General features: G+C 60.4%; 55 protein-coding genes (2 of these 55 only partly in view). 21 read left to right on the top strand and 34 right to left on the bottom strand.

All coding sequences use genetic code 11. The features are described from left to right. Together ACODTO_RS15325 and ACODTO_RS15320 are read right to left on the bottom strand one after the other, a co-directional pair. Positions 1–705, bottom strand: the 5' portion of a protein-coding gene (locus ACODTO_RS15325; protein WP_175364199.1) for a sigma-54-dependent transcriptional regulator. 804 nt of this gene lie to the left of the window's left edge; the window shows 705 of its 1,509 coding nt (coding positions 1–705); its start codon is at positions 703–705; its stop codon lies off the left edge, out of view. A gap of 213 nt (positions 706–918) precedes the next feature. Then, positions 919–1,824: a LysR family transcriptional regulator gene (locus tag ACODTO_RS15320; RefSeq protein ID WP_139647709.1), complete on the bottom strand. Its 906-nt coding sequence runs from the start codon at positions 1,822–1,824 to the stop codon at positions 919–921. A gap of 112 nt (positions 1,825–1,936) precedes the next feature. On the opposite strand from ACODTO_RS15320, the gene ACODTO_RS15315 reads away from it, so the two are divergent. Together ACODTO_RS15315 and ACODTO_RS15310 are read left to right on the top strand one after the other, a co-directional pair. After that, a complete protein-coding gene (locus tag ACODTO_RS15315; RefSeq protein ID WP_489106675.1) occupies positions 1,937–2,815 on the top strand; it encodes an MBL fold metallo-hydrolase in 879 nt (292 codons plus the stop codon). A gap of 173 nt (positions 2,816–2,988) precedes the next feature. Beyond that, on the top strand, positions 2,989–3,603 hold the full coding sequence (locus ACODTO_RS15310) for an NAD(P)-dependent oxidoreductase (RefSeq protein WP_139647713.1): 615 nt from the start codon (positions 2,989–2,991) through the stop codon (positions 3,601–3,603). A gap of 178 nt (positions 3,604–3,781) precedes the next feature. On the opposite strand, the gene ACODTO_RS15305 is transcribed toward ACODTO_RS15310, so the two are convergent. The 10 genes from ACODTO_RS15305 to glpK all read right to left on the bottom strand — a co-directional run bounded on the left by ACODTO_RS15305 (position 3,782) and on the right by glpK (position 15,356). Beyond that, entirely contained in the window at positions 3,782–4,111 is a 330-nt protein-coding gene (locus ACODTO_RS15305; protein ID WP_175364201.1) for a GlpM family protein, read from the bottom strand. 26 nt (positions 4,112–4,137) lie between these two features. Continuing rightward, the gene (aauR, locus tag ACODTO_RS15300) at positions 4,138–5,466 is read right to left on the bottom strand and encodes a two-component response regulator AauR (protein WP_489106674.1); all 1,329 of its coding nucleotides are present in this window, start codon (positions 5,464–5,466) and stop codon (positions 4,138–4,140) included. Then, a complete protein-coding gene (aauS, locus tag ACODTO_RS15295) occupies positions 5,463–7,364 on the bottom strand; it encodes a two-component sensor histidine kinase AauS (protein WP_139647718.1) in 1,902 nt (633 codons plus the stop codon). Before aauS ends, aauR begins: the two co-directional genes overlap by 4 nt. 162 nt (positions 7,365–7,526) lie before the next feature. Continuing rightward, positions 7,527–8,261 carry an amino acid ABC transporter ATP-binding protein gene (locus ACODTO_RS15290; protein WP_024779491.1) on the bottom strand — a complete coding sequence of 245 codons (735 nt, stop codon included), beginning with the start codon at positions 8,259–8,261 and terminating at the stop codon, positions 7,527–7,529. After that, positions 8,258–8,929 (bottom strand): amino acid ABC transporter permease, encoded by a 672-nt coding sequence (locus tag ACODTO_RS15285; protein WP_041020253.1) that lies wholly within the window; start codon positions 8,927–8,929, stop codon positions 8,258–8,260. The genes ACODTO_RS15290 and ACODTO_RS15285 overlap by 4 nt, the downstream gene beginning before the upstream one ends. Continuing rightward, complete coding sequence (locus ACODTO_RS15280; RefSeq protein ID WP_041020252.1) at positions 8,929–9,675, bottom strand: amino acid ABC transporter permease; 747 nt, start codon at positions 9,673–9,675, stop codon at positions 8,929–8,931. Before ACODTO_RS15280 ends, ACODTO_RS15285 begins: the two co-directional genes overlap by 1 nt. Positions 9,676–9,867: 192 nt before the next feature. After that, positions 9,868–10,782 (bottom strand): glutamate/aspartate ABC transporter substrate-binding protein, encoded by a 915-nt coding sequence (locus ACODTO_RS15275; RefSeq protein WP_175384692.1) that lies wholly within the window; start codon positions 10,780–10,782, stop codon positions 9,868–9,870. A 432-nt stretch (positions 10,783–11,214) separates the two neighbouring features. Beyond that, a complete protein-coding gene (gene glpD, locus ACODTO_RS15270) occupies positions 11,215–12,753 on the bottom strand; it encodes a glycerol-3-phosphate dehydrogenase (RefSeq protein WP_489106680.1) in 1,539 nt (512 codons plus the stop codon). A gap of 247 nt (positions 12,754–13,000) precedes the next feature. Further along, positions 13,001–13,756 (bottom strand): DeoR/GlpR family transcriptional regulator, encoded by a 756-nt coding sequence (locus tag ACODTO_RS15265; RefSeq protein WP_139647722.1) that lies wholly within the window; start codon positions 13,754–13,756, stop codon positions 13,001–13,003. A gap of 94 nt (positions 13,757–13,850) precedes the next feature. After that, complete coding sequence (gene glpK, locus ACODTO_RS15260; RefSeq protein WP_139647724.1) at positions 13,851–15,356, bottom strand: glycerol kinase GlpK; 1,506 nt, start codon at positions 15,354–15,356, stop codon at positions 13,851–13,853. Between the two features lie 195 nt (positions 15,357–15,551). Here glpK and ybaK point away from each other — a divergent pair, with 195 nt between their 5' ends. After that, positions 15,552–16,022 carry a Cys-tRNA(Pro) deacylase gene (ybaK, locus tag ACODTO_RS15255; protein WP_041020248.1) on the top strand — a complete coding sequence of 157 codons (471 nt, stop codon included), beginning with the start codon at positions 15,552–15,554 and terminating at the stop codon, positions 16,020–16,022. A gap of 121 nt (positions 16,023–16,143) precedes the next feature. Next, complete coding sequence (locus tag ACODTO_RS15250) at positions 16,144–16,926, top strand: PhzF family phenazine biosynthesis protein (RefSeq protein WP_489106673.1); 783 nt, start codon at positions 16,144–16,146, stop codon at positions 16,924–16,926. Positions 16,927–17,141: 215 nt separating this feature from the next. Here ACODTO_RS15250 and ACODTO_RS15245 read toward each other — a convergent pair whose 3' ends face one another. Both ACODTO_RS15245 and argF read right to left on the bottom strand, forming a co-directional pair. Further along, on the bottom strand, positions 17,142–18,251 hold the full coding sequence (locus ACODTO_RS15245; RefSeq protein WP_139647728.1) for an ABC transporter ATP-binding protein: 1,110 nt from the start codon (positions 18,249–18,251) through the stop codon (positions 17,142–17,144). Continuing rightward, positions 18,248–19,168: an ornithine carbamoyltransferase gene (gene argF / locus ACODTO_RS15240; RefSeq protein WP_139647731.1), complete on the bottom strand. Its 921-nt coding sequence runs from the start codon at positions 19,166–19,168 to the stop codon at positions 18,248–18,250. Before argF ends, ACODTO_RS15245 begins: the two co-directional genes overlap by 4 nt. Before the next feature lie 405 nt (positions 19,169–19,573). Here argF and ACODTO_RS15235 point away from each other — a divergent pair, with 405 nt between their 5' ends. The 3 genes from ACODTO_RS15235 (at position 19,574) to grxD (ending at position 22,539) form a co-directional block, all read left to right on the top strand. After that, positions 19,574–19,858 (top strand): hypothetical protein, encoded by a 285-nt coding sequence (locus tag ACODTO_RS15235; protein ID WP_139647733.1) that lies wholly within the window; start codon positions 19,574–19,576, stop codon positions 19,856–19,858. 131 nt (positions 19,859–19,989) lie between these two features. Beyond that, a complete protein-coding gene (locus ACODTO_RS15230; RefSeq protein WP_489106672.1) occupies positions 19,990–22,098 on the top strand; it encodes a molybdopterin oxidoreductase family protein in 2,109 nt (702 codons plus the stop codon). 99 nt (positions 22,099–22,197) lie between these two features. Then, positions 22,198–22,539, top strand: a complete 342-nt coding sequence (gene grxD, locus ACODTO_RS15225) for a Grx4 family monothiol glutaredoxin (protein WP_139647737.1) — start codon at positions 22,198–22,200, stop codon at positions 22,537–22,539. 224 nt (positions 22,540–22,763) lie between these two features. Here grxD and bfr read toward each other — a convergent pair whose 3' ends face one another. Together bfr and ACODTO_RS15215 are read right to left on the bottom strand one after the other, a co-directional pair. Continuing rightward, positions 22,764–23,237 carry a bacterioferritin gene (gene bfr / locus ACODTO_RS15220; RefSeq protein WP_024779505.1) on the bottom strand — a complete coding sequence of 158 codons (474 nt, stop codon included), beginning with the start codon at positions 23,235–23,237 and terminating at the stop codon, positions 22,764–22,766. Between the two features lie 199 nt (positions 23,238–23,436). Then, positions 23,437–23,655 carry a bacterioferritin-associated ferredoxin gene (locus tag ACODTO_RS15215; protein WP_024779506.1) on the bottom strand — a complete coding sequence of 73 codons (219 nt, stop codon included), beginning with the start codon at positions 23,653–23,655 and terminating at the stop codon, positions 23,437–23,439. A gap of 297 nt (positions 23,656–23,952) precedes the next feature. Here ACODTO_RS15215 and ACODTO_RS15210 point away from each other — a divergent pair, with 297 nt between their 5' ends. Then, positions 23,953–24,555 (top strand): peroxiredoxin, encoded by a 603-nt coding sequence (locus ACODTO_RS15210; RefSeq protein WP_072395029.1) that lies wholly within the window; start codon positions 23,953–23,955, stop codon positions 24,553–24,555. Between the two features lie 225 nt (positions 24,556–24,780). On the opposite strand, the gene rnt is transcribed toward ACODTO_RS15210, so the two are convergent. Both rnt and pyrC read right to left on the bottom strand, forming a co-directional pair. After that, positions 24,781–25,458 carry a ribonuclease T gene (rnt, locus tag ACODTO_RS15205; protein WP_041020238.1) on the bottom strand — a complete coding sequence of 226 codons (678 nt, stop codon included), beginning with the start codon at positions 25,456–25,458 and terminating at the stop codon, positions 24,781–24,783. Next, the gene (pyrC, locus tag ACODTO_RS15200; protein ID WP_489106671.1) at positions 25,455–26,501 is read right to left on the bottom strand and encodes a dihydroorotase; all 1,047 of its coding nucleotides are present in this window, start codon (positions 26,499–26,501) and stop codon (positions 25,455–25,457) included. The genes rnt and pyrC overlap by 4 nt, the downstream gene beginning before the upstream one ends. A 191-nt stretch (positions 26,502–26,692) precedes the next feature. Between pyrC and ACODTO_RS15195 the strand changes: the two genes are divergently transcribed. Then, the gene (locus ACODTO_RS15195) at positions 26,693–27,715 is read left to right on the top strand and encodes a flagellar protein MotY (RefSeq protein WP_175363296.1); all 1,023 of its coding nucleotides are present in this window, start codon (positions 26,693–26,695) and stop codon (positions 27,713–27,715) included. A 127-nt stretch (positions 27,716–27,842) separates the two neighbouring features. After that, complete coding sequence (locus ACODTO_RS15190) at positions 27,843–29,060, top strand: argininosuccinate synthase (protein WP_024779511.1); 1,218 nt, start codon at positions 27,843–27,845, stop codon at positions 29,058–29,060. 95 nt (positions 29,061–29,155) lie between these two features. Here ACODTO_RS15190 and ACODTO_RS15185 read toward each other — a convergent pair whose 3' ends face one another. Next, positions 29,156–29,647 (bottom strand): hypothetical protein, encoded by a 492-nt coding sequence (locus tag ACODTO_RS15185; RefSeq protein WP_489106670.1) that lies wholly within the window; start codon positions 29,645–29,647, stop codon positions 29,156–29,158. A gap of 478 nt (positions 29,648–30,125) precedes the next feature. Here ACODTO_RS15185 and ACODTO_RS15180 point away from each other — a divergent pair, with 478 nt between their 5' ends. Further along, positions 30,126–30,752 (top strand): response regulator transcription factor, encoded by a 627-nt coding sequence (locus tag ACODTO_RS15180; RefSeq protein ID WP_041020234.1) that lies wholly within the window; start codon positions 30,126–30,128, stop codon positions 30,750–30,752. Positions 30,753–30,806: 54 nt separating this feature from the next. On the opposite strand, the gene ACODTO_RS15175 is transcribed toward ACODTO_RS15180, so the two are convergent. The 8 genes from ACODTO_RS15175 to metG form a co-directional block, all read right to left on the bottom strand. Continuing rightward, positions 30,807–30,986, bottom strand: coding sequence for a PA3496 family putative envelope integrity protein (locus ACODTO_RS15175; protein WP_139647744.1), 180 nt, complete (start codon positions 30,984–30,986; stop codon positions 30,807–30,809). A gap of 107 nt (positions 30,987–31,093) precedes the next feature. Further along, positions 31,094–31,732, bottom strand: a complete 639-nt coding sequence (nth, locus tag ACODTO_RS15170; RefSeq protein WP_144924786.1) for an endonuclease III — start codon at positions 31,730–31,732, stop codon at positions 31,094–31,096. Next, the gene (locus ACODTO_RS15165) at positions 31,729–32,259 is read right to left on the bottom strand and encodes an Rnf-Nqr domain containing protein (RefSeq protein ID WP_489106669.1); all 531 of its coding nucleotides are present in this window, start codon (positions 32,257–32,259) and stop codon (positions 31,729–31,731) included. The genes nth and ACODTO_RS15165 overlap by 4 nt, the downstream gene beginning before the upstream one ends. Then, positions 32,252–32,863 (bottom strand): RnfABCDGE type electron transport complex subunit G, encoded by a 612-nt coding sequence (locus tag ACODTO_RS15160; protein ID WP_139647750.1) that lies wholly within the window; start codon positions 32,861–32,863, stop codon positions 32,252–32,254. The genes ACODTO_RS15165 and ACODTO_RS15160 overlap by 8 nt, the downstream gene beginning before the upstream one ends. Further along, the gene (locus ACODTO_RS15155; RefSeq protein ID WP_489106668.1) at positions 32,860–33,846 is read right to left on the bottom strand and encodes an RnfABCDGE type electron transport complex subunit D; all 987 of its coding nucleotides are present in this window, start codon (positions 33,844–33,846) and stop codon (positions 32,860–32,862) included. Before ACODTO_RS15155 ends, ACODTO_RS15160 begins: the two co-directional genes overlap by 4 nt. After that, on the bottom strand, positions 33,833–34,846 hold the full coding sequence (rsxB, locus tag ACODTO_RS15150; RefSeq protein ID WP_139647755.1) for an electron transport complex subunit RsxB: 1,014 nt from the start codon (positions 34,844–34,846) through the stop codon (positions 33,833–33,835). Before rsxB ends, ACODTO_RS15155 begins: the two co-directional genes overlap by 14 nt. Next, a complete protein-coding gene (locus tag ACODTO_RS15145; protein WP_175363301.1) occupies positions 34,843–35,415 on the bottom strand; it encodes an Rnf-Nqr domain containing protein in 573 nt (190 codons plus the stop codon). The genes rsxB and ACODTO_RS15145 overlap by 4 nt, the downstream gene beginning before the upstream one ends. A gap of 118 nt (positions 35,416–35,533) precedes the next feature. Then, positions 35,534–37,579: a methionine--tRNA ligase gene (gene metG / locus ACODTO_RS15140; RefSeq protein ID WP_139647759.1), complete on the bottom strand. Its 2,046-nt coding sequence runs from the start codon at positions 37,577–37,579 to the stop codon at positions 35,534–35,536. Between the two features lie 195 nt (positions 37,580–37,774). On the opposite strand from metG, the gene apbC reads away from it, so the two are divergent. Then, positions 37,775–38,869, top strand: coding sequence for an iron-sulfur cluster carrier protein ApbC (apbC, locus tag ACODTO_RS15135; RefSeq protein WP_139647761.1), 1,095 nt, complete (start codon positions 37,775–37,777; stop codon positions 38,867–38,869). Between the two features lie 125 nt (positions 38,870–38,994). On the opposite strand, the gene ACODTO_RS15130 is transcribed toward apbC, so the two are convergent. Beyond that, the gene (locus ACODTO_RS15130) at positions 38,995–39,753 is read right to left on the bottom strand and encodes an SDR family oxidoreductase (RefSeq protein WP_139647763.1); all 759 of its coding nucleotides are present in this window, start codon (positions 39,751–39,753) and stop codon (positions 38,995–38,997) included. Positions 39,754–39,809: 56 nt separating this feature from the next. Between ACODTO_RS15130 and ACODTO_RS15125 the strand changes: the two genes are divergently transcribed. The 4 genes from ACODTO_RS15125 to groL all read left to right on the top strand — a co-directional run bounded on the left by ACODTO_RS15125 (position 39,810) and on the right by groL (position 43,473). Next, complete coding sequence (locus ACODTO_RS15125; protein ID WP_489106667.1) at positions 39,810–40,541, top strand: HugZ family pyridoxamine 5'-phosphate oxidase; 732 nt, start codon at positions 39,810–39,812, stop codon at positions 40,539–40,541. A 227-nt stretch (positions 40,542–40,768) separates the two neighbouring features. Next, a complete protein-coding gene (locus ACODTO_RS15120; RefSeq protein ID WP_047701142.1) occupies positions 40,769–41,245 on the top strand; it encodes an FxsA family protein in 477 nt (158 codons plus the stop codon). A gap of 240 nt (positions 41,246–41,485) precedes the next feature. Beyond that, on the top strand, positions 41,486–41,779 hold the full coding sequence (locus tag ACODTO_RS15115) for a co-chaperone GroES (RefSeq protein WP_024779525.1): 294 nt from the start codon (positions 41,486–41,488) through the stop codon (positions 41,777–41,779). A gap of 50 nt (positions 41,780–41,829) precedes the next feature. After that, positions 41,830–43,473, top strand: coding sequence for a chaperonin GroEL (groL, locus tag ACODTO_RS15110; RefSeq protein ID WP_024779526.1), 1,644 nt, complete (start codon positions 41,830–41,832; stop codon positions 43,471–43,473). A gap of 203 nt (positions 43,474–43,676) precedes the next feature. Here groL and ACODTO_RS15105 read toward each other — a convergent pair whose 3' ends face one another. Together ACODTO_RS15105 and ACODTO_RS15100 are read right to left on the bottom strand one after the other, a co-directional pair. After that, entirely contained in the window at positions 43,677–44,420 is a 744-nt protein-coding gene (locus ACODTO_RS15105; protein ID WP_139647767.1) for a phosphatase PAP2 family protein, read from the bottom strand. Positions 44,421–44,473: 53 nt separating this feature from the next. Then, positions 44,474–46,423, bottom strand: a complete 1,950-nt coding sequence (locus tag ACODTO_RS15100; protein WP_175384704.1) for an LTA synthase family protein — start codon at positions 46,421–46,423, stop codon at positions 44,474–44,476. 243 nt (positions 46,424–46,666) lie between these two features. On the opposite strand from ACODTO_RS15100, the gene colR reads away from it, so the two are divergent. From colR to ACODTO_RS15075, 5 genes are all read left to right on the top strand, one after another. Further along, positions 46,667–47,350, top strand: coding sequence for a two-component system response regulator ColR (colR, locus tag ACODTO_RS15095; protein ID WP_175384705.1), 684 nt, complete (start codon positions 46,667–46,669; stop codon positions 47,348–47,350). Beyond that, positions 47,340–48,617 carry a sensor histidine kinase gene (locus tag ACODTO_RS15090; RefSeq protein WP_139647770.1) on the top strand — a complete coding sequence of 426 codons (1,278 nt, stop codon included), beginning with the start codon at positions 47,340–47,342 and terminating at the stop codon, positions 48,615–48,617. The genes colR and ACODTO_RS15090 overlap by 11 nt, the downstream gene beginning before the upstream one ends. Positions 48,618–48,730: 113 nt before the next feature. After that, the gene (locus tag ACODTO_RS15085; RefSeq protein WP_489106666.1) at positions 48,731–49,399 is read left to right on the top strand and encodes a class I SAM-dependent methyltransferase; all 669 of its coding nucleotides are present in this window, start codon (positions 48,731–48,733) and stop codon (positions 49,397–49,399) included. 4 nt (positions 49,400–49,403) lie between these two features. After that, the gene (locus tag ACODTO_RS15080; protein ID WP_139647774.1) at positions 49,404–50,114 is read left to right on the top strand and encodes a lipopolysaccharide kinase InaA family protein; all 711 of its coding nucleotides are present in this window, start codon (positions 49,404–49,406) and stop codon (positions 50,112–50,114) included. A 2-nt stretch (positions 50,115–50,116) separates the two neighbouring features. After that, entirely contained in the window at positions 50,117–50,344 is a 228-nt protein-coding gene (locus ACODTO_RS15075; RefSeq protein WP_139647776.1) for a hypothetical protein, read from the top strand. 110 nt (positions 50,345–50,454) lie between these two features. Here the strand turns inward: ACODTO_RS15075 and ACODTO_RS15070 are convergent, their stop codons facing one another. The 4 genes from ACODTO_RS15070 to ACODTO_RS15055 all read right to left on the bottom strand — a co-directional run. Beyond that, complete coding sequence (locus ACODTO_RS15070) at positions 50,455–53,481, bottom strand: multidrug efflux RND transporter permease subunit (RefSeq protein WP_139647778.1); 3,027 nt, start codon at positions 53,479–53,481, stop codon at positions 50,455–50,457. Positions 53,482–53,494: 13 nt separating this feature from the next. Next, positions 53,495–54,643 carry an efflux RND transporter periplasmic adaptor subunit gene (locus ACODTO_RS15065; RefSeq protein WP_139647780.1) on the bottom strand — a complete coding sequence of 383 codons (1,149 nt, stop codon included), beginning with the start codon at positions 54,641–54,643 and terminating at the stop codon, positions 53,495–53,497. A gap of 151 nt (positions 54,644–54,794) precedes the next feature. After that, complete coding sequence (locus ACODTO_RS15060) at positions 54,795–55,892, bottom strand: DUF1513 domain-containing protein (protein WP_175384707.1); 1,098 nt, start codon at positions 55,890–55,892, stop codon at positions 54,795–54,797. Between the two features lie 2 nt (positions 55,893–55,894). Next, positions 55,895–56,140 carry the 3' portion of an imelysin family protein gene (locus ACODTO_RS15055; protein WP_489106665.1) on the bottom strand. 819 nt of this gene lie beyond the right edge of the window, so the window shows 246 of its 1,065 coding nt (coding positions 820–1,065); the start codon falls outside the window, past its right edge — the gene reads right to left on this strand; it ends in the stop codon at positions 55,895–55,897.

Raw genomic sequence — 56,140 nt, 5'->3', positions numbered from 1 at the left:
ATGGCAGGCCCGCGCCACCAGCTCCTTGCCGGTGCCGGTTTCGCCCTGGATCAGCAGTGGTGCGTCCAGCGCCGCAACCCGTTGCGCCCGAGCCTTGAGGGTGCGGATCGCCGGGGAGTCGCCGAGCAGCGCATCAAAACCTTCGGCATGGTCGTGGTGCAGCGCCGACAGGCGTTCGCCGATGCGGTTCGGCTGGTACAGCGTGAGCAGTGCGCCGGCGTCGGTGATGGGCGTGGCGTCCAGCAGCCAGGTCTGGCCATTGAGGGTGATTTCCCGCAGCGGCAAGCGAAAGCCGTTCTCCAGCAAGGTGCCCAACAGCGCCTCGTCCCCGAACAGCCCGGCCACGCTTTCGCCGGCCGGTTCCCGACCGTACAGGGCGATCAGCGCAGGGTTGGCGAGCAACACGTTGCCAGCGCTGTCGAGGGCCAGCACCGGGTCGGTCATGGCCGCCAGAAGGGCATCGAGCTGCAGGTGCCGACGCTGGCCCGGCAGGATGTCCACCACGGTGACCGCCTGCACTCCCCGCACGCTGAACAGCGCCTCACGCAGCTCGTCCAGCACCTGCGGGCTGAGGGTCGGGGCGTCGATGTAGACGTTGGGCGGCACCATCTCCACCGCATCCAGATTGAGATTGCGCCCACCCAGCAACGCCAGGACTTCCTGGGTGATGCCAACGCGGTCGATGAAACTGACGTGGATACGCATGGGGCGGTTTCGGGTTCTGGAGTGCGGAGGGTGGCAAGTATGCCTTGGGGCGGGCTGTTGGTGGAATCCAGGTGCACGACTTGAGAGGCGTATTGCCCCCAGTGGGAGCGAGCCTGCTCGCGATGGCGATGTGTCAGTTGCGCAAATGTTGACTGATACTCCGCCATCGCGAGCAGGCTCGCTCCCACAGGGACAGTGGTGAGGAAGTATTTTTTACAACCCCACATCCCACTCCGGCGTCTCGGGAAACCTCACCACCAGGAAGTCCACCAGGCTGCGCAGCGCCGACGGCATGTGTCGGCGTGATGCGTACACCGCGTACATGTTCATCTGCCGGGGTTCGGCGTGGGCCAGCAGGCGGGTCAGTTCGCCGCTCTTGATGTGGGCGCCGGCCTGGTAGCTGGGCAGCATTGCCACGCCGGCACCGGCCATGGTCGCCCTTAGCAAGGTGCTGGCGTCGTTGCCGCTGATATTGCCCTGCACCGGCACCGAGACCTGCTCGCCATCCTGCTCGAAATGCCAGAGGCTCTTGCCCACGTAGGAGTGGGTCAGGCAATTGTGCTGGCTCAGGTCCTCGACCCGTTGCGGTACCGGGTGTTTGCGCAGGTAACCGGGCGAGGCGCAGATCACCGAGCGGCAGACGGTGAGGCGCCGGGCGATCAGGCTGGGGTCCAGGTCGTTGCTCATGCGGATCGCCAGGTCGATGCGTTCGTCCACCAGGTTCACGGTGCGATCCAGCATTTGCAGGTCGACGCTCACCCCCGGATACCGGGTGACGTACTCGGTGATCGCCGCTGCCAACTGGGCCTGGCCGAACGAGGTGCTGGCGCTGATGCGCAAGATGCCTCGCGGGGCGTCGTCTGGCGCGCTGACAGCCGCCTGCATATCGCTGGACAGTTCCAGCATCTGTCGGCAGCGCGGCAATACCTCCAGGCCTGCGGCCGTCAGGCTCAGTTTGCGGGTGGTACGGTGCATCAGCCGGGCACCGACCCAATCCTCCAGCTCCGCCAGATACCGCGAGACCACCGGCCGCGACAGGTCCAGGTACTCGGCCGCTGTCGACTGGCTGCCCAGGTCCACCACGGCGACAAACACCCGCATTGCTTGTAGACGATCCATGATTTGCCCGCTTTCAGAAACAAACTATGTCGTAGCATCGCATTTTTTGGAACGAACCAGATGACTAAGCTCCGTTTCATTGCCCTCGGGCCCATGGACAACGGAGCACAGCATGACCGCAATCCCCTCACTCAAGCGCCTGTTGCTGGCAACCGCTGGCCTGGTCTTCACCGCCCACGCCTGGGCCGCCGACCTTACGCTCGACGTCTACAATCCTGGCGAGGCGGCGGTTTTCCCGGTGACCTCGGTACTGGTCAGTGGCGCAAAGGAGGCGATTCTGGTGGATGCCCAGTTCGGCAAATCCCAGGCTGAACAGGTGGTGCAGAAAATCCGCGCCAGCGGCAAGCAATTGATCGCGATTTATATCAGCCATGGCGACCCGGACTACTATTTCGGCCTGGAAACCCTGACCGCTGCGTTCCCTGAAGCCAAGGTGCTGGCGTCTGCACCGACCGTCGAGCACATCAAGCAGACCGTCGACGGCAAGCTTAAATACTGGGGGCCGATCCTGAAGGCCGACGCGCCGGCCAAGGCTGTCGTGCCCCAAGTGCTCAAGGGCGACAGCCTGATGCTGGAAGGCCAGCGCTTGCAGATCGTCGGCCTCGACGGTCCACAACCGGACCGCAGTTTCCTGTGGATTCCTTCGATCAAGGCGGTGGTCGGCGGTGTGGTGGTGGCCGAGAACATTCACGTCTGGATGGCCGACACCCAGACGCCGCAATCCCATAAGGATTGGCTGGCGACCCTGGCCGGTATTGAGAGGTTGCAACCGAGCACCGTGATCCCGGGGCATTACCTGGGCGAGAGTGCCCGCTCCCTCGCCGCGGTCACCTTCACCGCCGGGTACATCAAGGCGTTCGACGAAGAGACCGCTCGCGCCAAGGATTCCGCTGCGCTGATCGCGGCCATGGAACAACGTTATCCCAACCTGGGGGAAGACAGCTCCCTGGCGCTCAGTGCCAAGGTGGCGAAGGGGGAGATGAAGTGGTGAGGGACTTGTTCTTGTTATGCAGGAGCAAGGCCTGTGGGAGCAAGGCTTGCCCGCGATGAATTTGATTCGGTCTTTCTGAAAATCGCGGCGTCTGCATCGCGAGCAAGCTTTGCTCCCACGGGCTTTGTATTCACAACAGTATTTTCAAACATCGTTAATCACTGGAGAACATCATGAGCAAAATCGCAATCATCGGCGCTACCGGTCGTGCCGGTAGCCAACTGATGGAAGAAGCCCTGCGTCGCGGTCACAGTGTGACGGCCATCGCCCGTAATACCGCGAAAATCGGGGAAAGGACCGGGGTGACCTGCAAGCAACTGGACGTACTGGACAGCGAGGCGTTGACTGCCGCAGTCGACGGTCACGATGTCGTGATCAGCGCTGCCCACTTTGCCACCGTATCGGCCGACAAGATTGTCGCTCCGCTGAAGGCCGCCGGGGTCAAGCGGTTACTGGTGGTGGGCGGCGCAGGCTCGCTGCTGTTGCCGGACAATAGCCGGGTGATCGACAGCGATGGTTTTCCAGAGGAATACCTGGCCGAAGCCACTGCCGGTGCTTTGTTCCTGGACGTGCTGCGCAAGGAGCAGGACCTGGACTGGACCTTCCTCTCGCCCTCGGCGGAGTTCGTGGAAACCGCCCGCACCGGCCAGTTCCGGCTCGGCAAGGACCATCTGATGTTTGACGCCGCCGGGCGCAGCTGGATCAGCTTTGCCGACTATGCCATTGCGATGATCGATGAAGTGGAAGCACCGCAGTTCTCAGGCACGCGGTTCACCGTCGGCTACTGATCCGGCGCGATCGCGCGCATGCTCTCCCACAATGGTATGGGGTGATCGCAGAGACCGCGGTCGCACCGGCCCCTGTGGGAGCGAGCCTGCTCGCGATGGCGGCAGTACAGGTAGCATCGCCACACGCTGATCCACCGCGATCGCGAGCAGGCTCGCTCCCACAGGGTGCCGTCAACATTCAGCCGTGCACCCTCACCCAGACACTGACCAGCACCGTCGCCGCCATCAGCCAGGCCACGGCCGCCACGGCCAGCGAAGCCTCGAGGCGCATGCGGTCGACCATGATGTACAGCGTCGCCAGGTACACGAAGTAGGGAATGATCGACCACATGCCAAACACGATGGTGGTCTTCAGGTCGTCCACCGAACGACCCTTGCCGACGATATAGTGGGCGATCAGGGCAAAGGTGGGGAACAACGGCACCAGCCCGGCGATGTAATAGTTTCGGGTCTTGGCGAGCATCGCCAGGACCACCACCACCGCCGCGCCGAGCGCCGCCTTGAAAATCAGGTCCACAGCTTTATCGTCCCCGGTTAATGGCTCAAGCCGTACTTTTTGACTTTGTCGAAGAGCGTGGTCTTGGCCATCCCCAGTTCCAGGCTGGCCTGGGTCAGGTTGCCACCGCTGCGTTGCAGGGCGTCGACCAGCAGGTTGCGCTCGAAAGCTTCCACCGCTTCGGCGAAGGCCAGGCCCTGGCTGCCGCTGCTGACTCCGGACTTCTTGAAGGCCGGCAGGCCGAGGGCGAAACGTTCGGCGACGTTGCGCAACTCACGTACGTTGCCCGGCCAGTCGTGGCTCATCAGGTTCGACAGGGTCTGGTTGTCCAGCGTTGGCACCGTACGGTCGAAGCGCAGGGATGACTGCTGAAGAAAATGCTCGAACAGTTGCAGGATGTCTTCGCGCCGTTCCCGCAGCGGCGGCAGTTCCAGGGTCACCACGTTGAGGCGGTAGTACAGGTCGCTGCGAAACTGCCCGGCCCGACCCAGTTCATCCAGGTCGGACTTGGTGGCGGCGATCACCCGGCAATCCACGGCCACGCTCTGGTTCGAGCCCAGCCGTTCGAGGGTGCGCTCCTGCAGCACGCGCAACAACTTGATCTGCAAGGGCAGGGGCATGCTTTCCACTTCATCGAGAAACAGCGTGCCGCCGTCGGCGTGCTCGATCTTGCCGATCCGACGCTTGCCGGCGCCGGTGAAGGCATTGGCCTCATGGCCGAAAATCTCGCTCTCGAACAGGTTCTCTGGCAAGCCGCCGCAGTTCAGTGCGACGAACTGTTTACCATGGCGTCGGCTGAAATCGTGCAGGCAACGGGCGACCAATTCCTTGCCGGTACCGGTTTCGCCTTCGATCAGCACGTTGGCCGAGGTATCGGCGACGTTGGCGATCAATTCCCGCAAGTGCTGCATGGCTGGCGAACGGCCGATGATCCGGCCCTCCAGGGAGTCGCGCTCGGCCAGTTGCCGACGCAGCGAAGTGACCTCGCGGGCCAGGCTGCGCTGTTCCAGGGCGCGACGGGCAACGTCCACCAGGCGTTCGGGAGAGAAGGGTTTCTCCATGAAGTCGTAGGCGCCTTTCTGCATGGCGCCCACCGCCATGGAGATGTCGCCGTGACCGGTGATCAGCACCACCGGCAGGCTGCGGTCCCGTGCCTTGAGGCGGGTCAGCAGCTCCAGGCCATCGATGCCCGGCAGGCGGATGTCACTGATGACGATGCCGGCAAAGTCATCGCCGACCCGTGCCAGGGCTTCCTCGGCGCTGCCCACGCCGACGCAGGGAATGTCTTCCAGGGCCAGGGCCTGCTGGCAGCCCAGCAGGACATGGGGATCGTCTTCGACGATCAGTACGCTCAGGTCGTTGTTCATAGCGGCTCGGCAGATAAAGGGCTTACCAACGGTAAACTGAGGACAAAGGTGCTGCCACCGCCATCCGGGTGCTCGACATCCAGGTGCCCGCCAGCGGCAGCGGCCAGGCTCGCCGAGAGCGTCAGGCCCAGGCCCAGGCCTTGTTCGCCGGGTTTGGTGGTGAAGAAGGGCTCGAACAGATGCTTGCGTGTTTCCGGGTCGATACCGTGGCCATTGTCCCGTACCCGCAGGCGATATTTCCCATCCTGGGCCTGGCCTTCGAGCCACAGCCGTGGCTCGGGTCGGCCCTGCATGGCGTCCAGGGCATTGCCGATCAGGTTCACCAGAATCTGCTCCAGGCGCGTCTGGTCGATCTGCACCTGGACGTTATCGAAACCGGTATGCACCTGGACATGCTGGCTTTCAAGGCGAGCGGCCAGCAGTAGCTGGGCGGCCTCGACGGCCTTGCCGAGGCTGGCGCGGCCCTTGTCGTCCCCGCGCCGGGCGAAGGAACGCAGGCTGGCGGTGATCCGCCCCATGCGATCGATCAGTTCGTTGATGGTCTTGAGGTTGGCGCTGGCCGTATCCAGCTGGCCGCGTTCCAGGAAGCGCACGGTGTTACCGGACAAGGTGCGCAGCGCGGCCAACGGCTGGTTGAGCTCGTGGGCGATGCTGGTGGACATCTGGCCGATGGCTGCCAGTTTGCCGGCCTGTACCAGTTCGTCCTGGGCCCGGCGCAACGTTTCTTCGGCCTGCCGGCGTTCGCGGATCTGGCTCTTGAGCCGATCGTTGCTGGCTCGCAGGTCGGTGGTGCGTTCGGTAATCCGACGTTCGAGCTGGCTGTTGGCTTCCTGCAAGGCTTCGCGGGCGGCGAGGCGGGTCGCGATGACCTTGCGCCGTTCGTTCCAGGCGATCAGCAGGAACGCTACCAGGGCGAAGGCCACGGCCACCAGGATGCCCTGGTTGATCGATTGGCGTCGCAGGTCTTCAAGGGGCGTCAGCAGGGTGAAATTCCACGGCGTGTCGTTCAGGGGCCGGGTCTGCGAGAGGTAACTGATGGCCTGTTTTTCGGCGGCCACTTCGGTGTTGGCCGGGAACGTCAGTTTCTCCATGCCTTCGGTCAGCCGTTCTCGGGCCAGGGGGATCAGTTCGTTCAGCGGGAACCAGTAATACTGCAGGCTGCGGGCCAGGCGTTCCTTGGTGTCATCACTCAGCGGACGTACGGACTTGAGGCGTCGTGCCGGGTCGCTGGAGAGAATGATGATGCCGTTCTCGTCGCTGACGAACGCTTCCAGTCGCGCCCGTTGCCAGCGTTCCTCCATGGCTTCGAGCCGGACCTTGACCACGGCCACGCCGATGATCTTGCCCTGTTGTTCCAGACCATGGGCCAGGTAATAGCCGGGTTCGCCGTTGGTGCTGCCGATGCCGTAGAAGCGTCCCGGCTGGCCGCGGACGGCGTTCTGGAAATAGGCGCGGAAGGACAGGTCTTCGCCCAGGTAACTGTCGACGTCGCGCCAGTTGCTGGTGGCCATGACCCGGCCTGTGGTGTCCATCACGTAGATGGCCCGGCTGCGGCTGCGGCGGTTCAGGCCTTCGAGGTATTCGTTGACGGTCTTGCGATGTTCCGGTGTCGGGTCGTCGAGCAGTTGCGAGACGCTGGACTCAAGCTCCAGCAGGCTGGGCAGGTAGGTGTACTTGCTGATCTCGCTCTCGACCGCGCGGGCGTGCAATTCCAGCTGGCGCTCGCCATTCTCGGCGAGACCGCGAATGCCGTAGTGCTCGCTGATCCAGAAACCAAGGTAACCCAGGCCGATCATCAGGGCGATGATCAACGGCGGCAGGAACAAATGGCGGATCAGGCGGGGTTTCACGGCAAGTGATGGCGGCGTCGCGCGATAGAGGGTGGGGTCGCATTTCATCACAGAAGCCTTGGGTCAACCACAACACAAATCTACAAACCAGCTCCGATCCCTTGTGGGAGCGAGCCTGCTCGCGATGAGGCCAGCACAGCCAACGTCGATGTTGAATGTCCGTCCGCTTTCGCGAGCAGGCTCGCTCCCACAGGGAGTGGGGCTGAGCTTTTAGTGCTGCAGGATTTTCTCAAGGAAGTGCTGCGCACGTTCGGAGCGGGCGCTGATGTCGCCGAAGAACTCCTCCTTCGGGCAGTCTTCGATGATCTGGCCCTGGTCCATGAAGATCACCCGGTTCGCCACCTTGCGGGCGAAGCCCATTTCGTGGGTCACGCACATCATGGTCATGCCTTCGTGGGCCAGTTGCACCATCACGTCGAGCACTTCATTGACCATTTCCGGGTCGAGGGCCGAAGTCGGTTCGTCGAACAGCATCACCACCGGGTCCATCGCCAAGGCGCGGGCAATCGCCACGCGTTGTTGCTGGCCGCCAGAGAGCTGGCCCGGATGCTTGTGGGCGTGGGCCGAGAGCCCGACCCGATCAAGCAACTGCAGGCCTTTCTTGGTGGCTTCTTCCTTGCTGCGGCCCAGCACCTTGATCTGCGCGATGGTCAGGTTCTCGGTGATGGTCAGGTGCGGGAACAGTTCGAAGTGCTGGAACACCATGCCCACCCGCGAACGCAGTTTCGGCAGGTTGGTCTTCGGGTCGGCGATGGACGTGCCGTCGACCACGATGTCGCCTTTCTGGAACGGCTCCAGGGCGTTCACGCACTTGATCAGGGTGGACTTGCCCGAACCCGACGGACCGCACACCACCACCACTTCACCTTTGCTGACCTCGGTGCTGCAATTGGTCAGTACCTGGAAGTCCCCATACCACTTGTTGATGTTCTTGATAGAGATCATACGGCGAACCTTTTTTGCAGACGCTTGACCAGCAGCGAGGCGGCAAAGCTGATTGTGAAGTACACGAGACCTGCGACGATCAGGAACTCATTGGAGCGGCCGATGATGTCGCCATTGGCTCGCGAAGCATTGAGGAAATCCACCAGGCCGACGGTGTAGACCAGCGAGGTGTCCTGAAACAGGATGATGCTTTGTTGCAGCAGCAGCGGGGTCATCTTGCGAAACGCCTGGGGCAGGATGATCAGGCGCATGGTCTGGCCATAATTCATGCCCAGCGCCTGGGCGGCGCCCATCTGGCCCTTGGGGATCGACTGCACGCCGGCCCGCACGATTTCGCAGAAGTACGCGGCTTCGAACATCATGAACGCCACGACGCAGGAGCCAAACGCGCCGATTGGCGTGTCTTCGCCGGTGATCCAGCGCAGCACGAACGGCACCGCCAGGTAGAACCAGGTGATCACCAGCAGCAGCGGGATCGAGCGGAAGTAGTTGACGTAGGCGCCGGCGATATTGGACAGCAACTTGTTATGGGACAGGCGCATCAGCGCCAGGATCGTACCCAGAACGATGCCGCCGACCACGCCCAGGACCATCAGCTTGAGGGTCATCACCATGCCGTTCCACAGGCCGGGAATGGCCGGAACGACACCACTGAAATCGAATTCCATTATTTACCCCCCACGGAGATGAGGCCGGGCACCGCGACTTTCTTCTCGACCATGCGCATGAGCAGCATCAGGCTCATGTTCAGGGTGAAATAGATCAAGGTCGCCAGGGTGAAGGCTTCGAACAGGTTGGCGGAGAACTCGGCGGTCTGCTTGGTCTGCGCGAGCAGTTCCATCAGGCCGATCAGCGAGGCCACGGAGGAGTTCTTGAAGACGTTGAGGAATTCCGAGGTGAGCGGCGGAATGATGATCCGGTAGGCCTGGGGCAGCAGCACGTTCCAGTAGATCTGCGGCAGCTTGAAGCCCATGGCCCGGGCAGCGGATTCCTGGCCGCGTGGCAGCGCCTGGATACCGGTGCGCACTTGTTCGCAGACCCGGGCGGCAGTGAACAGGCCCAGGCACACGACGACGCTCAGGTAGGCCGAAGTCGTCGGGTTCAGGTCCTGCTTGTACCATTCCTGCAGGTTTTCCGGCAGCAGGTCGGGTACCAGGAAGTACCAGATGAACAGCTGCACCAACAACGGCACGTTACGGAAAAGCTCCACGTAGCAGGTGGCGATACCCGACACCAGCCGGTTCGGCACGGTGCGCATCACACCCAGGACCGAGCCCAGCAGCAGGGCAATGATCCAGGCCACGACGGCGATGGCGATGGTCCAGCCCAGGCCGGCGATGTACCAGTCGAGATAAGTCTCGCTGCCCACGCCGGTGGACTTGAAGAACACGCCCCAGTCCCAGTTGTAATTCATTAGGGTCTCCCCTCAGATCGTTCGATGTACAGATGCCCGCCTGGGGAAGCTCCGTTCCCGCCCGACCTTGAAGGCCAGGCACACGCGTCCGGCTCGACAGCCACCGGTTCGAGTGTTTCCTTATTGTCAGCTGGGAGTGACCATCCCCTGAAAGGGCCGGGCCCCTTCAGGAGATAAGGTTAGTCAGAAAAATCAGGACTTCTTGTCGTCAGCCGCCTTGTCGGTCGGATTGGCGATCAGTGCCTTGAGCTCGTCGCTCATCGGGAAGTTCAGGTTCAGGTTTTTCGGTGGGATCGGCTGGGTGAACCACTTGTCGTAGATCTTGTTGATCTCGCCCGACGCGAAGGTGGCCTTGATGGCGTCATCCACAGCCTTTTTGAACGGCTCGTCGCCTTTGCGCATCATGCAGCCGTAGATTTCGTAGGACTGTGGCGTACCGGTGACGGCCCAGTCATCAGCTTTCTTGGCCTTGGCCGCTTCGCCGGCCAGCAGGGCGTCATCCATCATGAACGCGACGGCACGACCCGATTCCAGCATCTGGAAGGATTCGCCGTGGTCCTTGGCAGAGATGACGTTCATGCCCATCTGCTTGTCGGCGTTCATGGCCTTGAGCAGTCGCTCGGAGGTGGTGCCGGCGGTGGTCACGACGTTCTTGCCTTTCAGGTCGTCGAAATCCTTGTACTTGGAATCTTTCTTGGAGAGCAGGCGGGTGCCGATCTCGAAGATGCCAACGGAGAAGTCAACCTGCTGCTGACGCTCGACGTTGTTGGTGGTGGAGCCGCATTCCAGGTCCACGGTGCCGTTCTGCACCAGCGGGATACGGGTTTGCGAAGTGACCAGGTTGTACTTGACCTGCAGGTTGGGCATGTCCAGGTCTTTTTTCAGGGCTTCGACGACTTTCAACTGGATGTCGTGGGAGTAGCCGACCGGTTTGCCGGAAGCGTCCGCGATGTAGGAGAACGGAATGGAAGCGTCGCGATGCCCGAGCGTGACGACGCCGGACTCTTTGATCTTTTTCAGCGTGCCGGTCAGTTCGGCAGCGAAAGCTGGGGTGCTGATCAGAGCGACAGCAACGGCTGCGCCCAGGAGATGGGGAACGATACGCATCGATGTTTCCTCGACATTGTTTTTTTTATTTCAGCCGGTTCGGCCCTGAGTACTTCGAATGTCCAGTTGCTCCTGGTGTGTTGGCGTCCAGGCATTCGTCTCCAGGAGTGTAGAGCATGACCCGTGCCAGGCCGGGTCGTCATGGCTAACCTATTGTTTTGCATAGGGTATTAATTTTTTGTTTCAGACTTTTGGTGAGCAAATCATCCGGTTAGCCGAACCGGGTGCCAGGTCGTGTTCGGAAAACCGAATGCCTGGGTCCCCTGTGGGAGCGAGCCTGCTCGCGATAGCGGTGTGTCTGAATCAATAGAGGTTGGATGTGCCATCGCTATCGCGAGCAGGCTCGCTCCCACAGTGGCGGTGGCGAGATTTCAGACAGCAAAAAGCCCCTGAATCGGAGGACTCAGGGGCTTCGGTCGAGCAGGCTATCGATCAGGCCGCTTCGATCTTGCGGCGGTTGTGGGCGACTTTATCCAGGTATTGCTGCAGCTTTTCCTGTTCGGCCGGGGTGGTGAACAAGCCCAATTTGCTGCGGCGCCACAGAATGTCCCGGGCATCGACGGCCCATTCGTCGCTGCACAGGTAGTCGACCTCCCGGGTATAGAGATCGGCACCGATCAACTCGCCCAGGTCGCTCAGGTTATGCACGCCTTCGAGCATGCGCCAGGTACGGCTGCCGTAGGTTGTGGCCCAACGGCGCGCGAGGGCGGTCGGTACCCAGTCGAACTTATCGCGGATCGCCGAGCAGAGCGCTTGCGGGGTGGTCATGTTCTCGCCGCCGGGCAACGGGGCGTTGGCGGTCCAGCTCGGTTGCATCTGGGTGAAATAGGGGGCCAACTGCGTCATGGCCGATTCGGCCAGCTTGCGGTAGGTGGTCAGCTTGCCGCCGAATACCGACAGCAAGGGCGCCTCTTGGCCGCTACCGGAAAGTGCCAGGGTGTAATCCCGGGTCACGGCCGACGGGTTGTCGGACTCGTCGTTGCACAGCGGACGCACACCGGAATAACTGTGCAGAATGTCGTCACGGCTGATCTGTTTCTTGAAGTGGGCATTGACCACATTCAACAGATAATCGGTTTCGCCGTCGGTAATCGCCACCTTGGCCGGATCGCCGGTGTATTCGCGGTCGGTCGTGCCGATCAGGGTGAACTGGTTCAGGTAAGGAATGGTGAATACGATGCGCTGGTCTTCGTTCTGAAGGATATGCGCGTGTTCGCCTTCATAGAGTTTCGGCACGATCACATGACTGCCCTGGATCAGACGAATACCGTAGGGGGATTCCATCTTCAGGTCATCGCGAATGAACTTGGCGACCCATGGGCCGGCTGCGTTCACCAGGGCCTTGGCGCGGATTGAAAACAGGCTGCCGTCGGCGCGTTCCAGGTGCAAATGCCACAGTCCATTGCTACGACGGGCGTTCACGCAGCGGGTACGGGTGTGGACGTGTGCGCCTTTTTCCCTCGCCGCCATGGCGTTGAGCACCACCAACCGTGCATCGTCGACCCAGCAATCGGAGTATTCGAAGCCCTTGGTGATCTCGCTTTTCAGCGCGCTATCGGCACCGAATTTCAAGCTCTTGGAACCGGCGAGTTGTTCACGCTTGCCCAGGTGATCGTAGAGGAACAGGCCGGCACGGATCATCCAGGCCGGACGCAGGTGCGGGCGGTGGGGCAGTACGAAGCGCATCTGCTTGACGATGTGCGGGGCCTTGGCCAACAGCACCTCGCGCTCGGCCAACGCTTCACGCACCAAGCGGAATTCGTAATGTTCGAGGTAGCGCAGCCCGCCGTGGATCAGCTTGCTGCTGGCCGAGGAGGTATGGCTGGCCAGGTCATCCTTTTCGCAAAGGAACACCGAAAGACCGCGACCGGCAGCGTCCGCGGCAATCCCCACGCCATTGATGCCGCCGCCAATGACGGCAATGTCGTAGATTTCGGCGATAGGGGGCGTAGGCAATGTGGAGGTGGGCATCGGCTGGCCTCGGGTTTCTTTCATGACATTTGAATTCGAACATAAATGTTCATTTGCGAAAATACTAGCCCATTAATACAGCAGCGGCTAGTCGATCCCGATTGAAAAAACTCATCGAAAGACGTCAAAAAGAAAATTTTCGAACATAAAAAAGATCGCAGGCTTCGCCAGCTCCTACAGGTATGGTGTAGGAGCTGGCGAAGCCTGCGATCTCTTGAAGCTGAAAAGTAGCAGCTTGAAGCTGCCGTTAAACCACTTCCAGCCGAATCTTGTGCTGGTTCAGCAACTGCACCAGGGCCGGTACTGGTTGCTGGTCGGTCACCAGGCAATCGATCAGGCTGATGGGCCCCAGGCGGACCATGGCGTTGCGCCCGAACTTGCTGGAGTCCGCCGCCAGCAGCACTTGCCGGGCGTTGGCGATGATTGCCTGGGAGACGCGCACTTCCTGGTAATCGAAGTCCAGCAGGCTGCCGTCTTCGTCGATGCCACTGATACCCACCAGGGCGAAATCGACCTTGAACTGGTTGATGAAGTCGACGCTGGCCTGGCCCACCACGCCACCGTCGCGGCGTACGTTGCCGCCGGCGATCAACACTTCGAAGTCGTCCTTGGCGCTGAGGATCGAAGCCACGTGCAGGTTATTGGTGATGACCTTGAGCTGGTTGTGGTTTAGCAGCGCCCGGGCGATGGATTCGGTGGTAGTGCCGATGTTGATGAACAGCGACGCATGATCGGGGATCTGGGCGGCGATGGCTTCGGCAATGCGTTGTTTCTCATCGCGCATCTGATCGGCGCGCATGGCGTAGGCGGTGTTTTCAACGCTCGAATCGTAGGCGGCACCACCATGGTAGCGACGCAGCAGGTTCATCTCGGCCAGTTGATTGATATCGCGGCGGATGGTTTGCGGGGTGACGACGAACACCTGAGCCATTTCCTCGATGCTGACGTAGCCGCGTTCACGGACCAATTCGAGGATTTGCTGCTGACGGGGAGGCAGATTCATGGGGCTTCCTTTGGGCTGCCATGCAAAATTTGCCCATGATGCCGCAGGAATCCACTCCCGACCAGTTTCAGTCCGTCTTCATGGCGGTTTCAGGCTATTCGGCGTCTTCGTGGGATTCCCAGTCGCGGGTGCGGCTGATGGCTTTTTTCCAACCGGCGTAGAGTTTTTCCTTTGCCTGTTCGTCCAGTTGTGGTTCGAACCGGCGCTCGATCACCGCTTTGCCGCGCAACTCTTCCAGACTGCCCCAGAAGCCGCATGCCAGGCCCGCCAGGTAGGCGGCGCCCAAGGCTGTGGTCTCGCGCATTTTCGGGCGTTCGACCTGGGTGCCGAGGATGTCGGCCTGGAACTGCATCAGGAAGTTGTTCGCCACCGCACCGCCGTCAACGCGCAAGGCCTTGAGGCGTTCACCGGAGTCCTGCTGCATGGCGTCGAGCACGTCGCGGGTCTGGTAGGCAATCGACTCCAGCGCCGCGCGAATGATGTGATCGACCCGTACGCCGCGCGTCAGGCCGAACAAGGCGCCACGGGCATAGGGGTCCCAGTACGGCGCGCCCAGGCCCGTGAAGGCGGGCACGAGGTACACGCCGTTGCTGTCCTTGACCTTGTTGGCGAAGTACTCGGTGTCGAGTGCATCGTTGACGATTTTCAGCTCGTCGCGCAGCCACTGCACCGTGGAGCCGCCATTGAATACCGCACCTTCCAGGGCATAGGCCACTTCGCCGCGGGGGCCGCAGGCGATGGTGGTGAGCATGCCGTGATTGGATTTGACCGCTTTGTCCCCGGTGTTCATCAGCAGGAAGCAGCCGGTGCCGTAGGTGTTTTTCGCCTGACCCGGTTCCACGCACATCTGGCCGAAGAGGGCGGCCTGCTGGTCGCCGGCGATGCCACCAATGGCAATGCCGCTCTTGGTGCGGCCGTAGATTTCCGAGGAAGACTTCACTTCCGGCAACATTTCCCGGGGGATGTCGAGGATGTCGAGCATCTTCGCGTCCCACTCCAGGGAATGGATGTTGAAAAGCATGGTGCGCGAGGCGTTGGTGTAGTCGGTGACATGGACCTTGCCGCCGGTAAATTTCCAGATCAGCCAACTGTCGACGGTACCGAACAGCAGTTCACCGTTGCGCGCACGCTCACGGCTGCCTTCCACGGTGTCCAGGATCCACTTGAGCTTGGTGCCGGAGAAGTACGGGTCGGTGACCAGGCCGGTGGTCTGACTAATATAAGGCTCGTGGCCGTCGCGCTTGAGCTGTTGGCAGATTTCGGTGCTGCGCCGACATTGCCAGACGATGGCGTTGTAGATCGGCCGGCCGGTGGTCTTGTCCCACACCACCGTGGTCTCACGCTGGTTGGTGATGCCGATGGCGGCCACCTGATCATGATGCAGGCCGGCCTGGGCCAGGGCTTCGACCATGACCGCGCTCTGGGTGGCGAAGATCTCCATCGGGTCATGTTCGACCCACCCGGCCTGGGGATAGTGCTGGGCGAATTCGCGCTGGGCAGTGCAGACCACATTGGCGTCACGGTCGAAGATGATCGCGCGGGAGCTGGTCGTGCCCTGGTCGAGGGCAATGATGTAGTTCTTGTTCTGAATGTCGGTCATATCGATTGCCTTGGGACGTAAATCTGGTCTCGGCAGTGCTCGAGACATGCGTTCTGGCTTTCACTTTCGAAAAAATATAGACAAGAAACGCTGCTGTCAAAGATTGAAAGTGAACCTTCGGTCATATTTTCAACTATTCGTGAAGTATGACTTAGAATCCCGGCCCACTCTTTTCTGATTTCTTCAGGAGCGGTCATGACCCCCGCATTGGATCTGCTTAAAAAAGTGCGCGCCGAGCATCGTATCCACAGCTACGAACACGACCCCAAGGCCGCCTCCTATGGCCTGGAGGCTGCGGAAAAACTGGGGTTGGATCCGGCGCAGGTGTTCAAGACACTGCTGGCCGCCAGTGAAAAAGGCGAGTTGCTGGTGGCGGTGGTGCCGGTGGTCGGCAGCCTGGACCTGAAAGCGCTGGCCCATGCCGCCGGTGTGAAAAAAGTCGAGATGGCCGACCCGGCCGCCGCGCAACGCTCCACGGGCTATCTGCTGGGCGGTATCAGCCCGTTGGGGCAGAAGAAGCGCTTGCGCACCTTCATCGACCGTTCCGCCCAACCCTTTGCCAGCATCTATGTCAGCGCGGGGCGACGCGGGTTGGAGGTGGAACTGGCGCCAGGGGTACTGGCCGAGCATACCGGGGCGGCGTTCGCCGATATCGGTCGCGCCTGATCTCTTGCGGGCAGATCTTGCCCTACGCTGTAGGGTGAAAATTCACTGAATCTGTCACTGGCGTGACGGCGTCAAGGCGCTTCATGCTCGCGCCCCTATAACAAGGATCAAGGAGAAGGCCATGCAGCTTGCGTTTCATCAAGTCGATGCGTTCAGCGACCGCCCCTTTGGCGGCAACCCGGCGATAGTCTATCGGCTCGATGCCTGGCTGGCCGATGACTTGATGCACAAGATCGCCGCCGAACATAACCTGGCCGAAACCGCGTTCCTGGTGCGCGAAGGCCAGTATTGGCACATCCGCTGGTTCACCCCCACCACCGAAGTCCCGCTATGCGGACACGCCACGCTGGCCAGCGCCCATGTGCTGTTCGATATCTACCACGAGACTGCCGACCGGTTGGATTTCATGTGCAAATCCGGCCCCTTGAGCGTCAGTCGCGAAGGTGACCGGTTGTGGCTGGATTTTCCGGCCATGATCCCCAGCGAACTGGGCGCCTCCCTGGCCGTGCAGAACGCCCTGGGGGTCGAGGCGGTGGACGTCCTCACTTCCAATGTGCTGATGGTGGTACTGGAGTCGGAACAAGCGGTGCTCGATTGCAAACCGGACATGACGGCCTTGGCCAAACTGCCGTGGCCTGGCGCTATCGTTACCGCGCCGGGTAGCCGGCATGACTTTGTCTCGCGTTACTTTGCGCCAGCGATTGGTATCAACGAGGACCCGGTGACCGGATCGACCCATTGCAGCCTGGTTCCGTACTGGTCCAAGCGCCTGAGCAAACTGGGGCTGACGGCTTATCAATGCTCGGCCAGGGGCGGGGCGCTGTTCTGTCGGTTGGAGGGGGAACGGGTGAAGATTGGCGGGGATGCGAGGTTGGTGGCCGGTGGGACGTTGTTGCTGGGTTGATCTGAACTGAGTACAGCCGGGAGAGCGATGTCGGCTGTCAGGCCGCCATCGCGAGCAGGCTCGCTCCCACATGGGAGTTGGGGTGTACGCAGCCTTTGCATACACCACCAAGACCTGTGGGAGCGAGCCTGCTCGCGATGACGGCGGCAAAGATAGACAGTTGCCCCCCGCAATCAAAGATCAGAGACCACGGGAAGAGGGCGTCTCGGCCTGACTCAATGGGCCGCGCTGTACCGCCGTACCCCACTCTCCACCAACGGTATATGCGCAGCCGTACTACCCGAGGCCTGGAACAGCACCAGATGTTCAGCCAACACGCGAATACCGACATGGGCGCCGACCTGATGATCGGCATGGCTCGGAAAGATCGACTCCAGCTGCGCTCCCGTCGGCAATTGCAGGCGATACAAGGTCGAAGCCCCCAGGAAGGTCTTGCCGACGATCCTGGCCGTCAGTGGGCTGTCCGGTGCATAGACGATATCGTCCGGCCGCAACAGCACATCCACTGCGCCACCGACAGGCCAGGTGTAGGCCCGGTTGCCGCGCAGGATACCCAGCTCGGTCTGCACCGATTCCGGGCTTTCGAGCCGGCCACGGATGAAATAGCCCTGTCCGATAAAACTGGCGACGAAGGGCGTCAGTGGTTCGTGGTACAGGTTGTAGGGCGTGTCCCACTGTTCCAGTCGACCTTCCTTGAACACGCCGACGTGGTCGCTCACGGCGAAGGCTTCTTCCTGGTCATGGGTGACCAGAATGGCGCTGGTGCCGCGGGCCTTGAGAATGTCCCGCACCTCATGGCTGAGCTTGCGACGCAACTCGCCGTCGAGGTTGGAGAACGGTTCGTCGAGCAACAGCAGCTGTGGCTCCGGCGCGAGCGCTCGGGCCAGTGCCACGCGCTGTTGCTGGCCGCCGGACAGTTCGTGGGGAAAGCGTTTACCCAGGTTCTTCAGATTGACCAGCTCCAGCAGCTCTTCCACCACGCGTTCCCTGTTCGGATGCTTGCGGATGCCGAAGGCGATGTTCTGCGCGACACTCAGGTGGGGAAACAGCGCGTAGTCCTGGAACACCATGCCGATACGACGTTTTTCCGGGGCCAGGGTGAAGCCGGCGCGGGAAAGGGTTTCCCCGGCCAGTTGGATTTCACCTTCGTGCACCGGCTCGAAGCCGGCAATGGCCCGCAATGTCGTGGTCTTGCCACACCCGGACGAGCCGAGCAGGCAGCCGATGTCGCCGGCATTGAGGTGCAGGTTGAGATTCTGCACGACCCGTTGGTCCTGGTAACCGCAGGCCAGGTTGTGCAGATTCAACAGCAGGGGATGACTCATGCGTGGTGATACGCCGGCTCGACAAGGAACTCGAGCAGGGCCTTTTGTGCATGGAGACGATTCTCGGCCTGGTGCCAAGCGACCGAGCGCGGATCATCCAGCAGGTCGAAGCTGATCTCCTCGCCACGGTGAGCCGGCAGGCAATGCATGAACAGCACCTCGGCATCCGCCAGGTCGAGCAGGGCCCGGTTGACCTGCAGCGGCGCGAACAGCTCGAGGCGCTTGGCGGTTTCTTCTTCCTGGCCCATGGAAGTCCAGACGTCGGTGCTCACCAGGTGCGCACCGGCCACGGCCAGTTTCGGGTCACGGACAATGGACACCCGGTCCCCGGCCTTGGCCACCAGTTCGGCGTTGGGGTCGTAGCCCTCGGGGCAGGCGATGCGCAACTGGAAGTCGAATTGCATCGCCGCTTCTATATAGCTGTTGCACATGTTGTTGCCATCGCCGATCCAGGCCACGGTCTTGCCCTGGATCGAGCCACGGTGTTCAAGGAACGTCTGCATGTCGGCAAGCAACTGGCACGGGTGCAGGTCATCGGACAGGCCGTTGATCACCGGCACACGGGAATGGGCGGCGAATTCGGTCAGGGTGCTGTGGGCAAAGGTACGGATCATCATCACGTCGAGCATGCTCGACATGACGATGGCGCAATCAGCAATCGGCTCGCCACGGCCCAGCTGGGTATCGCGAGGCGACAGGAAGATCGCCTGGCCGCCGAGCTGGATCATGCCGGCTTCGAACGAAATACGGGTACGGGTCGATGATTTCTCGAAGATCATGCCCAGTACGCGGTTCTTCAGGGGCTCGAACAGTACGCCGCGGTTACGCAGGTCTTTGAGCTCCACGCCTCGACGGATCACGCCGAGCAACTCATCGGGCGTGAGATCCATCAGGGAGAGAAAGTGCCTTGCGCTCATGATTGACTACCTTTTTGTAACAGACCGCAGATGCTCAAAGCCTTGTTTAATAAAAAAACGGGCGAGACCTGCGGCAAAAGCCGCACGGGGGCGACGAAAATAGGGGAAGGCGCGATATTGACATTAAATGTCGCGTCTTACCAATAGGGCTACGGTTTTTGGGGATTTCAGCAGGGGCATCACCAGACTGTGATGACATGTTTGAGGCCGGTTTCCTGACAGCAGCGACCCATTTGTACACTGGCGTTGCGCGGCTTGGCAATCAGTCGGGGCGGGCCTGGCATGACGGGTGGTCGCTTTATGACCTGGCGCTCAATGATTCGCCTGTCTGTTGGTCAGTGTGAAACATTTCCTAATGCAAAAAGGGTGGGTTATAAAAGAACCCCTAGACGCAGGAGCTTCGAAATGGATTCGAAAGAGCAACAACTGATGGAGCTGCTGGGGCTGACGGCGCGCTCCCTGACTCACCTCACCGCTTCGGTGACGTCCATGTCATTCGAGTTGTTGCGCAGCGACGATGAAGTCATCAAGGCCGCCGGTCGCCGAATGATCGATCGCATGGCCACCATCAGCGGCGGGCTCGACGAGCATTGGCGGTTGATCGGGGAGCTGACGGGAGAACCTATCGCTCAGGAACAGGTGCAGACCGTCGAAGAGATCCAGCTATTGGCGCCGCCCCCCGAGCATTGATGCCAGTTCATCGGTAAGCCTGATGCCCGGCAATTCACAGGACGAACCTCGCTGGCAAAGGCGTGGATCACGCGCCATAGTTTTGTTCCCGCGGCCGAAAGCGGCCGCCACGAATAAAACAGAGACTGGCCATGACCAAGACTCTTCATCACCGTGCGTGCCATCTGTGTGAAGCCATCTGCGGCTTGACCCTGGAAACCACCGAAACCGAAGGCCAGGGCCTGGCGATCACCTCGATCAAGGGCGATCCGCTGGACAGCTTCAGTCGTGGCCACATCTGCCCCAAGGCGGTGGCCCTGCAGGATATCCAGAACGACCCGGATCGTTTGCGCCAACCCATGCAGCGGATTGGCAGCGAATGGCAGCCCATCGCCTGGGACGAAGCGTTTGCATTGGTCGCTGAACGCCTGGCAGCCATTCAGGAGCGCCATGGTCAGAACGCGGTGGCGGTCTACCAGGGCAACCCCAGCGTGCATAACTATGGACTGACGACCCACAGCAACTATTTCCTGGGGCTGTTGAAAACCCGAAGCCGTTTCTCGGCTACTTCCGTGGACCAGTTGCCCCATCACCTGACCAGCCACCTGATGTATGGCCACGGCCTGCTGCTGCCGATACCGGACATCGACCACACCGACTTCATGCTGATACTGGGCGGCAACCCGTTGGCGTCCAATGGCAGCATCATGACCGTGCCGGATGTCGAAAAGCGCCTGAAGGCGATCCAGGCCCGCGGCGGCAAAGTGGTGGTGGTCGACCCGCGTCGCAGCGAAACGGCGGCCATGGCCAGCCAGCATCTTTTCGTGCGCCCCGGTGGTGACGCCGCGCTGTTGTTTGGCCTGCTCAACACCTTGTTCAGCGAAGGCCTGACCCGTGATAGCCACTTGCCGGTGGATGGCCTTGAGGAGGTGCGCGAGGCTGTCGCAACCTTCACCGCCGAAGCGATGAGCCCGCTCTGTGCGGTGCCGGCGTCGCAGATTCGTCAGTTGGCCCGGGACTTCGCGGCCGCGCCCTCGGCGGTCTGCTATGGGCGAATGGGCGTCTCGACCCAGGCTTTCGGCACCCTGTGCCATTGGCTGATCCAGGTGATCAACCTGGTGACCGGTAACCTGGACCGGGTGGGCGGGGCGCTGTGCACCGAACCGGCGGTGGATCTGGTGGCCAGCACCTCGGGCGGGCATTTCAACCGCTGGCAAAGCCGTGTATCCGGGCGTCCCGAGTACGCCGGCGAGCTGCCGGTGTCGACCTTGGCCGAGGAAATGCTCACTGAGGGCGAAGGCCAGATCCGGGCGCTGGTCACCGTGGCTGGCAATCCGGTACTGTCCACGCCCAACGGGCGGCAACTGGAGCAGGCGCTGGACGGGCTGGAATTCATGGTCAGCGTCGATTTGTACATCAACGAGACCACCCGCTACGCCGACCTGATCCTGCCCTCGACCTCCGCCCTGGAAAATGACCATTACGACACCACGTTCAATCTGTTCGCGGTGCGCAACGTCACCCGTTTCAACCGGGCCATCCTGCCCAAGCCCGAGGGCGCCCTGCACGACTGGGAGATCTTCGTCGGCCTGGCCAAGGCCTTCGCCGCCAGGACCGGCAAGGAGCTCAAACCGACCATGCCGCCCGCGCAAATGATCGACGCCGGCTTGCGGGCGGGCGCTTACGGAGATGCTTCGCCGCACAAATTGTCCCTGGCGACACTGTTTGACCATCCCCATGGCATCGACCTGGGGGCGCTCAAGCCTAACCTGGCGCCGCGGCTGAAGACCGAAAACCGGCGGGTGCAGGCCGCCCCCGCGGTGATTCTCGCCGATATCGGGCGTTTCGCCGCGTTGCCGACACCCAAGCCGGATGAGTTGCTGATGATTGGCCGTCGGCATGTGCGCAGTAACAATTCCTGGATGCATAACTTCCATCGACTGGTGAAGGGCAAGCCGCGTCATCAATTGCTGATGCATCCGGATGACCTGGCCAGTCGTGGTCTGAGCGATGGGCAACGAGTGAAGGTCAGTTCACGGGTGGGGGTGATCGAAGTCGAAGTGCTGGGCAGCCCGGACATGATGAAAGGCGTGGTCAGCCTGCCTCACGGTTGGGGGCATGCCCGGCCGGGTGTGCAGATGAGCATTGCCAGCGAGCAGCCGGGCTCCAGCGCCAATGATCTGACCGACGAACGCCAGCTGGACGAGTTGTCCGGCAATGCGGCACTCAATGGCGTGCCAGTAACGGTGGCGGCTGCGTGAACTTGTCTGTGGAGGAGACCGAGCACCTTGCTCGGCTTTCCGTTACAATGCGCCACCGTGTCGACGACTTGAGTCGCGAAGTTTAAGCCGAGGTGCTCCATGGATATCATCGAAACGATCAAAGATCAGATTGCCAACAACACCGTCCTGCTCTACATGAAAGGCTCGCCGAATGCGCCGCAGTGCGGTTTCTCGGCCAAGGCTGCTCAGGCGGTAATGGCATGTGGCGAGAAGTTTGCCTACGTGGACATCCTGCAGAACCCGGAAATCCGTGCCAACCTGCCGAAGTACGCCAACTGGCCAACCTTCCCACAGCTGTGGGTCGCAGGTGAGTTGATCGGCGGTAGCGACATCATGACCGAGATGGCCGCTGACGGTTCGCTGCAGACCACGATCAAGAATGCTGTCGTAAAAGCGGCAGAGAGCAAGACCGAAGCCTGATCCTCATGTTCGCCACACACGCTGTGGTTGAACAGGGATCTTGTGGGAGTGAGCCTGCTCGCGATTGCGGCGGGTCAGATACAGTGATGGCGGCTGATACACCGCAATCGCGAGCAGGCTCGCTCCCACAGTAGATGTTCAGTGTCGCCTGGGTCGCCAGGCAATAAAAAGCCCCGCCTCTCGTCAGAGGGCGGGGCTTTTTAGTGGCTCGTTTTTGGCGAAGGTTATTCTTCGCCCATCTGCGATTGCAGGTAGTTCTCAAGACCGACCTTGTCGATCAGGCCCAGTTGGGTTTCCAGCCAGTCAATGTGCTCTTCCTCGGACTCGAGGATGTCTTCCAGCAGTTCACGGCTGCCGAAGTCACCAACGCTTTCGCAATGAGCGATGGCGGCTTTCAGGTCGGTGTGGCCGGTGCGTTCGATACGCAGGTCGCACTCGAGCATTTCCCGGGTGTGTTCGCCGATGTGCAGTTTGCCCAGGTCCTGGACGTTCGGCAGGCCTTCGAGGAACAGGATGCGCTTGATCAGTTTATCCGCGTGTTTCATCTCGTCGATGGACTCGTGGTACTCGTGCTTGCCCAGCTTGTTCAGGCCCCAGTCTTCGTACATGCGTGCGTGCAGGAAGTACTGGTTGATTGCGACCAGTTCATTGGCGAGGATCTTGTTGAGATGCTGGATGACTGTAACGTCGCCTTTCATGGTGAGGCCTGCCCTGTAGTAGCTGTCTATAAGGCAGAGTTTGAGCCGCGTACTTACGGGTGTCAAACCTAAGTTATTGAATAATAAATGAAAATTAATCGGAATAAGAATGTTTGTGTTCCGCGTCTTGAAGCTAAGCAATTGATTTACAGGCATAAAAAAACCGGACACTGAGTCCGGTTCTTTTGAAAGCTGGTTATTAAGCGGCGCTGAATTCCACGGGGAAGGGGATCGACGCCTGGGCCGTTTGCGCTTTGGCGAGGGTTTCACGCACCACTTCCTTGGCCAGGCAGGCGCATTTGCCACATTGGCTGGCTACGCCGGTGGCCTGGCGGACTTCGCGATAGCTGCAGCAACCTTCATAGATCGCTTCGCGGATTTGTCCGTCGGTGACGCCAGTGCAGAGGCATACATACATAAGTGAGAACCGTCGCTGGTTGTGACTCAATTGAGACGGATCTTAATGTTAACGAGAATGATTGTCAAAGTGGTTTCTGAAGTGTCTGGGCTGGAGCCGCCACGGGCTGACGAACGGTTTTTTAGTGGCACTCTGGCGATTTTTCGATAACGCCAAAAAACCGTTGAGGACAGCCCAAATGCCCGGTGTATGATGGTCGGTCCTTGCGAAGCGGGTTCGTGTCACAGGGCTGTCGCCGGAGGGTGACAGGCTGACGCGAATCTTAGTTTTTCACGTTATTACACCAGGAGATATCCAATGAGCGTACTCGTAGGCAAGCAAGCCCCTGACTTCACCGTTCCTGCCGTTCTCGGCAACGGCGAAATCGTCGACAGCTTCACCCTGTCCTCGGCCATCAAAGGCAAATACGGCCTGGTGTTCTTCTATCCGCTGGACTTCACCTTCGTCTGCCCGTCCGAACTGATCGCTCTGGACCACCGCATGGACGATTTCAAGGCTCGTAACGTTGAAGTGATTGCCGTTTCGATCGACTCCCACTTCACCCACAACGCCTGGCGCAACACGCCGATCAACGGCGGCGGCATCGGCCCGGTGAAATACACCATGGCTGCCGACATGAAGCACGAAATCGCCAAGGCCTATGACGTCGAGTCCGAAGGCGGCGTGGCTTTCCGTGGTGCATTCCTGATCGACGACAAAGGCGTGGTCCGTTCGCAGATCGTCAACGACCTGCCACTGGGCCGTAACATGGAAGAGCTGATCCGTCTGGTCGACGCCCTGCAATTCCACGAAGAGCACGGCGAAGTCTGCCCTGCCAACTGGAAAAAAGGCGACAAGGGCATGACTGCATCGCCTGAAGGCGTTGCCGCTTACCTGGGTGAGCACGGCGACAAGCTGTAAGCGAACCAGGCATAAAAAAACCGGCTCTCGATGGGCCGGTTTTTTTATGGTTTAGAACTGCACGCAGTACTTGTGGCGAGGGGATTTATCCCCGCTGGGCTGTGCAGCAGCCCTAAAAGCACTCACTCGGTGTATCAGTTCCGGTTGAGTCGTTGCCATTGGGGCTGCTGCGCAGCCCAGCGGGGATAAATCCCCTCGCCACATAAAGCCAAGCCAGGATTTGCATCAGTCGTCGAAATCCTGCCAGCCACCCATCTCCTTCCAGCGATTGACGATTCCGCAAAACAGTTCGGCCGTTTTCTCGGTGTCGTAGCGGGCCGAGTGGGCTTCACGGCCGTCGAAGTCGATGTCGGCAGCCTGACAGGCCTTGGCCAACACGGTCTGGCCGTACGCCAGGCCGGCCAGGGTGGCGGTGTCGAAGCTGGAGAAGGGATGGAACGGGTTGCGCTTCATGTCCAGGCGCGCGACGGCCGCGTTGAGGAAACCGAGGTCGAAGCTGCTGTTGTGCCCGACCAGGATCGCGCGTTTGCAGCCGTTGGCCTTCAGCGCCTTGCGCACACCGCGGAAGATGTCGGTCAGGGCTGTTTCTTCACTGACGGCCATGCGCAGTGGATGATCGAGCTTGATCCCGGTGAATTCCAGGGCCGCCGCTTCGATGTTGGCACCTTCGAAGGGTTCGACGCGAAAGAAATAGGTGTGATCGGGGAACACAAAGCCTTTTTCGTCCATGCCGATGGTGGTCGCGGCAATTTCCAGCAGCGCATCGGTGGCGGAGTTGAAACCGCCGGTCTCTACGTCGACCACGACCGGCAGGTAACCCCGGAACCGGGCAGCCATGGGGTGGCGAGTGCCGCTTGAACCGCCGTTGCCGTCCAGTTCGTCATCGAAATGCTCTTCACTCACGCGCTTTCCTCCAGCAGGCGCCAGCGCAGTTTTTCACCGGCGCGCAGCGGGATGACAGTCTGCTCGCCGAAGGGCAGGCTGGCGGGGGCGGTCCATTCGTCGCGGACCAGGGTAATACGATCGGTGTTCACCGGCAGGCCGTAGAAACGTGGGCCATGGAGGCTGGCGAAGCCTTCGAGCTTGTCCAGCGCATTGCGTTGTTCGAACGCCTCGGCGTACATCTCGATGGCGGCATAGGCGGTGTAGCAACCGGCGCAACCGCAGGCCGCTTCCTTGGCATGGCGGGCGTGGGGCGCCGAGTCCGTGCCGAGGAAAAACTTGGCGCTGCCGCTGGTGGCGGCATCGAGCAGGGCTTCCTGGTGGGTGTTGCGCTTGAGGATCGGCAGGCAATAGAAATGCGGCCGGATCCCGCCCACCAGCATGTGGTTGCGGTTGTACAGCAGGTGATGCGCTGTGATGGTTGCGCCGACGTTGGCCGGGGCCTCGTTGACGAACTGCACGGCATCGCCGGTGGTGATGTGTTCGAACACGACCTTGAGTGTCGGGAAGCGCTCCACGACGCGGCGCATGTGCTCGTCGATGAAGATCTTCTCGCGGTCGAATACGTCGACGTCGCCGCGGGTGACTTCACCGTGGATCAGCAAGGGCATGCCGACTTCGGCCATGGCCTCCAGCGCCGGGAAGATCTTGTCGATGCTGGTGACCCCGGAGTCCGAGTTCGTCGTGGCGCCGGCAGGGTACAGCTTGGCGGCATGGACGAAGCCGCTGGCCTTGGCGTCGCGGATTTCTTCGGGCTGGGTACGGTCGGTGAGGTAAAGCACCATCAGCGGTTCGAAGCGGCTGCCGGTCGGGCGTGCGGCGAGGATACGCTGGCGATAGCCGCCGGCCTCGCTGGCATTGCGCACGGGCGGAACCAGGTTGGGCATGATGATTGCGCGCCCGAAGGTGCGCGCGACATCGGCGACGGTATGGGTCAACACAGCACCATCGCGAAGATGAATATGCCAGTCGTCGGGACGCAGCAGGGTCAGGCGGTCGGACATTGGGGGGCTTCCAGGCGGGTCAAACTCTGGGGAATGCTACCGGAAAAGACCGATGCAGGCACTCGCTATCAAGTTTTGCCGCAAGTGACCGATAGCTCCTTCAGGCATGAACCGAATCCGTGCCGTGTCTCGGGGCGGCGTGATGCGCCCAGCGAGTACCGAATTTCGTACAAAAGCCAGTGGAGCCTCCCGTGCGCCAGCGTTATCTAGCCTTGCTCAGTGTGTTTGCCAGTCTTCCTGCCATGGCGCTCACTTTCCAGACCCGTCTGGAGAGCATTGAGTGGACGGTTGAAGGCGACAAGTTCGAGTGCCGGCTGAGCCAGCCGATCACCGATTTCGGCAGCGGCGAATTCGTTCGCCGGGCGGGCGAGCAGGCCACGTTCCGCCTCAAGACCTACAATCCGATGATGGGTGGCGGGTCGGCAACGTTGCTGGCGGCGGCTGCGCCGTGGCAACCGGGGCGGGGCGACATCAACCTGGGATCGGTCAGGATCGGCAGTGGCGACGTGCTGTTCAACAGCTCCCAGGTCCAGGCGGGTCGTTTGATCAGCGGGCTGATGGAGGGGCGTAGCCCGGTAGTGCGTCGCAACACCGAGGACGGGAGGGTGTCGGAAGTCCGGCTACTGCCCGTGCGCTTCAACAAGGCCTTCAGCGACTATCAAGGTTGTGTGGCGAAACTGTTGCCAAAGAATTTCGAGCAGATTAAGCAGACCCAGATCGGCTTCCCCGGCGAAGAGGTCGAGCTCGACGCACACGCCAAGGCCCAATTGCAGGTGATGCTCGACTTCATCAAGGCGGACCCGAGCGTCAATCATGTCGAGCTTGACGGTCACTCCGACAACAGCGGTAACCGTTTGACCAATCGTGAGCTGTCGCGCCGCCGGGCTCTGGCGGTCCAGGATTTCTTCAAGGCCAATGGCTTCCAGGAGTCGCAGATCACCTTGCGCTTCCATGGCGAGCGCTACCCTCTGGTACCCAACACCAACGCCGCCAACCGGGCCAAGAACCGCCGTGTGGTCGTCCAGCTGTCGCGTGTGTCCCCCACCGAAGCGCCGGTACCTCAACCTGCCCTTCAACCAGCACCCGCGCCCGCTGCGGCTCCGGCCAAGGCGCCAGCACCGACCGCCGCACCCGCCAAGGCCCCGTCGCCCGCGGCTGCGCCGGCCAAGACCTCGGCCCCGAGTCCCGTTCCGGCCACTGCGCGGACATCCTGATTCGATTTGATCGTCGCGCGGTCGACATAATCTGTCGCTTCGTCGTCATAAGCTGTCGCGCCTCTGTAAATTATCTGCGCCGGACGTTAGACTTGACGGCTTTCCGTACAACCCGTGGAGTGATGGCATGGCGGACGTAAACAAGGTCGTTCTGGCGTATTCCGGCGGCCTGGACACTTCGGTGATCCTCAAGTGGCTGCAGGACACTTATAACTGCGAAGTGGTGACCTTCACCGCTGACCTGGGGCAGGGCGAAGAAGTCGAGCCTGCACGCGCCAAGGCTCAGGCCATGGGCGTCAAAGAGATCTACATCGATGACCTGCGCGAAGAATTCGTCCGCGACTTCGTGTTCCCGATGTTCCGTGCCAACACCGTTTACGAAGGCGAGTACCTGCTTGGTACGTCCATCGCCCGTCCGCTGATCGCCAAGCGCCTGATCGAAATCGCCAACGAAACCGGCGCCGACGCCATTTCCCATGGCGCCACCGGCAAAGGCAACGACCAGGTGCGTTTCGAACTGGGCGCCTATGCCCTCAAGCCCGGCGTGAAAGTCATTGCCCCGTGGCGCGAGTGGGACCTGCTGTCCCGTGAAAAACTGATGGATTACGCCGAGAAGCATGCGATCCCGATCGAGCGTCACGGCAAGAAGAAATCCCCGTACTCGATGGATGCCAACCTGCTGCACATCTCCTATGAAGGCGGCGTGCTGGAAGACACCTGGACCGAGCACGAAGAAGACATGTGGCGCTGGACCGTTTCCCCGGAAAAGGCCCCGGATACTCCACAATACCTGGAGCTGACCTATCGCAACGGCGATATCGTCGCTCTGGACGGCGTGGAAATGAGCCCGGCCACTGTGCTGGCGACCCTGAACCGTATCGGTGGCGAACACGGCATCGGTCGTCTGGACATCGTCGAGAACCGTTATGTTGGCATGAAGTCCCGTGGTTGCTACGAAACCCCAGGCGGCACCATCATGCTGCGTGCTCACAGGGCAATCGAATCGATCACCCTGGACCGCGAAGTGGCGCACCTCAAAGACGAGTTGATGCCCAAGTATGCCAGCCTGATCTACACCGGTTACTGGTGGAGTCCTGAGCGTCTGATGCTGCAACAGATGATCGACGCCTCCCAGGTCAATGTGAACGGTGTCGTACGCCTGAAGCTGTACAAGGGCAATGTGATCGTGACCGGGCGCAAATCCGACGATTCGCTGTTCGATGCCAACATCGCGACCTTCGAAGAAGACGGTGGCGCCTACAACCAGGCCGACGCGGCCGGGTTCATCAAGCTCAATGCCTTGCGCATGCGCATCGCGGCGAACAAGGGTCGCAAGCTGTTCTGATCCTGTCGATGTGAAAACGGCCTGCCCTGAGCAGGCCGTTTTTTTTGCCTTCCCTACCTGTGCTGCGCCTCGTTGCGGCGCTTTCTGCGTAGCGCTCATCCGTCCGGCACAACGCCTGCCCGGTCGCGGTTGTACATGACGTACACGACTATCTCTGTGGGCTGCGCAGCCTGTTTTGAGCGTTTTGCTCGATCGACTTCGATCAGCCGTTCCGAAGGGTTGCACACGACCAGTATCACTCGCCGTGGATCATGCTTTCCTCGCTGAAGGCGCTCCCGCCATTTTTTTATTTTGTGGGGGCGACGGAACACACGTTTACCGCGGCATGTCGGGTCATCCATGGTCTTGACGAAGTGTTTGTTCTTGCGAAAGTCTGAAGGGGAATACAACGAGCGATAGTTGAAGTTGAGCGTGATGAAAAAAAGAAGCAGGAGATAAAAAGGAAAGCTGATCAGGAACCACAGATAATATTTACGATCCTGATCATCCAGAAACGGCAAGGAAATCGCCGCGGAGGTTTCGGATAAGGTTGCGAATATGGCGATGAGGGTCATGGGGTTTGCAATGGTTTTCAAAGGCTTGTTCATGGTGAATGCTCATGAGTGATCCAGTTCGGTTAGTTTAAGTGGCATGAACTTTAATGGTTTGTTGGGTTTGATGAGCTTGAATATATAAGATGGGGGTGTCTTGTTGTAAATGTCGTATTGAATGGTCCTGTCCTTTTATATGAATTCTGATGCGCGGGTTGGAGAAAATGACGTTTATGGGTAAATAATTCAGTTACTTTTTATGAGCTGTCGAGTCTCTATCTATATGTAAAAGGAACGCTTCTACAGGGTAAAAACCGCGCTATTCATAGGGGGGCGGGGACTGTGAAAGCGCCACCCGCTTTCTGCGGACCCATTCATGGCACATTATTTCTGCGAGAATTTGTAGGAATTTTCTGTGTTGCCTGTAGGTTGCGTCTTTCGGTGTGGGCGGCCAGGGGGCGCGGCATGCCAAGGTAGAAATGACTAGGCTATTGTGCCTGCTCTAAAAATTCGAACAGCGAAGTTGGATTTGCCCATGAATAAAGTGCTGATCGTTGATGATCATCCCGTCATTCGTCTTGCTGTACGTTTACTGATGGAGCGTCATGGTTATGAAGTTATTGCCGAAACGGATAACGGCGTCGATGCGTTACAACTTGCCCGGGAGCAAGCCCCCGATATTGTCATCCTGGATATTGGTATTCCGAAATTGGACGGGCTGGAGGTCATTGCGCGTCTGACCTCCAACCCCTCACCATTGAAAGTGCTGGTACTGACCTCTCAGGCACCCGGGCATTTTTCGATGCGATGCATGCAGACAGGCGCGGCCGGATATGTATGCAAGCAACAGGACCTCACGGAGTTGTTGAGTGCGATAAAAGCCGTACTCTCCGGCTACAGCTACTTTCCCAACCAGGCGCTGCACACGGTGCGTTCGAGTCTTGGCAATGCCAGCGAATCCGATATGGTGGATCGTTTGTCTGGAAGGGAAATGATGGTGCTGCAGCAACTGGCTCGCGGAAAAACCAACAAGGAAATTGCGGATGGAATGTTTTTGAGCAACAAGACCGTCAGTACCTACAAGACCCGTTTGTTGTTGAAGCTCAATGCCCGTTCGCTGGTCGATTTGATCGAACTGGCACAGCGTAACGGGTTGGTGTGAGGTCTCGGGCACGCGTACTCAGTAAAAAGCCTCCACATGGGAGGCTTTTACGTGTCAGAGGTCAAAGTCGTAATCGGCCAGCTGCTTCTGCAGGCGACGCTCTTCCAGCAGGTTGTCGATGGTTCGGCGTTTGCTCAGATTGGTCTTGGGCACTTCCACCACCGGTTCGGCGTCTTCGGTTTCAATGGCGATGAAATCGTCTTCTACATCCAGTTGTTCTTTGCCAGTACTCATGGGTTCGACTCCAGGCTAAGACTGCCTTTGGGGCACCTTATATCGATAAACCACGAGCGGGTAAAAAAGATTTTTTCAATCGATGTATCTATAAAAGCAATAACGCCTCAATCGTCAGAGGTCTTGTCCTTATATTCGCACAGGTCTTCGATCCGGCAACTGCCGCAGCGGGGCTTGCGGGCCAGACAGACGTAGCGCCCATGCAGGATCAGCCAGTGATGGGAGTCGAGAAGATACTCCTTGGGCACGAACTTCATCAGCTTCTTCTCCACCTCCACCACGTTCTTGCCCGGCGCCAGGCCGGTTCGGTTGCTGACGCGGAAAATGTGGGTGTCCACTGCCATGGTCAACTGGCGGAATGCGGTATTGAGCACTACGTTGGCGGTCTTGCGACCTACGCCGGGAAGGGCTTCCAGCGCCTCGCGGGTCTGGGGAACGACACTGCCATGGCGCTCGATCAGCAGACGGCAGGTTTCGATCACGTTCTTTGCCTTGCTGTTGAACAGGCCGATGGTCTTGATGTACTCGGACAGTCCCTCTACGCCCAGTGCATGGATCGCCTCCGGGGTGTTGGCCACCGGAAACAGCTTGGCCGTGGCCTTGTTGACGCCGACATCGGTGGATTGTGCCGAGAGGATCACTGCGATCAACAACTCGAACGGCGAGGAGTAGGCCAGTTCGGTTTTCGGCTCGGGGTTGTCTTCGTGAAAGCGACGAAATATTTCCAGGCGTTTTGCGGCGTTCATGGGCGCGGCGTTTCCTCGAGGGTTGATTGGGTTTTGGCAGGCATCCAAGCCTGGTAGGCCGCCAGCAGCAGGCCCAGCAGCAGGAACCCTCCGGGGGCAAGCAAGGCCAATGGGGTGCCATTGCCGATCAGTTCGCGCAGGGTGCCCAAGCCGATCATCAACAAACCGAACAGCCCCGTCAGCTTGAGATAGCCTGGCAGGCGTGGCTCGATGAAAGAACTGTCGTGTTCCAGCGCCACACAACTCAAGGCTATCCAGCCGATGTAAAGGTTCAACGACCGGTACCCTTCCAGCCACCAGGCCTGGACGGCGAGACTGGCGCAGGCGGTCAGGGTCGCGGCCAGGACGACAGAGCTCAGCAAGCGCTGATAAGCGCTCAGGCGCGGCCGCACAAGGCCCATCGCCAAGCCATGGCCGCCGCTGATCAACGTCCACGCCACCCATAGGCCCAGCGCATTGACCAATGAGTTGCTGGCGCCAACCAAAGGCACGAGCAGCAGGCCGCGGGTCAGTGACTGTTTATTCATGGGCAACGCCTCCGGTCAATGATGCCTTGTGTTCGTCGAAATAGCGCAGCGCATCGTGTACGGCCTGGAGCACTGCCCGGGAGGTCACCGTTGCGCCGGCCAGTTGATCGAATTGCCCTTGGTCCTTTTTCAAGGCCCAACCGCTGTCGCTGGGGGCCTCACGGGATTTGCCGTTGAAGCCTTGCAGCCAGGCGTTAGGCCAACCGGCAATGGCCGCGCCCAGGCCCGGTGTTTCGGTCTGGCGCAGGGTTTTCACCCCCAACAGACGGCCCGACGGGCCGATGGCGATCAGCAATTCGATGCTGCCTTCGTAGCCCAATGCCTGGCTGCGTAGCAGTACGGCGGCGGGCTGGCCGGTACGGGTCGCGAGGTAGCCACCCAGCAACGTGCTATGGGCCAGGGGTACCGGGTCCGTCAAAACCGGCTGTGCCAATGGCTGGTTGTCGTACAGGTCGGTGGGCAAGACCTCGAGCAGGGTTCTATTCGCGAGGGTCTGTTGCTGGTCCTCAATGCGCTCGGCGGTGCCGATTTGCATGAGGTAAGTGGCACCGAGGCCGAGTGCGGTCAACAGCGCCAGGAGGGCAACGCCGCCGGGATTTCTCATGGCGCTTGCCGTCCTTGCCGTGCTTCGACGAAACGCTCCAGCGCCGGCACCCCGAGGTTCATCAGCAGCACCGCAAACGCCACGCCGTCCGGGTAGCTACCCCAGATGCGGATCAGGTAGACCAGCAGCCCCACTCCGACGCCGAACAGCAGGCGAGCGAGCGGCGCCTTGGGCCCCGAAACCGGTTCGGTCACGATGAAAAACGCCCCCAGCAGGGTCGCTCCCGTCAGCAGATGAAACAGCGGTGAACCGTGGGAGTCCGAGCCGGAGCCGTTCCAGCACAACAGGCTGATGGTGAACAGGCCGGCCAGCATGCCCACCGGCGCGTGCCAGCTGAATACGCGTTGCTGCAGCAGGAACAGGCCGCCCGTCAGGAATGCCAGGTTGATCCACTCGGCCCCGCGACCGCCGAAACGTCCGAACGCCGGATTGCTGGCGAACAACTCATCGATGGTCAGGCTCTTGTTGATACGCAAGCTGTCCAGCGCTGTCGCGCCGGCCCAGGCATCGGGAGTGGGATGAACGCCAGCCACCTGTTGCAGGCCTTCAAGCAAGCCGACGCCGTGGGGCATTGGCCATTGACTCATGTGGACGGGGAACGCCACCAGCACCAGGGCGTAACCGAGCATGGCCGGGTTGAACGGATTGTTGCCGACGCCGCCCCACAGGTGCTTGCCGAACAACAAGGCGCAAGCGGCCGCGGTAACTGTCAGCCACCATGGACAATAGGCTGGCAAGGCGAGGGCCAGCAATGTGGCGCTGACCAGCGCGCTGCCGTCGTTCAGCTCGGGTTTGAGCGGTCGATGCCGCAAACGCAGCACCAGTGCTTCGACCGCCAAAGCGGTGATCCCGGACAGCAGCAGGTTGAGTACCACGCCCCAGCCATAAAACCACATCAATGCCAGCGCACCGGGTAGCGTGGCCAGCAGCACGCGCATCATCGCTTGCCGTAGGCGCTCATCCGGGGCCTCAGGAGGTGGCATGGGCGTCCACCTGGCGTTCGGCGTTTCTTACCGCCTGCTCCAACGCCTGTACGTCTGCGTCCGGGGCTGCCGCCGCCCGGGCTTTGCTGAGTTCGGCGCGCCGCATCGCCAGTTGGATCTTCGCCCGCTTCAGTTCGGCATCCTGCGCCGGTGCGGCAGTTGGTGCGGCCGGCGGTACGCTGCTTTCCAGCTGTGCCAGGGCCTGCTCCGCCGCTTCGTACTGGTGTTGCAGCACAATCAATTGCGACTGCTGCTCAAAGGTCGGTGGATGACCGAAGGCTTTCAAGGATTTGTTCAGTTGTGCCCGGCTCATGGCCAGGTCGACCTTGGCCTTTTTCAGTGCGGCATCGACGCTGGCGGCTTTTTGCGCACGTACCCGTTCCAGTGCGGCCTGCACCGGATCCATTGCCTGGGGCTGGGCTGGGGTTTTGGCGGCGTGCTGGGTACGGGCCAGGCGCTCCGCCTGACGCTGCTCTTCTTCGCGACGCAAGCGCGCATTGCGTTGTTCGAAGCGCCGCCGGGCATGGTTGCGCTTGGCGGTACGTGCTTGTTGTTCCTCGGGGCTGAAGGCCAGGCCTCCGACAACCGGCAGCACGGTCGCCATCGGCAAGGGCCGCATTTCGATACAGTCGACCGGGCAGGGGGCCACGCAGAGATCGCAGCCCGTACATTCGTCGATGAGGACGGTGTGCATCAGCTTTGCTGCGCCGACAATCGCGTCCACCGGGCAGGCCTGGATGCACTTGGTGCAGCCGATGCATTCGGCCTCGCGGATGAAGGCTATTTGCGCAGGGGCCGAGCCACGGCTGGTATCCAGTTCCAGCACCGGTATTTTCAGCAGGTCGGCCAGCGCGGCGATGGTTTCGCTTGCGCCGGGCGGGCATTTGTTGATCGGCTCGCCCTCGGCGATGCCTTCGGCGTAGGGCTTGCACCCTGGGTGACCGCACTTTCCGCATTGGGTTTGCGGTAGCAGGGCGTCGATACGTTGAATCAGGTTCATGTTTTGACCAGCCCGCGTAATCCAAGGAACGCCACCGCCATCAACCCGACGGCAATCAACTGAACAGGCAGGCCTCGAAAGGGCAGGGGAATATCGTTATTGAGGGTGCGTTGGCGCAAATCTTCGAACAGGCTCAACACCAGCCACAAGCCCAGCCCGGCACCCAGGCTCAAGGCGATGGCGTGGGCCAGCCCTCGATCGTCCTGGCTATTGAGCAGCGCGACGCCCAGTATGCCGGCGTTGCCAAGCAACAGCGGCCACAATCCCTCGAACGGCAGTGCCGGCAGCCAACGCGCCAGCAGGCGCAGCAATGGCCCGATCAGCAGGACGCTCAAGGGCAGCCAGGCGAACAGGCGTAGCGACGTCAGGTTTACCGGGACCAGCAGCCAATGGTCGATCAGGTAACCCAGGGTGCCGACCACCAGCATCAGGCATGTCGAGGCCAGGCCCAGGGCATGGACCTGCTGCCTTCCACCGGCCTTCAGCAGCGGATCGACGCCCAGCGGCGAATGCAACACCAGGTTGTTGATCAGGGCAGTGCCGAGCAATGTGAGAAGGATGTCGGACATGATGTATTAGGTGACAAAAGGACCTGTTACAAGATTAGGCATTATCCGGCAGGCCAGATATGAAAATCCCACAGCCGCTTGCAAAGCGTCTGTGGGATCGGTGCAGCGTGCAATCGTCTTACTTGATCCGCTGACCCGGCTTGGCGCCGCTGTCGGGGCTCAGCAGATAGATTTCCTCACCGCCGGGGCCTGCCGCCATCACCATGCCTTCAGAGATGCCGAAGCGCATTTTGCGAGGCTTGAGGTTGGCGATCATCATCGTCAACCGGCCTTCGAGCTTGGCCGGATCCGGGTAGGCGCTCTTGATGCCGGAGAACACGTTGCGTTGCTCGTCACCGATGTCCAGGGTCAGGCGCAGCAGTTTGTCGGCGCCCTCGACGGCCTCGGCCTTGACGATCAGTGCCACGCGCAGGTCAACGGCGGCAAATGCGTCGAACTCGATTTCCGGTGACAGTGGGTCCTTGACCAGTTCGCCGTTGCCGGTTGCAGCGCCGGTGTCGGTCTGGCTGGCGGCCAGGTCTTCCTTGGAGGCGTCGGTCATGGCTTGCACCTTGGCAGCATCGATGCGGGTCATCAGTGGCTTGAACTCGTTCAACTGATGATTGCTCAACAGGGTCTGGTGATCGTTCCAGGTCAGCGGCGCGACGTTCAGGAACGCCTCGGCATCGGCGGCCAGCAGCGGCAGCACCGGCTTGAGGAAAATCACCAGTTGGCGGAACAGGTTGACGCCCAGTGCACAGATCGCCTGGACCTCGTCCTGCTTGCCTTCCTGTTTGTTCAGCGACCACGGTGCCTTGTCGGCGATCCAGGCATTGGCACGGTCGGCCAGGGCCATGATCTCGCGCATGGCGCGGGCAAAGTCGCGGGCCTCGTAGGCTTCGGCGATGCTTGGCGCTGCGGCCAGGAACGCGTCCGTCAGCTCCGGTGCGGCGTTACCCGCCACCAGCACACCGGCGTTGCCCTTGTGGATAAAACCGGCGCAACGGCTGGCGATGTTGACGACCTTGCCCACCAGGTCGGAGTTGACCTTCTGGACGAAGTCCTCGAGGTTCAGGTCCAGGTCGTCGACGCCACGGCCAAGCTTGGCCGCGTAGTAGTAGCGCAGGTATTCCGGCGACAGGTGGTCCAGGTAGGTGCGGGCCTTGATGAACGTGCCGCGGGACTTGGACATTTTCTGACCATTGACGGTCAGGTAGCCGTGGACATTGATGCCGGTCGGCTTGCGGAAACCGGCGCCTTCGAGCATCGCGGGCCAGAACAGGGCGTGAAAGTTGACGATGTCCTTGCCGATGAAATGATACAGCTCGGCGGTGGAGTCCTTGCCCCAGAACGCGTCGAAGTCCAGCTCCGGCGTGCGGTTGCAGAGGTTCTTGAAGCTGGCCATGTAGCCGATGGGGGCGTCCAGCCAGACGTAGAAGTACTTGCCCGGCTCGTCGGGGATCTCAAAGCCGAAGTACGGCGCATCACGGGAGATGTCCCACTGCTGCAGGCCGGCGTCGAGCCATTCGGCGATCTTGTTGGCGACCGCGTCCTGCAGGGTGCCGCTGCGGGTCCAGCCCTGCAGCATCTGCTGGAAGTCCGGCAGCTTGAAGAAGAAATGCTGGGAGTCCTTGAGCACCGGCGTCGCACCGGAAATCGCCGATTTCGGATCTTTCAGGTCGGTCGGCGCGTAGGTCGCGCCGCATTTTTCGCAGTTGTCGCCGTACTGGTCCTCGGTGCCGCATTTCGGACAGGTACCCTTGATGAAGCGGTCGGCCAGGAACATTTTCTTTTCCGGGTCGAAATACTGGGTGATCGAACGGGTTGCGATGTGCCCGGCGTCACGCAGTTTCAGGTAGATCTGGCTCGACAGCTCACGGTTTTCTTCGGCGTGAGTGGAGTGGAAATTGTCGAAGTCCACCAGGAACTCGGCAAAGTCGGCGCTGTGTTCAGCCTGGACATTGGCGATCAGTTGTTCCGGGGTGATGCCTTCCTTTTCCGCGCGCAACATGATGGCCGAACCGTGGGCGTCGTCGGCGCAGACATAAATGCATTGGTTGCCGCGATGTTTCTGGAAGCGCACCCACATATCGGTCTGGATGTACTCCAGCATATGGCCGAGGTGAATCGAACCATTGGCATAGGGCAGGGCGCTGGTGACGAGAATCTTGCGTGGCTCGGACATGGGGCTCGGCTACTTAGATGAAACGGAGGTCGGCCACTATAAAGCGCCGGCGGCTTTTTTTCACCCTTCGGGCCGGTTTCGGGGCTGCGGAAAATATTGCGTCATGCGCGAACTATGAGCACAAAAGTATTCACATATCGGTAATCGGGTCTAGGATAGCGACCTGTTTTTCAAGTCCTGCTATCGGAGTTGCCCATGAGCGCCGTCAATCGCGCAACGGTGGAAGCCGTCCTTCGCCAATACACCGACCCCTACCTGAACCAGGATCCGGTCAGCGCTGGATGTGTACGCGCCATCGACATCCAGGGTGAGCATGTCAGTGTCCAGCTGGAAATCGGCTACGCCGCCGATCTGTTCAAGAGCGGTTGGGCGCAGATGCTGCAGATGGCAATCGAGGCCCTGGACGGTGTGACCACCGCCAAGGTCGATGTCACCAGCGTGATCGTCCCCCACAAGGCCCAGGCGCAGGTGCCGGGTTTGGCGAACGTCAAGAACGTGATCGCCGTGGCCTCGGGCAAAGGCGGTGTGGGCAAGTCCACCACCGCAGCCAACCTGGCCCTGGCCCTGGCCCGTGAAGGGGCGAAGGTCGGGATGCTCGATGCGGACATCTACGGTCCGAGCCAGGGCATCATGTTCGGCATTGCCGAAGGCACCCGGCCGCAGGTCAAGGACCAGAAGTGGTTCGTGCCGATCCAGTCCCATGGCGTGGAGGTCATGTCCATGGCCTTCCTCACCGACGACAACACGCCGATGGTCTGGCGCGGGCCGATGGTGTCCGGTGCCTTGCTGCAACTGGTGACGCAGACCGCCTGGGGCGACCTGGATTACCTGGTGATCGACATGCCGCCGGGCACCGGCGATATCCAGCTGACCCTGGCGCAGAAAGTCCCGGTGGCCGGCGCGGTCATTGTCACCACGCCCCAGGACCTGGCCCTGCTGGATGCCCGCAAGGGGGTGGAGATGTTCCGCAAGGTGAACATCCCGGTGCTGGGCGTGGTGGAAAACATGGCGGTGCACATCTGTTCGAACTGCGGGCACGCTGAACATCTGTTCGGCGAAGGCGGCGGCGAAAAACTGGCCACCCAGTACGGCGTCGAATTGCTGGCTTCGCTGCCACTGTCGATGCTGATCCGCGAGCAGGCCGACGATGGCAAGCCGACGGTGATCGCCGAGCCGGACAGCCAGATCGCCATGGTCTACCAGGAACTGGCCCGTCATGTGGGCGCGCGGATCGTGTTGCAGGAAGCGGCTGCACCGGCGATGCCGAATATTACTGTCAGCGACGACTGACAGGTCGGAGGCAAATCCTGTGGGAGCGAGCCTGCTCGCGATAGCGGAATTACATTCAACCTTGCGTTGACTGACACTCCGCCATCGCGAGCAGGCTCGCTCCCACACTGGTTTTTGCGGCGGTTTTACATCCGCAACCCGCCATCCATCTCCAGGATCCGCCCGGTGTAATAGTCGTTCTCGAAGATATAGGCTGCTGAATGAGCGATCTCTTCGGGCCGGCCCATGCGCTTGAGTGGAATCCCGGAGGTCATTTTCTCCAGGGCCTCAGGCTTCATGCCCAGGGTCATCTCGGTTTCGATGAAGCCCGGTGCGATGCCGGCGACACGAATGCCGTAGCGCGCCAGTTCCTTGGCCCAGGTCACGGTGGCGGCTGCCACACCGGCCTTGGCGGCCGAGTAGTTGGTCTGGCCGATGTTGCCGGCCCGGGAGATCGACGAGATATTGATGATGGTGCCGCTGTTCTTCAGCTCGACCATTTTCGCCGCCACTTCACGGGTGCAGAGGAACACACCGGTGAGGTTGACGTCGATCACGGCCTGCCACTGGGCCAGGCTCATCTTGGTCATTTCGCCGTCCTTGACCTTGAGCAACAGGCCGTCGCGCAGGATCCCGGCATTGTTGATCAACCCGTGGATCGCGCCGAAATCCTCGGCAACCCGGGCGACCATGTCGCTCACCTGTTCTTCATTGGCGACGTTGCACAGGTATGCCCGGGCTTCGACGCCCTTGGCCACGCAGGCGGCAACGGCCTGGTCGAGTTTCTCCTGGTTGAGGTCCACCAGGGCGAGCTTCGCGCCTTTGTCGGCAAAATACTCGGCCATGGAGCGGCCCAGACCCTGGCAACCGCCGGTGATAATGATTACTTTGTCAGTGAGTTGCATGCGTATATCCAGGTGTCGGAGCGTTTTTAGACGAATTTTATCAAGGGAGTCATAAATTGAGCGTTGATGCTGCCAAGCATGCCCGAGAATTGCTGCTCAAGGAATACCGTGGAATGCTCTCCACCCATTCCAAATCCATGCCTGGATTTCCGTTCGGCTCCGTGGTGCCGTATTGCCTGGACGAGCAGGGCCGGCCGTTGATCCTGATCAGCCGCATCGCCCAGCACACCCACAACCTGCAGAAAGATCCCAAGTGTTCCATGCTGGTGGGCGAACGGGGCGCCGAAGACGTACAGGCCGTGGGGCGCCTGACCTACCTGGCCGAGGCACGGAAACTTGAAGACTGCGCCGCCATCGACGCTGCCGCCGAGCGTTACTACCGCTACTTCCCTGAGTCGCAGAACTACCACAAGGCCCACGATTTCGATTTCTGGGTGCTCGATCCGGTGCGCCATCGCTACATCGGCGGTTTTGGCGCCATCCACTGGGTCGACCGGATCACCTTGGCCAACCCCTTTGCCGGCAAAGCCGAGGCGAGCATGATCGAGCACATGAATGCGGATCACGCCAAGGCCATCGCCCATTACGTCGATCTGGCCGGCCTGCCCAGGACCGAAGCGGCGCAACTGGTGGGCATCGACAGCGAAGGCATGCATCTGCGCATTGGTCAGGGGCTGCATTGGTTGGCATTTCCAGCACCCTGCAATACGCCGACACAAGTTCGCGAAGCCTTGGTTTATCTGGCCCACGCCGAAGAATGGCCGAAAAATGCAGAGGCCGACGCTTGAATTCACGAAAGGCCGACGTCATTTAGGTTTTCATAGCTAGTGGCCTGTGTGGCTAATTCGTGCACTCAACTTCGGCGCCAGGGTTTGTCAGCCTGCGTTGCCATTCCTCGCCGTAGCGGGGCTACGACTCGTCATGGCGCCTTGCCTGGCAAGCCCTGACACTCGAATTTGAGTACTCGAATTAACGTACAGGCCACTAGGCATTCTTGCGTTGAGGAAACCATTTGATGCGCCCTTTTTTATTGCTCTTTCTGCTGTTCCCGGTGTTGGAGCTGTTCGTATTCGTCAAGGTCAGCGGTGCGATCGGGTTTTTCCCGGCCCTGCTGCTGGTCATTCTCGGCTCGATGCTCGGCGTGTTCGTGTTGCGCATCGCCGGCCTCGCTACGGCCTTGCGTGCCCGTGAAAGCCTGAGCCGCGGCGAGCTGCCTGCCCAGACCATGCTCGAAGGCCTGATGCTGGCCCTGGGCGGCGGTCTGTTGATCCTGCCTGGCTTCATCAGCGACGTGGTGGGCCTGATCATGTTGTTGCCTTTCACCCGTCGGTTGCTGGCCAACAAGATGCGCCAGCGAGCCGAGGAACAGGCGATGCGCCAGCGGGCGTTTGCCGACGACCTGCAGCCCCGTGGTGGCCCGGCGCCGCGAGAACCCCTGGGCCGCGAGCCCAATGTGATCGAAGGCGAATTCGAGCACCGCGACTCCAAATAAAACCCACCACACGGCACCTTCGGGTGCCGTGTTCGTTTGTGCGATGAAGAAATTTTTTTCGGTCCGGCCCTTGTAATCCCCTTGTACGCCCTTATGTATCGGTCACCGCAAGGTTTCCGGTGGCAACACCGGACAGACTTCCGCGGTTCGACTGACGAACCGCACCCGGCTCTGCCGGCTTTTGTTAAACCCGCCGGGACTACACCGGCCGATGAAAACCAAAATTAGGAGAGATCGACAATGAAGCTTCGTCCTCTGCATGACCGCGTCGTCATCCGTCGCAGCGAAGAAGAGAAGAAATCCCTTGGCGGTATTGTCCTGCCAGGTTCGGCTGCCGAGAAAGCCAACCACGGTGAAGTTCTCGCTGTAGGTACCGGCCGTGTGCTGGACAACGGTGAAGTGCGTGCGCTGGCCGTGAAAGTGGGTGACAAGGTCGTGTTCGGCCCTTACTCCGGCAGCAACACAGTAAAAGTCGACGGCGAAGAACTGCTGGTCATGGGCGAGAGCGAAATCCTCGCTGTTCTCGAAGGCTGATTTCCCCGCTCATCTTCCCGCTACTACACAGTATTTAAGGAATATCGATCATGGCTGCTAAAGAAGTTAAATTCGGCGATTCCGCCCGCAAGAAAATGCTCGCCGGTGTCAACGTCCTGGCTGACGCAGTAAAAGCGACCCTGGGCCCGAAAGGCCGTAACGTGATCATCGAGAAGAGCTTCGGCGCTCCGACCATCACCAAGGACGGCGTTTCCGTAGCCAAGGAAATCGAGCTCAAGGACCGTTTCGAAAACATGGGCGCGCAGCTGGTCAAAGACGTTGCTTCCCGTGCCAACGACGACGCCGGTGACGGCACCACCACCGCCACCGTCCTGGCTCAATCGATCGTCAACGAAGGCCTGAAAGCCGTCGCTGCCGGCATGAACCCGATGGACCTCAAGCGCGGTATCGACAAGGCGACCATCGCCATCGTCAAAGAGCTCAAGGCCCTGTCCAAGCCGTGCGCTGACTCCAAGGCCATCGCCCAGGTAGGCACCATCTCGGCCAACTCCGACAACTCCATCGGCGACATCATTGCCGAAGCCATGGAAAAAGTCGGTAAAGAAGGTGTGATCACCGTTGAAGAGGGTTCGGGCCTGGAAAACGAACTGTCTGTCGTGGAAGGCATGCAGTTCGACCGTGGCTACCTGTCGCCATACTTCGTCAACAAGCCGGACACCATGGTTGCCGAGCTCGACGGCCCGCTGATCCTGCTGGTCGACAAGAAGATCTCCAACATCCGTGAAATGCTGCCAGTGCTGGAAGCCGTTGCCAAAGCCGGCCGCCCACTGCTGATCGTGGCCGAAGACGTTGAAGGCGAAGCCCTGGCGACCCTGGTTGTGAACAACATGCGCGGTATCGTCAAGGTGGCTGCCGTCAAGGCACCAGGCTTCGGCGACCGTCGCAAGGCCATGCTGCAGGACATCGCCGTCCTGACCGGCGGTACCGTGATTTCCGAAGAAATCGGCCTGAGCCTGGAAAGCACCACCCTGGAGCACCTGGGTAACGCCAAGCGCGTCATCCTGTCCAAGGAAAACACCACCGTGATCGACGGTGCCGGCGTTGAGACTGACATCCAGGCTCGCGTTGCCCAGATCCGTGCACAAGTAGCCGAGACTTCCTCCGACTACGACCGTGAAAAACTGCAAGAGCGTCTGGCCAAGCTGTCCGGCGGTGTTGCTGTCATCAAGGTTGGCGCCGGTTCCGAAGTTGAAATGAAAGAGAAGAAAGCCCGCGTTGAAGACGCCCTGCACGCCACTCGTGCAGCCGTCGAAGAAGGCGTGGTACCTGGCGGTGGCGTGGCGCTGGTTCGTGCCCTGCAGGCCATCAGCGAGCTGAAAGGCGACAACGCCGATCAGAACGTAGGTATCACCCTGCTGCGTCGCGCTGTCGAAGCACCGCTGCGCCAGATCGTTGCCAACTCCGGTGACGAGCCAAGCGTCGTGGTCGACAAGGTCAAGCAGGGTTCGGGTAACTACGGTTACAACGCTGCTACCGGCGAATACGGCGACATGATCGAAATGGGTATCCTGGACCCGGCCAAAGTGACTCGTTCGGCTCTGCAGGCTGCGGCCTCCGTTGCCAGCCTGATGATCACCACCGAGGCGATGATCGCTGAAATCAAGGAAGACGCTCCAGCTGGCGGCGGCATGCCAGACATGGGCGGCATGGGTGGCATGGGCGGCATGATGTAAGCCAGCCTTACCCCTGCACTGAAAAACCCCGCCTGCGCAAGCAGGCGGGGTTTTTTATTGGCTGGCTTTGGAAGTACTTTCGTTATTCAGCCAACTACTGTGGGAGCCGAGCTTGCTCGCGATAGCGGTGGATCCGTTTGCAATGATGTCGGACATCCCGCTGTCATCGCGAGCAAGCTTGGCTCCCACAGGTCCGATGCTGCTCAGGCATTGACCGGTTGTGCTTCGGCCAGGGGCTCTGCCCTCGTGGCCGGCCGATAGAGGACGAAGTAATAACACCCCAGGCTAATCAGCCAGCAGAACACCGCTGTCCACACGTTGTGCGAGAAGAAGTGTGCCCCTTGCATCATCCGGCCCACGGAGAACACCGTTCCCAGGGTGAAGGCAAGTATGAAGGCCCGTCGGGCCAGGCGCGGCTTGCGGTCGCGCAGTACGAAGAACAATGCGAACAGTGTAAATCCGGTGGCCGCATGGCCTCCGGGCCAGCATCTGCCCGGTTTGTGGGTGTCTGGCCGCGGGCTCAGCAGTTCACTGTAGGTTTCCTTGCCACCGAACTCCTTCAGGCTCCAGGGGCATTGCACCGCCGTCACCGCTTTCATCGGTGTGACGAAAGATGTCGCCAGCGCCAGGGAGAGCACCAGGCAGCCCAACTCACGTTTGAAGGGTTTAAGTCGGGTGACAAAAAAAGCGCTGATGAAGCCGATGACGGAAAACACCGAAAAGGCGATGACCACTTGTTTCGCCCGGTCATGGAGGATGTCTTCCAGGAAAAAACTGTGTCGTCCAATGAAGTCGCCAGCGGCCGGGTCATAGAACAGCTGGGCAAGGTTCATGTCCAGGTCGGTCCATTCCAGCAAGATCAGAATGATCGCCGTAACGACGGGAATACCCAGATATAGCCAGAAATTCAGGGGGCGAGGGGAAGAGCGTGGAACGCTTGACGGCATGACGGATCCTGCACAAAGAAAGCGCCCCAGGCCATCCTCCCGGGGCAGTTTGGTTAACGTTCGCTGACTTGCTCGGCACCCTCCATGGGTGCTCTCCAGCCAAGCAGCTGTTGCTTGAAGCCATAACTGGCGGTTTGGTAATACGTAATGGCGCGGCCGATCAAAGGATCGTCACTGGTTGCCCGGGACTCGCGGCTTTCGGTCAGTGCATCATCATGCCGACGCAGGCCCTGACGCGGGCTGAGGATCGCCAGATCCTTGCCGTCGAACAAGCCCAGATGCTGGTAATTGCCGACGACGACGCGGGGCGGTAACGGATTGTCCTGTAACAGGTTGCGACCGAAGAAGGTCGATCTGTAGTCCAGATTCAGCAACCCGAGCAAGGTCGGAGCCAGGTCAATCTGACTGGCGAGTTGGGCGTTTTCCCTTGGCTCGATCAGCTTTGGCGCGTAAATGAACAGCGGGATCTGATAGTTACTGATGGGCAGGTCTTCCTTGCCGGCGCTGCCAGCGGTGTGGTCGGCCACGAAGACGAAAATCGTATTATCGAACCACGGTTTCTGCCGTGCCTGTTCCAGGAACTGACCAATTGCATAGTCGGTGTACTTGACCGCTCCATCCCGTCCGTTGCCGGATTTGATATCGATCCGGTTATCCGGGTAGGTGTAGGGGCGATGGTTGGAGGTCGTCATCAATTGCAATAGAAACGGCTGCTGCTTGGCATAGTTGGCGTCGGCCAGTTTCAACGTCTGCGTGTACAAGTCCTCATCGGCCATGCCCCAGGCATTCTTGAAGTGGATTTCGGACTCCTCGACGCTGCTCTGATCGACGACACGATAACCGTTGCCGCTGAAAAAAGCGTTCATGTTGTCGAAGTAGCCGCGGCCACCGTAGACGAACACGCTGTCGTAACCGATCGCGCTCAATTGTTGCCCCAGGCTGGCAAAGCCGCTTTCCCGGCCGATCCGCTTGACGATCGAACGTCCTGGCGTCGGCGGAATGGCCAGGGTAATGGCTTCCAGGCCACGGTCGGTACGGGTACCGGTGGCGTAGAAATTACTGAAATACAGGCTTTGCTTGCGCAAGGCATCCAGGTTGGGGGTCAGGTCGCGTTTGTCACCGTTGCTGCCCAGGTACTTGGCGCTGAGGCTTTCGATGGTCACCAGCACAATGTTCGGTTTGCGAAGGGTGCCGGGATTGTCGATCATCCGCCGGATGTCTTGTGGGTCTTCACCGATGAAACGTGCATTGGGCTCGTTCAGTTCGGCGCGAATATGTTGGGCGACGGTCGCCGGGGCCAAGCTGCTGTAGAACTGTCCGTAGTCCAGTTCGTTGTTACGGAACGCAGCGAAGAACTGGTATGGCCCGTTGCTCGCCAACTCGTTCTGATAGGCGTTGCCGCCCTGGGCGCGTGGTGCATCCTGGCTGAGCAATTGCAGGCTCAGGCCGGCGACGGCGAACAGGCCCAAGGCATTGACCAGGCGTCCGCGAACAGCGGGCAATGGGGCGTCCAGCGCGGCCTTGAGCGGTTTGCGCAAGGCCAGGCTCAAACCCACCGCCAGTACGGCGAGAATCGTCAGCAGGGTGCCGATCGGGTAGGACTCCAGTACGTTGTTCAACACCTCATCGGAATAGACCAGGTAGTCGACGGCGATGAAGTTGAAGCGCACGCCGAACTCATCCCAGAACAGCCATTCGGCCACCGAGGTGAACAGCATGGCGAACAAACTGACCGTCAACAGTCCCTGAAGAAACCAGCGATGGCCGCGACGGCGCCACAAGGCCGCAGGACAAAGCAATAGATACAGGCCCAGCGGCAAGATTGCGTAGGCGAGGAAGCCCAAGTCATACAACAGGCCAATGCCGAAGACCGAAAGGGCGCCACCACCGGATTCATCCAGGTGTGCCAACAGCAAAACGGTTCGGGTCAGCAGAAACACCACCAGCCAGGCGCCGGTGATCAGCAGCAAAAAGCGCATGGGCGCCATTTTCAAAAAGTCCATTTACTACATTCCCTATAGATCAAATCGATAGCGCGAAAGTGTTACGCCCTCACTGTAGTCAGGTTGTGAACCGATAGTGAAAACTTCATCAATAATATGATCGTCCGGAGCCGCTGACGCATGTCGTTTCCGGTCCGTGTGCCGAGTGGGCGCACGAATTAGCCACATCACTGGTCCTGAGTCTTCATTGGCCGTAAGCTGCGCGGGCCAAGACGGCCGTTAACCGTATACGCAGAGGTGCCCATGCGAATTCTATTGGTCGAAGACAACCGTGACATCCTGGCCAATCTGGCCGATTACCTGGGCCTCAAGGGCTATACCGTCGATTGCGCCCAGGACGGTCTGTCGGGCCTTCACCTGGCTGCGACCGAGCATTACGACCTGATCGTGCTCGATATCATGCTGCCGGGCATCGACGGCTACACCTTGTGCAAACGCCTGCGCGAAGATGCCCGGCGCGATACGCCGGTGATCATGCTCACCGCCCGGGATCAACTGGACGACCGCCTGCAAGGCTTCAAGTCCGGGGCCGATGATTACCTGATCAAACCCTTCGCCCTGTCGGAGCTGGCGGCGCGGATCGAAGCGGTCATGCGCCGGGCCCATGGGGGCGGGCGGCGTGCGTTGCAGGTCGGCGACCTGAGTTATGACCTCGATACCCTGGAGGTGACCCGCGAGGGCAAGCTGCTCAAGCTCAACCCGGTCGGCCTGAAGTTGCTGGCGGTACTGATGCAGAAGAGTCCTCACGTGTTGCGTCGGGAAATCCTTGAAGAAGCCTTGTGGGGCGATGACTGCCCGGACAGCGACAGCCTGCGCAGCCATGTCCACCAACTGCGCCAGGTGATCGACAAACCGTTCGAAAAACCATTGCTGCATACCGTGCACGGTGTCGGTTATCGCCTGGCCGAGGGCCGCGATGGAGTTTAAGCAGAGCCTTGCCCAACGGATCATCATCGCGTTTGCCTTGATGAGCGCATTGGTGGCCGGAGCGTTCGCCATGGGAATCGTGGCAACGGTGCACCTGGTGGAGGAGAAGTTGATTTCCTCCGGGTTGGGCGGCGATCTGCAACGCCTGTTGCTGATGGACAGTGTCTCGGACTGGAATCATCGTCCGGAACCTGACCAGTTGTTCTATTTCAGCGGCGGCCAGGGTGACTTCGAATTGCCCAAGGATCTGCGCCATCTGGAGCCCGGCTTCCACGAGGTGTTTCGCGAACAATTGTCCTATCACGCCATGGTGGAGATCGTTGACGGCCGGCATTACGTGTTGCTGCAGGACCAGAGCGATTTCGAAGAACGCGAGCGGGTGCTGTTCGCCGTGGTGCTGGTGGGCTTCGTGCTCAGCCTGGCCCTGGCGGTGTTCCTCGGCTGGATCCTGGCACGCCGGGTGATGGCGCCGGTGGTGCGCCTGGCCCGGCAAGTGCGGCACCGCGACCAGCTCCTCGGACTCGCCCCTCCGTTGGCGCCTGATTATGCCGCCGATGAAGTGGGTGAACTGGCGGTGGCGTTCGACGCGACACTAGGGCGTTTACGCCAGGCCTTGACCCGCGAGCGGTTGTTTACCAGTGATGTCAGCCATGAATTGCGCACGCCGTTGATGGTCTTGGCGACCTCCTGCGAACTGTTGCTGGAAAACCCGGCGCTGGATCAACGTGGTCGTACCCAGGTCGAGCGCATCAGCCGCGCCAGTGAAGAGATGCGTGAGCTGGTGCAAACCTTCCTGATGCTGGCCAGGGCTCAGCGCGAAGATAGCGGCATGTCGCCTCGCCTGACCCTTGGTCAGGTGGCGGAAAATCTCCTTGGCGCATGGCGTGCGGCCATCGAATCCAAAGGCCTGACGCTGATTTTCGAGCCGGGCCAGCCTGTGGATACGCCCTATAACGCCACGTTCCTGACGGCGGTCATGGGCAACCTGCTGCGCAATGCCTTGCACTACACCGACCAGGGCTTCATTCGCCTCACGCTCTGTGGGACTGGATTCGTGGTGGAGGACAGCGGTGTGGGCATTCCCGAGGAGAAGCGCGAGGCGATGTTCGAACCGTTCGTGCGCGGCAATGAAAAGCGCGGCGAGGGTCTTGGGTTGGGGTTGTCGCTGGTGCAGCGGATTTGCGAGAACCAGGGGTGGGTGGTGAGCCTCAGCACGATGGAGCCTAACGGCTGCCGTTTTGAAGTGGAATTGAATCCGAAGGGGTGAGTGCGTTCTTGTAAAATCCTGTAACCATTGAGAAGGTTGCATGACTTTTTTTTCACAAAGCGATGACACACCGATTTATAAGGTTGGACCTGTCTGAAATGGAGGTCTCCTTAATGTCCAAACCCGTCAAGCTCGATTTTTCCGAAAAGTACGACGAGCAGCATGCCCAGAAATACTTCCATAAGCATCGAAGCGGCTTGAGTCGCCGTCTCTCCAATTGGCGAGATCAACAACTGGCCAAGCGTGCATTGGCACTTGCCGGTGACCCGGGGCTGGTATTGGATCTGCCTTGCGGTGCCGGACGCTTCTGGTCCTTGCTGGCCGAAAAACCGAATCGCGTTATCATCGGCGCGGACAATTCCGAGGCGATGATCAAGACTGCAATGGAGTCTCAACCCGCTGATGTCGTAAAACGGGTACAACCCTTGCACACATCTGCGTTTGACATCGCCTTGCCTGATAACGCCGTCGACAGCATTTTTTGCATGCGTCTGCTTCATCACATTGGTGAACCTGCGCATCGACTGGCCATTCTGAAGGAGTTCGCGCGTGTCAGCCGCGACAGCGTGATTATTTCATTGTGGGTCGATGGCAATTTCAAGGCCTGGAAACGCAAGCGTCAGGAGTGTAACCGTGGGCAGAAAGACTACCAGAATCGATTTGTGTTACCGGTCGCTACAGTAGAGGAAGAGTTTCGGCAGGCTGGGTTTCGTATCCAGGAACAACTGGACTTCATACCGCTCTATGCCATGTGGCGAGTTTATGTATTACGCAAGAGGTAACAGCATGGTTGCGCAGGTAGCAAACACCCAGGAGATTTCCCGCAACAGTTTCGACCATTTCTGGAGCATGCAAGGTGAGTGGGTAGAGGAGCCCAATGTGCGCCGTGGCGGCGAAAGTGGTGTACAGCGGATCATCGGCAAGGACGGCGAGCTGCTTTACGCCAAGCGCCAGACTGGACACATTTATCGCAGTTGGTTGCATCCGTTCGGTCGTCCGACCGTGCTGCGTGAACAGGACGCGCTCCTGGCGTTGCCTCGACTCAACGTCCGGGTACCCGAGCTGGTTTTCTGTGCGGCCCAACCGGACCCGGACCATAAATGGCGGGCGTTGCTGGTGACTCGTGCGCTTGAAGGTTTCGAGGAGATCGAGCACTGGTATGCCGGCGGCGGTCGTGAGCGTCATGGCGAAGCGGTGCATGACCAGATCCTTCGGGACCTGGCTGAAAACCTGGCCCGCATGCACAAGGGCCGATGGCAACACAGCTGCATCTATATCAAGCATGTTTTTGTGCGTGTGACCGGGGAAGGCGAAGCGGCGAAACCCGAAGTCGCCCTGTTGGATCTGGAGAAGTGTCGCCAGCGCCTGACTGCCCGACGGGCTGCATCCCATGACATGAAGCAGCTACGGCGCCATTCGTCGTTCAGCGATTCTGACTGGAAAAAACTCGTCTACTTTTATGAGACGGCGTTTGGCAGCGCTATCAAAGGCTTATAACGATGAAACTTGAAATTGCTAGAGGTGTGTTTTTGGTTGGAGCCCTGGCAGTTGCATCGATGGCGGTGGCTGTGTGGGAACAGCCCCGTTCTCAGGTACTCAGTGCCTCCAACTCTGACGCTCACTGCCCCTTACCACGGGTGGCCAAGGCCAGCGAGGTCATCCGGCCGGATAATGACCTGTTGCTGTTCATGTTCAGTCTTTCCCAAGGCGTGAGGCCACAGAGTTGAGAGTTACGGAGCCCAAATAAAGGCTGCCTTCGGGTAGCCTTTTTTATGTCTGGTTACTTATTGGGAAGGCAATTGTGGTGATGTGGCGAGGGGATCCTCTTCAATAGGGGTCAGGCTTTATCCGGCTTGGCCAGCAGCGTGTAGATGCAAGGCAATACGAACAGCGTGAACAGGGTGCCAATCGACATGCCGGTGGCGATGACCATGCCGATGTCGAAGCGGCTCACCGCTCCGGCGCCGGTGGCCAGGATCAGCGGCACCATACCAAACACCATTGCGGCAGTGGTCATCAGCACCGGCCGCAAACGAATCGACGCGGCTTGCTCCACGGCTTCCCGTGGCGTCAGGCCCTGTTCCTTGCGCAACTGGTTGGCAAACTCAACGATCAGAATCCCGTGCTTGCTGATCAGGCCGATCAGCGTCACCAATCCCACCTGGGTGTATATGTTCATGCTCGACCAGCCGAGGAACAGCGGAATCAGTGCGCCGCAAATGGACAGCGGTACCGTCACCAGGATCACCAGGGGGTCACGAAAGCTCTCGAACTGGGCAGCCAGCACCAGGAAAATGATCGCCAGCGCCAGGGTAAAAGTGACCCACAAGGCACTGCCTTCCTGGACGAACTGACGCGAGGCCCCGGCGTAATCGAAGGCAAACCCTACCGGTGCTTCTTCATGGGCGATCTGGCGGACGGTCTGGATGGCCTCGCCCATGCTCACGATGGGGAAGCCGGAAATTCTCACCGCATTGAGTTGCTGGAACTGATTGAGTTGCCGCGGGCGGGCCCGGTCGCTGACCTTGATCAGCGTCGATAGCGGTAGCGATTCACCCTTGGCATTTTTCACGTAGTAATTGTTCAACCAGGCAGGATTGTCCCGGAATGGCCGTTCGACCTGGGCAATGACCTTGTAGCTGCGCCCTTCGAGGGTGAAGCGGTTGATCTCCGACTCCCCCAGCAAGGTGGCGAGGGTTCCGCCCAAGTCCTGCATCGAGACGCCCATCTGGGCTGCCTTGTCACGATCGATGTCGACGACGACTTCGGGCTTGTCGAAGGCCAGGTCAATGTCCATGAACGCGAACTTTCCGGTTTCCACTGCGCGTTTCTTGATCCTCTCGGCCACTTCCAGAAGCGTCGCGTACTCCTTCGGGGAGTTGATCACGAAGTCAAAGGGCAGGCCTTCACCGGTGCCGGGCAGGGAAGGGAGGTTGAAACCGAAGATCTGCAGGCCCGGGATGCTTTCCAGCTTGGCCTGGACATCAGGCAGGATTTCCATCTGGGTGCGGCTGCGTTCGTTCCAGGGCTTGAGCAGGAAACCGCCGATGCCGGATTGCACGCCGTTGTAGCCGTTGATCTGGAACGAAGAGTAGTACTCCGGGAATTCCTTGAAGATTTCGAGGAAGTGGCCCGTGTAGGTGTTCAGGTAGTCGAGGTTGGTCGGCTGCGGCGCCGTAGCCATCATGAAAATGATGCCCTGGTCTTCGTCGGGAGCCAGTTCGGATTTGGTAAACATGAGCAGTACCGGAATCAGCAACAGAACGATCACGGCGAACACCAGCACCACCGGCCGGGTATTGAGCGTGCCATGAAGCATGCGCTGGTAACGGGTCTTCAAGCGTTCGAAAACCATGTCCAGTCGATGGGCCAGCCCCGAAGGGTTCTCGTCGTGGCGCAGCAGCATGGCGCACATCATGGGCGACAGGGTCAGGGCGACGATCCCGGAGATCACCACGGCCCCGGCCAGGGTCAGGGCGAACTCCTTGAACAGGGCGCCGGTCAGGCCTTCGAGCAGGCCGATCGGCGCATACACCGCCGCCAGCGTGATGGTCATCGAGACCACCGGCATGGCGATTTCCCGAGCACCTTCCAACGCAGCATCGAACGGGCTTTTGCCTTCCTCGATATGCCGGTGGATGTTCTCCACGACGACGATGGCGTCGTCCACCACCAGGCCGATGGCCAACACCATGGCGAGCAGCGTCAGCAGGTTCATCGAGTAGCCCATCAACTGCATGAAGAACATCACGCCGATCATCGACAGCGGGATGGTCACCACCGGGATGAGTACCGAACGCAGGGCGCCGAGAAACAGGAACACCACGACGATGACGATCAGCACCGCTTCGAACAGGGTTTTCACCACCTCATCGATGGATGCCTGGATGAACAGGGTCGCATCGTAGGCAATCTCGGCCTTGAGGTTCACCGGCAACTGGGCCTCCATTTCCGGCATGATCTTGCGCACTTCCCGGATCACATCCAGCGGGTTTGCGCCGGGCGTGGCCTTGATCCCGATGTACACCGAGGGCGTACCACCGAAGGAGCTGATGGTGTCGTAGTTCTCGGCACCCATTTCCACCCGGGCCACATCCCGCAGCAAGACCCGGCTATCACCGTCGGTCTTGAGCGGTATCGCGGCAAAGGCCTCGGCGGATTTGAGTTCGGTGTTGGCATTGATGCTGGTGACCACGTATTCGCCCTTCACCTCGCCAGCCGCCGAGAGAAAGTTGTATTGGCGCACGGCGTTGGTCACGTCGGCGGCGGTCAGGCCGAATCCGGCGAGCTTGGCGGGGTCGAGCCACAGGCGCATGGCAAAGTCCTGGTTGCCAAGGATTTCCGCTTCAGCCATGCCCGGGAGTGTCGCCAGCTTGGGCTGGATCACCCGTGACAGGTAGTCGGTGATCTGCGGGTTGTTCAGTTCCTTGCTGAAAAAGCTGATGTACATCAGGGCCGAGGCATCGGCGGCTTCCCGGCTGAGCACCGGGTCCTCGGCATCCTGGGGCAGTTGGTTCTTGACCTCGTTGGCCTTGGCCAGCAGTTCGGTGAAGAGCCGGTCGCTGTTGGAGCCGATGCGGGCGTGGACTGATATCACCGAGAAGTTCTGGCGGCTGACCGAAGTCATGTAGTCGATGCCCTCGGCGCTGGCCAGGCTCTGCTGCATCGGCTGGGTGATGTAGCCCTGGATGGTCTCGGCGTTGGCCCCCGGGTAAGCGGTGGTCACCGTGATCAGGGCGTTTTCCATCTGTGGGTACTGGCGCAGGGGCAGCTTGCTCCAGGCCTGGAAGCCCAACAGCACGATCAACAGGCTGACCACGGTGGCGAGCACCGGGCGGCGGATGAACGGATCGGTAAAAGCCATGGGGATTCCTTGATCAGTCCGCGCGGCGCGGGCTGTTCTGTTCGGTCAGGGTCTTGTCGTCGCTGATGGCGATGTGGGTACCGTTATCCAGTCTGATCTGGCCGGCGATCACGACCTGTTCGCCGCTCTGTATGCCCTTGGTAACCAGCACCAGCCCGTCACGACGTTCGCCGGTCTCGACGAAGCGCCGTTCGACAATCAGGACCGGCTGGCCCTTGTCGTCCTTCTCGACACTGCCGTCGGCGGCTTTTTTCTGTGTGACCACGTACATGGAGTTGCCATAGAGGGTGTAGGTCACGGCACTCTCCGGCACGACAATTCCGGCCGCCACGTCCGGCAGGATCACCTGCAGGTTGGCGAACATGCCGGGCAACAGCTTGCCATCGGGGTTGGCGAGGGTGGCGCGTACCAGCACATTGCGGGTGCTGTCCTCGACCTTGGGGTTGATGGCACTGATGGCGCCGACGAACGTCTGGCCGGGGTAGGCCGAGACGCCGACGTTGACCGATTGGGCAACAGCCAGCCTTGGCACCGTTTGCTCGGGGACGTAGAAGTCGACGTAGAGGCTGCTGAGGTCTTGCAGGGTGGCGATGACCGTGCCGCTGGCAAGGTAGTCGCCGACATCCACCTGGCGAATGCCGATGGTGCCGCTGAACGGCGCGACGATGCGTTTCTTGTCCAGAGAAGCCTTGAGCTGATTGACCGTGGCCTGGTTCTTTTTCAACTGCGCCGAAAGTCGGTCGAATTCACCCTTGGAGATCGCCTGGCTGCCCACCAGTTGCCGGCCGCGGCCGAAGTCCAGTTGTGACAGGCCCAGGTCGGCCTCGGCGGTTTCCAGCAGGGCACTTTCGACCTCGCTGTCCAGTTGCAGGAGCGGCTGTCCGGCCTTGACCTTCTGTCCGGACTGGAACAGCACCTTCTGCACGGTCCCGGCAATCTCCAGGCTCAGGTCCACGCCTTGCAACGCCTTGAGACTGCCAACGGTAGGCAGCCGGCTCTGCCAGGGCTGCTCGGCGGCACTGGCCACGGCAACACCGATGGGTGGTTTCGGTACAGAAAACGACTGGATCTGCTGGTAGATGGAGAAGGCCTTGTAGCCGCCCAATAACAGCACCACCAACAGGACAACACCCAACATGATCAGCATGCGGCGTCGCAGCATGTTCCACTTCCTTGGACAGGCGTTTAAAAAGACATTCAGGCCGGCACATTACTCTGAGTGTGCGGGTGATTCCAGATCCTGCAAGGCCTACGTCGCGTAGGAATATTCCTGAAATACAGGGGGCTGCATCGATAGCTTCGCCCCCATTCAATCAGGCCAGATGCAAATGGTTGTCCCAGAGCCCCGCCGGCAGGTCCAATGGCTTTGCTACCAGTTGGGCCTGTCGGCAATCGTAATAGCGGCAACGCCCCTGACCCGAGGTCACGACGAAGCCATCCGCCACCGCACCCACCCCGGCGCAATCCGGCAGAGGGGCATCCAGGCGGACTTCACCACTGTCCAGGTCCCAGATGAAAAAGCGATTGCCACGAGGGGCCGTCAGGGCGACCAGGCGCAGGTCGCTGTGCACGGCGACACTGGCGGTGTAGTGCCCCATGGCTTGCAATTGCTGTTCGGCCACTGGAAACGCCTTGAAGGGCTGGCCCGGACGCTTGATCGCCACCAGCTCCGAGGATTCGTGGGCGTCCCCCATGAACTGCTGGCCGGAAACGATGGTGCCGTCACTGGCGATGCCCAGGTGGCGCACGCTGTTCATCTGCTGGGGGAGGGTCTCCTTGCTCAACAGCGTGCCATCGCGCTGCATGAGCACCAGGCTGGGCTCCATGGCGTCGAGGTTCATCTCGACCCGGCTCTCGGCTTCGGTGCGGATGCCGCCGTTGGCCACTACCAGGGTTTCGCCGTCGGGCATCCACGACACCTGGTGCGGGCCGATGCCGTGGGTGGGGATTTCGCCGCTGTGCACCAGCCGATCGCCTTCGAAGCGGTACACGCCCAGCAGGCCGCGTCCGGGATCCGAGGTGTCATTCTCAGTGGCGTACAACCACTCGCCGCTGCGATGGATCACCGCATGGCCGTAGAAATGCCGGTTCGGCAAGGACGTGATGGTCTGCAGCAATGTCCCGTCGCGCAGATCGATCAGGTAGCTTTCGGTGCCCGGGCGACGGGCAACGAACAGCGCAACCGGCTGCGATGGATGATTGACGATGTCATGGCAACGCTGGTCGACCTGGGTGGCGAACACCCGTGTGCCGTCCAGTCGATAACCCACGGCGTAGTGCTTGCCATCGCCATCGTCCCGTGCCGAAAGCAGCAGCGCAGGGGTGTCCTTTTGCTTGAACAGCGTCCAGCCACCCAGGGTAACGGCGCCGAGCAGCAAGCTGCCCAGTGCCAGAGCCTGACGTCGAAACATGATCAGTCACCGTCGTTGGCATTGAAGCCCAGTTGGATGCCCAGCGCCTTGGCCAGTTCGCCTTCATGCAGGCGATGGACGACGTTGAGGCTGTCGTACAAATCATTGAGCTGCTGACGCCCGGCGTCGTCGTTGAGCATTTCGGTCAGCGAACGCTGGGTGCTGGCGAACAGCTTCAATGAGGCGTCATAGGCGGCGTCGATCTTGTCGGCCAAGGGCTTCTGGTCGCTTGGCAACAGACCGCGCAG

The organism is Pseudomonas sp. FG13, assembly GCF_057809755.1.
The sequence above is the reverse complement of the archived record's forward strand: the minus strand, read 5'-3'. Positions and strand labels throughout refer to the sequence as shown.

Bases quoted from the DNA above. Each gene is read 5' to 3' on its own strand.
- ACODTO_RS15320 (WP_139647709.1), bottom strand. From the start codon at position 1,824: ATGGATCGTCTACAAGCAATGCGGGTGTTTGTCGCCGTGGTGGACCTG.
- ACODTO_RS15315 (WP_489106675.1), top strand. From the start codon at position 1,937: ATGACCGCAATCCCCTCACTCAAGCGCCTGTTGCTGGCAACCGCTGGC.
- ACODTO_RS15310 (WP_139647713.1), top strand. From the start codon at position 2,989: ATGAGCAAAATCGCAATCATCGGCGCTACCGGTCGTGCCGGTAGCCAA.
- aauR (WP_489106674.1), bottom strand. From the start codon at position 5,466: ATGAACAACGACCTGAGCGTACTGATCGTCGAAGACGATCCCCATGTC.
- aauS (WP_139647718.1), bottom strand. From the start codon at position 7,364: ATGAAATGCGACCCCACCCTCTATCGCGCGACGCCGCCATCACTTGCC.
- ACODTO_RS15290 (WP_024779491.1), bottom strand. From the start codon at position 8,261: ATGATCTCTATCAAGAACATCAACAAGTGGTATGGGGACTTCCAGGTA.
- ACODTO_RS15285 (WP_041020253.1), bottom strand. From the start codon at position 8,929: ATGGAATTCGATTTCAGTGGTGTCGTTCCGGCCATTCCCGGCCTGTGG.
- ACODTO_RS15280 (WP_041020252.1), bottom strand. From the start codon at position 9,675: ATGAATTACAACTGGGACTGGGGCGTGTTCTTCAAGTCCACCGGCGTG.
- ACODTO_RS15275 (WP_175384692.1), bottom strand. From the start codon at position 10,782: ATGCGTATCGTTCCCCATCTCCTGGGCGCAGCCGTTGCTGTCGCTCTG.
- glpD (WP_489106680.1), bottom strand. From the start codon at position 12,753: ATGCCCACCTCCACATTGCCTACGCCCCCTATCGCCGAAATCTACGAC.
- ACODTO_RS15265 (WP_139647722.1), bottom strand. From the start codon at position 13,756: ATGAATCTGCCTCCCCGTCAGCAGCAAATCCTCGAATTGGTCCGTGAA.
- glpK (WP_139647724.1), bottom strand. From the start codon at position 15,356: ATGACCGACATTCAGAACAAGAACTACATCATTGCCCTCGACCAGGGC.
- ybaK (WP_041020248.1), top strand. From the start codon at position 15,552: ATGACCCCCGCATTGGATCTGCTTAAAAAAGTGCGCGCCGAGCATCGT.
- ACODTO_RS15250 (WP_489106673.1), top strand. From the start codon at position 16,144: ATGCAGCTTGCGTTTCATCAAGTCGATGCGTTCAGCGACCGCCCCTTT.
- ACODTO_RS15245 (WP_139647728.1), bottom strand. From the start codon at position 18,251: ATGAGTCATCCCCTGCTGTTGAATCTGCACAACCTGGCCTGCGGTTAC.
- argF (WP_139647731.1), bottom strand. From the start codon at position 19,168: ATGAGCGCAAGGCACTTTCTCTCCCTGATGGATCTCACGCCCGATGAG.
- ACODTO_RS15235 (WP_139647733.1), top strand. From the start codon at position 19,574: ATGGATTCGAAAGAGCAACAACTGATGGAGCTGCTGGGGCTGACGGCG.
- ACODTO_RS15230 (WP_489106672.1), top strand. From the start codon at position 19,990: ATGACCAAGACTCTTCATCACCGTGCGTGCCATCTGTGTGAAGCCATC.
- grxD (WP_139647737.1), top strand. From the start codon at position 22,198: ATGGATATCATCGAAACGATCAAAGATCAGATTGCCAACAACACCGTC.
- bfr (WP_024779505.1), bottom strand. From the start codon at position 23,237: ATGAAAGGCGACGTTACAGTCATCCAGCATCTCAACAAGATCCTCGCC.
- ACODTO_RS15215 (WP_024779506.1), bottom strand. From the start codon at position 23,655: ATGTATGTATGCCTCTGCACTGGCGTCACCGACGGACAAATCCGCGAA.
- ACODTO_RS15210 (WP_072395029.1), top strand. From the start codon at position 23,953: ATGAGCGTACTCGTAGGCAAGCAAGCCCCTGACTTCACCGTTCCTGCC.
- pyrC (WP_489106671.1), bottom strand. From the start codon at position 26,501: ATGTCCGACCGCCTGACCCTGCTGCGTCCCGACGACTGGCATATTCAT.
- ACODTO_RS15190 (WP_024779511.1), top strand. From the start codon at position 27,843: ATGGCGGACGTAAACAAGGTCGTTCTGGCGTATTCCGGCGGCCTGGAC.
- ACODTO_RS15185 (WP_489106670.1), bottom strand. From the start codon at position 29,647: ATGAACAAGCCTTTGAAAACCATTGCAAACCCCATGACCCTCATCGCC.
- ACODTO_RS15180 (WP_041020234.1), top strand. From the start codon at position 30,126: ATGAATAAAGTGCTGATCGTTGATGATCATCCCGTCATTCGTCTTGCT.
- ACODTO_RS15175 (WP_139647744.1), bottom strand. From the start codon at position 30,986: ATGAGTACTGGCAAAGAACAACTGGATGTAGAAGACGATTTCATCGCC.
- nth (WP_144924786.1), bottom strand. From the start codon at position 31,732: ATGAACGCCGCAAAACGCCTGGAAATATTTCGTCGCTTTCACGAAGAC.
- ACODTO_RS15165 (WP_489106669.1), bottom strand. From the start codon at position 32,259: ATGAATAAACAGTCACTGACCCGCGGCCTGCTGCTCGTGCCTTTGGTT.
- ACODTO_RS15160 (WP_139647750.1), bottom strand. From the start codon at position 32,863: ATGAGAAATCCCGGCGGCGTTGCCCTCCTGGCGCTGTTGACCGCACTC.
- ACODTO_RS15155 (WP_489106668.1), bottom strand. From the start codon at position 33,846: ATGCCACCTCCTGAGGCCCCGGATGAGCGCCTACGGCAAGCGATGATG.
- rsxB (WP_139647755.1), bottom strand. From the start codon at position 34,846: ATGAACCTGATTCAACGTATCGACGCCCTGCTACCGCAAACCCAATGC.
- ACODTO_RS15145 (WP_175363301.1), bottom strand. From the start codon at position 35,415: ATGTCCGACATCCTTCTCACATTGCTCGGCACTGCCCTGATCAACAAC.
- metG (WP_139647759.1), bottom strand. From the start codon at position 37,579: ATGTCCGAGCCACGCAAGATTCTCGTCACCAGCGCCCTGCCCTATGCC.
- apbC (WP_139647761.1), top strand. From the start codon at position 37,775: ATGAGCGCCGTCAATCGCGCAACGGTGGAAGCCGTCCTTCGCCAATAC.
- ACODTO_RS15130 (WP_139647763.1), bottom strand. From the start codon at position 39,753: ATGCAACTCACTGACAAAGTAATCATTATCACCGGCGGTTGCCAGGGT.
- ACODTO_RS15120 (WP_047701142.1), top strand. From the start codon at position 40,769: ATGCGCCCTTTTTTATTGCTCTTTCTGCTGTTCCCGGTGTTGGAGCTG.
- ACODTO_RS15115 (WP_024779525.1), top strand. From the start codon at position 41,486: ATGAAGCTTCGTCCTCTGCATGACCGCGTCGTCATCCGTCGCAGCGAA.
- groL (WP_024779526.1), top strand. From the start codon at position 41,830: ATGGCTGCTAAAGAAGTTAAATTCGGCGATTCCGCCCGCAAGAAAATG.
- ACODTO_RS15105 (WP_139647767.1), bottom strand. From the start codon at position 44,420: ATGCCGTCAAGCGTTCCACGCTCTTCCCCTCGCCCCCTGAATTTCTGG.
- ACODTO_RS15100 (WP_175384704.1), bottom strand. From the start codon at position 46,423: ATGGACTTTTTGAAAATGGCGCCCATGCGCTTTTTGCTGCTGATCACC.
- colR (WP_175384705.1), top strand. From the start codon at position 46,667: ATGCGAATTCTATTGGTCGAAGACAACCGTGACATCCTGGCCAATCTG.
- ACODTO_RS15090 (WP_139647770.1), top strand. From the start codon at position 47,340: ATGGAGTTTAAGCAGAGCCTTGCCCAACGGATCATCATCGCGTTTGCC.
- ACODTO_RS15085 (WP_489106666.1), top strand. From the start codon at position 48,731: ATGTCCAAACCCGTCAAGCTCGATTTTTCCGAAAAGTACGACGAGCAG.
- ACODTO_RS15080 (WP_139647774.1), top strand. From the start codon at position 49,404: ATGGTTGCGCAGGTAGCAAACACCCAGGAGATTTCCCGCAACAGTTTC.
- ACODTO_RS15075 (WP_139647776.1), top strand. From the start codon at position 50,117: ATGAAACTTGAAATTGCTAGAGGTGTGTTTTTGGTTGGAGCCCTGGCA.
- ACODTO_RS15070 (WP_139647778.1), bottom strand. From the start codon at position 53,481: ATGGCTTTTACCGATCCGTTCATCCGCCGCCCGGTGCTCGCCACCGTG.
- ACODTO_RS15065 (WP_139647780.1), bottom strand. From the start codon at position 54,643: ATGCTGCGACGCCGCATGCTGATCATGTTGGGTGTTGTCCTGTTGGTG.
- ACODTO_RS15060 (WP_175384707.1), bottom strand. From the start codon at position 55,892: ATGTTTCGACGTCAGGCTCTGGCACTGGGCAGCTTGCTGCTCGGCGCC.